Source organism: Pararhizobium sp. DWP1-1-3 (assembly GCF_049896125.1).
Lineage (GTDB): Bacteria > Pseudomonadota > Alphaproteobacteria > Rhizobiales > Rhizobiaceae > Pararhizobium.
In genome coordinates, this window is the sequence record NZ_JAFCTR010000025.1 from 1 (window position 1) to 44,462 (window position 44,462).

The following is a 44,462-nucleotide window of genomic DNA, read 5'->3' on the forward strand; positions in this document are numbered from 1 at the left end:
GCGCTGGCCGACTCGACCGTATCGATCAGCGGCCGCGACACGATCCTCGATTTCTCGGGCACCGGTGGTGACCGGATTGACCTGTCGGCGATCGACGCCAGTACCACAGCGTCCGGCAATCAGGCTTTTACCTACCTTGGCAGCGCAGACTTTACCGGCAAGGCCGGGGAGCTGCGCACCGTCAAGGGCGCCTCCGACACTTATGTCTATGGCGATGTCAACGGTGACGGAAAAGCCGATTTTGCTGTTCACCTCGACGACGCCATCGCGCTTCAGAAGGGATACTTCGTGTTGTAACGCAATGAGGCCGCGAAAGCGGCCTCACTGACCCAGGAGAAGTCGGAAGCGAACCGGGGGTCGCCATCGCCGTCAGCGGTTTCTCAGCTGATCAAGCTTTCGGCACGCAACGCAATCCTCCGGTGCGTGTTGCGGGCCGGTTCCCGAACCTGAAGTGCACGGCGGAACCTGGCCGAGATCAAAGCCTTGAGGTGTTCACGGCCAGAATCAATCCCAACGATGGGGGCGAACGGCTTCATCACAGAGACCTTGCCGGCAGGGTGGATTCGCGCGAATTCACCGAAATTGGTGAAGGTTTCGTGATTGCCATCTTTCAGGAGGAAGGTCTCGGCTGCAAGCCCTTCAGCCAGCACCGCTTCATGCGTATCGAGTACGATGTGATAATATTCGATGATCTTGCGATCATCCGGCAGCGCGGGCGCAATGGTGATGCCGTTGACGAGATCCTTTGCTCGGATCAGCACGCCATCAATTAAGAGCGCGTGGCCTGGGGAAACATAGAGGTCTTTGTGGGGTGTCTGCCGGTCGATTGCGTGTTTGGCGACACGGATGGGGAGCACACCGGTAGGCCAGGACGCGCCATTTCGCTTGTAGATGTGACGGCCGATCCATTTGACGTCCATTGCCTTGCCATCGACGGTCGTAACGAGATCTCCGGTCTTAAGATGTTCGATACCGATCTCGCCGGCCGGTGTCGTGATCGCGGTGCCCAAGAGAAAACACATCGGATTTCCGCCCCCTTGGTCGCCCTTTTTCCACCATGGAATTCCGATGGCTTGGGCGATCGACGCAGGAAGGACCGTTGTCGCTGTGAGAGCGCTCAATGCGGCGACCTTGGCGCCGCTCGCGGCGGCCAAACCGAGAAAATGCCGCCGCGCACCATTGACTTGCGTCTGGCGTTCCTTGTTTGACGACATCGTCATCTCCTTTTGAATGAACCGCTGAATTTCAGTCTAAGATGAGCACCGTACTCGCTCCCGGCCTGGACAGATACCTCTGCAAGAGGTGAAGGCGAACTGTCTCTTCGGAGTAGGCCAACCATCTTGAGTATCGTGTTTGCACGCTTGCATCGATCGAGGATCAGCTAGATCACATGGCGTCGAGCTTCCATCCCCGACAGGCCCGGGACGCCCTAGGCAACTGAACCCCTACACCAAGCGCATGAAATCCCTGATTAATTTTGTTCGCCCTTGGACGGAATTTGATTTTCCATTTCCTCTGCATAGAGGATGAGAAGGGCGCCAAGCTCCTTGGCCGCAGTCGGGGACATTGCTGTCTGAAATTGATGCGGCGAGCGATCGGTATCCTTGTACGTATCCCATTCCCATTTGGAAATGGCGTAGCCGATCCGCAGCATGACGTGATACGGCTCGCTGACGGCGACACCCCATTCCAACAGGGTATAGGCCTTCAGCTTATTCCCGGCATCGACCTCCCATTTTGAAATGTCGTTTTCGCTCATAGTGCGGACTTTCCGATTTGGCATTCACCCAAACTCTGAAAACCGGCGATCTTTTAGAGTTTGCGGATCGAAAGACGGGGCGGGGAGTGTCACCCAGACGCTCTCCCCAGATGGCCCCCGTCATCCGCGTCGTCTGATTTAGGGCAAGCGTTGGAGTGCCCGCAGCGTATCAACAAGCGGTCGTCGAACCCGCGGACACTCAAGCTGCAAAACCGCTTACTGCGCGTGCCGCAGCTGCCGGTTCGAGCGGCGTGCGAGCTGCATCGAACTCATCCGGTCTTTCGCCCAGCTCAAAAAAATGCTCGATCGCCTGGACTGACCGTAACGCTGCCTGTCCGTCGCCATAAGGATTTACCGCGTGCGCCATGTCCTGATAGGCGCGCCGGTCCGTTAGCAATTCGCTAACTTCGTCAACGATGCGGTCCTCGTCGGTGCCAACAAGACGCACCGTGCCGGCGGCGACGGCTTCAGGCCGTTCCGTGGTTTCACGCATGACGAGGACCGGCTTGCCAAAGGTAGGCGCTTCTTCTTGCACACCGCCGCTATCCGTCAACACAATGGAACAATCGCGCATGGCTTTGACGAAATCACAGTAATCGAGCGGCTGCGTAATCAGCACATTCTCAAGCCCCTGAAGCGGGGGTAGCAACACGTCTCGCACGGCCGGGTTAAGATGCGCGGGGAGCAGGAAGGCGATCTCGGGGAACTTGCGCGCCAGCCGGGCGATTGCGCGTGCGGTTTGCGCCATGGGCTCGCCCCAGGATTCGCGCCTGTGTGCGGTCACCAGAACGCTTCTGCGGCCGCTGATCCGCCGAAGATCCGGATTTCCCGCTTGATGGATGCGCCCCGACACATGCAGCAGGGCATCGATCACCGTATTACCGGTCACGACAATATCGCTTTCCGGAACACGATCCTTGAGGAGATTTGCCTTCGAAGTCTGCGTAGGTGCGAGATGCAGCGCTGCGAGCTGGGTGGTCAAGCGACGATTGATTTCCTCGGGGAACGGGTTATGCCGCTCGCCTGTTCGCAATCCCGCCTCAAGGTGGATCAGCGGGATTTTCCGGTAAAAGGCTGCCAGTGCCGCGGCAAAGCAGGTTGTCGTATCGCCCTGGACGACGACCGCGGCCGGCGCTTCGCTTTCGATGACATTGGCCACACCTGCAAGAACTCGGGCGGTAATGCTTTCGAGTGTCTGTGCCTGCGTAATGATGTTGAGGTCATGGTCGGGCTGAATTGCAAACAGCCGGTTGACCTGATCAAGCATTTCCCGATGCTGACCGGTGACGGCGACGATGGGCGTGCAATGGCGCGAAGACGCGAGCGCATGGACTAGCGGAGCCATCTTGATGGCCTCGGGGCGAGTGCCATAGACGATGAGTATTTTGCGCATGGCAATTTCCTTTATCCGGAGTTGACAATCATTTTGGCGAACGAAGGCAAACAAGCCTGGCCGACCCAATCCAGTTCGTTTTCAATCAGTGCAATATCGGCATTTGTTCAAAACGACTCCGAGCATGTTTGTCCGCTCGGACAGATACCGCTCGCAACGATCCACCTCCGCAAATGTGCTGTGCTCTGCGGCCGCAACCAGAATTGCGCAGTCCACATTCGGCAGGAATGCTGTCACATCATCGCTGGAAAGCATCGGGGGCAGATCGTACAAAATGACATCCGGCCCCATCCGCAGGCGTAAATCCTGCAATACGCGGACAGCCTCCAAACTCTGCAGCAATTCCGCGGAAAACTGCACCGGTCGATCATTTACCGCCACTGCCAGGTTCTCACCGTAGCGCAGAAAGATATCTTGGATCGGCGCATCGCCTTTCAGGAAATCCTCCATGGAGGCGCGCGCAGTGACGCCGAGCATTTCGCCAATTTGCGGTAGCTTCAAGTTGAGATCGACCAGCAGCGTGCGGCGGTCTAGCTGATGCGCCAGGCTGAAGGCAAGATTAAGCGCAACAAGCGATTTTCCGCAGGATGCTGTGGGCGACGTGATCGCAATCGATGTCCAGCCATTTTGACGAAGATTTTGCAGAACTGTTGTACGCATCATGTCGAACGGCACATGCGCCGGATCCGACCGGTCTATCGTGACGATGCGGTTTCGAAAGACCGTGTCGGGCGCCGGATCTAGGCTCGCGAGATTTCCCCAGGCGATTTCAAATCCCAGCCGCGTGCAGGCCTGCATTGCCTGCTCCGCCAGCTGATCATTGCTTTGCAATCTGAGACTGTCTTGCAGGGAGGCTCTTGTCTGATCCATGGTTTACACTCTGCCTCCGGCGAAGGTTGCTGCGGGGATAAGAGAGACTTTTGGCCCTGCGTCGCTTTTCGCGGTTGCGTGACGGACATCTTGGACCGATACCGGACCACCCTGGTCCGCCGAAAGCGGCATAATTCCAGTAACGAGCATTGCCGCTACGTGACGTCTGTAGTTTGGAAAGTGCTTTTTGCTCGGCGGCCTGATGTTGGGGATGGTGGCAAGCGGTTGTGACTGGAGCAATTCCACCAGTTCCACAGGTCGGCGGATGGTCTTGTTGAGCAACTCAAGCAACACGATGACGGCAAGACCCAATCCAAGTCCTGCGATGCCGCCAAGCGCGACGATGCGCCGGCGTTGAGGACTGATTGCCCTCACAGGCGGCGTCGCAGCCTCAAGAAGCGAGAACCGACCGCCATCCGCCCGCATTTCGATTTGTTCGCCGGTTAGCGCCTCCGCACGCCTGCCGATGGCGGCATTGTATTGCACCTGAATATTCTGGCGGTTCCGCTCCAGCGAGTTTAGCACCGTTTCGCTGGCAGCAGTACCTGCGATCGAGCGTGTCAGGTTTTCAATTCCACGCGTCACGGTCGTCTTTTCGATCGCTACGGCCCGCAGACGATCATCGATATCTGACAGTTGCAGGTCGAGCCCGAACGGGCCGGCTTGTCTGGCCGCAGGCGCGTCATCCTTGTTGCCGACCTCTGAAGGGTTGGCCAAGAGCGCATTCTGCAGCGACGCGATCCTGACGCGCAGTGCCTTGATATTGGGGCTGGTTTCCGAAAAGAGTGCAAGCTGTTCTGCAAGGGCGCGATTGAGATCGGCAAGCATCTGCTGTTCGGGCGTAGCAGGCGCTGCTCCAGCAAATTGCCCTGCATTAGTATAGGTCGCGATCAGGTTGCCGCGTTTTGTGCGAAGATCCGTTTCCTCGCGCTCAAGCGAAATCAGCCTTTCCTGCAGGCTGCCTTGCTGGTTGCGACGAAAGTCGAGGCTCTCTGGGAGAGTGTCCTTGTTCTCGGTCTTGAACTTGAGGATTTCGGCTTCCAGCCGGTTCAAATCGGCCGACAGTCTGTCCACGGCCTGATTGAAGAACCGCAATGTGCTTCCGGCACGATCGGTCCGTTGACGCTGATTTCTGTCGAGGATCATGGCCGCGAGTTCGTTAGCCACTTTGGCGGCCATATCCGGCTTGCCGGCCAGGAAGGATACACTGAAAACGGTTGCTCCCTGATCGCGGCTCTGCGTGTCAAATTGCAATTGCTCGAACTTTATCCGGGACCGCATGTCTGCAACGAGATCGTTCTCCTCGGGGACCTTCGCGCTATCGCTGTACACCGCCAGCGTGTTTGCCAGCGCCAACAGATCATCTCGTGTGGTGATTTGCTGCTGCAGGATCTGCAATTGCTCGACGGCGCTCAGCGGCACGGTCGAGCGCGCAAGTTCGGCCGGAATTTGTGGCGCCTCGGACAGAATTTTTGCGCTCGAACTGTAGAGCGGGGAAATGGAAAACGTTGCCGTGACGGCTGACAACAATGCGGCGACCATGATCGCTAGGAGATAAGGCAGCCTTCGAAACAGGATCGAGGCATAAAATTTGAAGTCTATGTTGCCCATACCCCAAACACCCAACTTCCAAACGAGCTTAGCACCATGGCCGATGTCATTGTTCAGTGGTTCGGAACCTCGCAACAGATGGTCAATGGAGGGTGTACGGGAGATCATCCCCAGCCGGATTAGTACTTTTGGACGCGCACTATCTCCCTATGCTGTAGATCGCCTCGCACGCCCCATGGCCGCTTCACCAAAGCAGCGTGTCCCACTCAGGCGGGCCCGAGCGATGAAGCTCTGGCGGCGTATGAGATGACGTAAGCAAAAGGCCGGCCCATAAGTTGCCCGTCCGCCGAAAGGCTTATGTGATGTCCTGGCGCTCTTCAGGTTCCTCCCAAAGTACAGGGTTGGACGCACCGTCCTGCATCTCAAGTCGGGTGCGGGAGCGTCTTCCTACACGTGGTCATTCCGTTCATCTTATGATGGGAGACAACTTTGGCAATCGGCCCATGCCATTGGCGATGCTCCCCCGCCGGCCTTGCACCGGCGCTAGTAACGCGCCGCCAAAAATCCAGTAGGAAGATCTAATGCCGCCGCCCTTCCAGCTCAGCGTGATCGTTCCCCACCTCAACGAGCCCAATGATCTGCGTCACTGCCTACTCTCGCTCGACGCACAACGCGCGGATGGTATTCCGTTCGAGATCATTGTGGTGGACAACGGTTCCACGGAAATGCCACTGGCGGTCTGCCACGATATTCCGGATCTCCGTTTGGAGCTGGAAATCGTTCCCGGCCCAGGCCCCGCCCGCAATCACGGCGCCAGTCTCGCGCGGGCGGACCTTCTGGCATTTATCGATTGCGACTGTATTGCACAGCCTGGCTGGGTCAAAGAGATCGTCAAGGCCATGTTAAGGAGACCCGATATCGGCCTCTTGGGTGGCGATATCGGAGTTTTGATGGCTGATCCGCACTGTCCGAGTGCAATCGAATCCTACGAAAACATCTACGCCTATCGTGCCCGTACTTATGTCGAACAATATGGTTTTGCGGCAACGGGCAATATGGCGGTCAGAAAGCGGGTTTTTCAGTCCGTCGGCCCCTTTGGCGGGATTTCGACTATGGAAGATACGGAATGGGGGCAGCGGGCGACAGCCATGGGCCATCGCATCCTCTTTCTTCCGGCCGCAAAAGTTCTGACGCCCTCATGCAAATCATTTGCCGATCTGGCGCGCCGGTGGGACCGGCATGTCGCCCACGCGTTTCGCAAGATTTCGGGCCACCCCGGTGCGACGCTGCGCTGGCTTGTAAATGCGGCGGTTATTGCCGGGTCGCCATTGGCGGAGACGTTAAGAATCTTTACGACAGATCGCGTTTCCGGCATCCGGAATCGGATCCTTGCACTGGCGTGCCTAACCCGCATTCGGGCGCATCGGGCACGTCGTATGTTCGGCCTGGTATTTCATGGCGATGCAGGCCGGTTCATCGAAAACTGGAACCGCGAAGGGTCTTGAACCGCCAAATGTCGACACGTTTATGCGGGGCCTGGCGAAGCCGCCCCCCACATGCCTTCAGCTATTGCCGCCTTGCCGAGGAGCGAAGGCTCTACCGATGCGTTGACTGCGCTCGCTGACCACGACGGTCACAACCTCCAACTGGCCCCCCACTCCCATGCAACTCTGCGACGTCCGCCCGCCTCGGTGCCGGCGGCTTCCCTTGCCCTTACTCCTACCCGCCGGAGGCTGGTGAGAGCAGCGGAAAATGCTGGTTCAAAGTCCGCCATTCTCTGATTGAGAATTCGACCTACATCGAATTGTTTAGATTAGATTAATTGCGATTTGGATTGGTATGGTTAAGATCATATTAACAGCAGCATTGGGGCACTTTTTTTAGAATACGAAGAAGGCAACTTCTGTCGTGAATGCAATTTTATATTAAGTTTTTTCTCGCCCCTTGCGCCATTTTTTCAAACCTAGGTTGCTCCTGGAGGCGTCATGTCGGAAAGTAATCTCGGATATCCTTTGGGTTTTGCTGATCATAAATCGGCATACAACCAGACGGAAAAAGCGCGATCATTCTATTTTGCGGAAAAGCGATTTTTTGACATCCTCGTGACGTTATTGGCTGCACCGGTCGCTCTGACTATCGTTGCACTCGTTGCGGTACTAATCCGGTTGAATGGCGGCAAGGCATTCTTCTGTCAGCCGCGGGTTGGAAAAGGCGGCAGGATCTTCAATCTGTGGAAGCTTCGGACGATGGCGCCGGACGCGGACCAGAGGCTGGAAGAATATCTGGCATCCAACCCGGTCGCAAAGGCCGAATGGGAGACCAAGCAGAAACTTGAGAATGATCCCCGCATCACATGGCTCGGCAAATATCTGCGCAAATATTCGATTGATGAACTGCCACAGCTGCTGAATGTATTCGCAGGAGACATGAGCTTGGTTGGCCCGCGGCCGATGCTCCCTGAGCAACGGCAACATTATCCCGGAACGGCATACTTCAATATGCGCCCCGGCTTGACCGGCCTTTGGCAGATCAGCGAACGCAATGGCTGCACCTTCGTCGAGCGCGCACTGCACGACACCCGTTATTCCGGCATGATGTGCTTCAGTGCGGATTTGTGGATCTTGTTCCGCACGCCGATGGTCGTTCTCAAAGGAACGGGACTCTGAAAAAGAGGCCCCCACAAAAAAGCAGAGCACCAGATATTTCTGGTGCTCTGCCAACGATTGGATGAAAGAGACAAATCCGAATGACTTTACGGAAATTATACTCCGGAGTGGAATTATCAGTTAAGTCTTAGTGTTCACTTCCCTTCACGCTTTCATTCGATGAAGCGGAGGAAAGCGGAAAGAGATCCTTGATCTTGTAGGCCACTTCTGTCCGGTTGGTCGCCTTGACCTTCTTCATGATATTGCGGATATGAACCTTGACGGTGCTTTCGCGCAAATTGAGTTCATAAGCGATGATCTTGTTCGCCTTGCCCCGCCGCAACGCCTCGACCACTTCGGCCTGCCGTTCCGTAAACATGCCGGCCAACGGGCGAGCCGCTGGATTCCCGGTTTCCAGAGCCTGGCGCATGGCGAATACGCTGCTGGCCGGAACGAAGATGCCGCCAGCCATGGAAAGGGCAATGGCTTCTATACAGACGTCGATGCTGACGGACGATGGAATATAGCCTTTCGCACCGCATTCCAGCGCCTTCATGATCTGCGGCAGATCGTCAGCATCAGCGAGAACAATGATGGGCGCGTCAAACGCCGAGGCGAGCCTGGTAATTTCTTCGGACACACTCGGCTCGCCGATTTTTTTACCGCCAATGTTTAAAAGAACGGCGGCCAGCGGCGGGTAGTCTTGCCGCTTTCGTTCCCACTCCTCCACCGACCCAAAGGCCAGAACATCCATGTCGATCTTGTGTGCGGAGATGCAATAGGCGAGGCATTGACGGTCAAGCGCACGATCGTCAATGATCAACAGCGAACGCCCTCGCGGCAGCTCGGTGGTTCTCTTTTCATTATCAGTTTGAATAGAATCATGGAAAAGATTAGTCGAAATGTCTTTGCCGTTTGTCATTAACAGTGAGTTCATACGTCCCTACTCCCAAAACGCACATGCAGGCGCCCCGTCAATGCCAGGGTCGTAAAAAAGCACGCGCCAGCCCCAGATCTATAATAGACTTAACCTGTGATATAAATTTGTTTAAATCAAAATATCTATTCGCAGTTACTTATATTACACGATGTAAATCGAGTTGCATAGTATTTGAATGAAGCCGTAAATTATTTATTTTCCGTGACGAAGTGAAGGTAAGCCAAGGGGGCAAACGGATACCCTTTAAGGCTTAATAGCCAGTACCTTTTTAGGGGTATCATCAGCTCCATGCCGCGCAGCCGTAGTCAGCTGTCACGAGCCGTAATATTTATCGTTGGCAGCAGGGGTATAAAGTTTCATTTTACACACTACAAACAAGTATCTTTTAAATTATTTAAATAATGTCCGCGCATATTGCGATGCGAATGATCTTCTTCGCATACTTTCCGCCAGTGTCCTGATGGACCGGCGTCAGAACGTCCCTGCCGGGACGTAGGCACGGTGATTCCGCGTGTTGGAGTGCAAACGCACAAATGGCGAATTGCGTCGTCCACATTGGAACACCCGACCTGCGAAGCCCCATCATGCGGCGACCGTGTGTCGACCGCGAAGACGACCCTGCTTCCGGCAAACGCTCACTAGACGCTGCAAAATCACATACTTGGCGCCCACATCGATCGCTTTCCAGCACTGACCACAGTGCCGGCCGGACTGATCTTTGAAAAAAACGCTTGCAAAATGCCGTGCGATTAGACGACTCCAACATGATGGGAGAGCCAAAGTGCTCATCCCAAAGAGAAGCGAGACCCGCAAAAGACTTTTCCACCGGCAATACCGGAAAGCTCGAAAGCGCTTGACCTCGACACGCCGAATACAGAAGGACTCGATAAATCAAAGCCAGATGATGACGGCTGCGTCGATGCATATGCTTGAGAAGAATGTGTGGGCGCAGGATCATACCTTGTGTGGATACGGCGCCAGTCTTTGAGCCTGCCAAACATGTTCTCGATCTTGTGGCGCTTTTTGTAGAGCGCGGGATCATGCGGGATCGCGACCTTGCGGTTTGCCCTTGAAGGAATGCAGGCGGTTATCTTGCGTTCCGCCAGGGCGTCTCGGAACCAGTCGGCGGCGTAGCCCTTGTCAGCCAGGAATGTCTTGGCTTTGGGAAATGCCTCCAGCATCCGAGCGACCCCTTTGTAATCGCTCATCTGTCCTTCGCTCAACAGCAGGATCAGTGGTCGGCCATGACCATCGCAACAGCGTGTAGTTTCGAGTTCAGGCCGCTTTTGGTGCGGCCGATACGTCTGGGAACATCCCCTTTTTTAGCAGACTGGCTGCGGTGCGTTGGGCTTTCAAATGGGTGGCATCGATCATCAATTGCTCTGGCTTACCGCGTTTTGCGATCAGTTCGGCCAGAATCCGGTTGAACACACCAAGCCGGCTCCAGCGAATGAAGCGATTATAGATCGTCTTGTGCGGACCATATTCCTTCGGCGCATCACGCCACCGCAACCCATTGCGCAAAACAAAGATAATGCCGCTTACGATCAGCCGGTCATCGACGCGTGGCACCCATGTGAAAGTGGGAAATAGGGCTCGATCCGGCGCATCTGCGCCTCCGACAGAAGCATCAAATCACTCATAACAGCGTCTCCCTTCGATCCCAGTGAATCAAAGAGAGCAAGCCACCGCAAGTGATTTAATAGGTCCTGAGCCTAAGCTGTGGTGTCCGAAGGTTCGGTCATGCCGCTCGCGATGCGCTACCGCCGCGCCTCGCAATGATCCACATGCGCACCTCATCGCAGAGCCCCAAGATCGTGGCAGATACCCCAAGCGGATGGCCTTTTTACGCCGCCCCTGGCCCCCACCTGGCTGAATAGCTTTTCGAGAAAACGAACTTCTCGACATAGATGTTACCAATTGGAAACAGCGTCTTAACCTCGCAGTAGGACAGGAGGTTAATGCGGTCGATGTGGTAACGGCGCGCGGCGATATCTAAGGCCCCGTAATCCTTAGACAACTTCAGCGCGGCTCGCCGCATCGGCGGAGCAAGCCAGTGCAGGAACGGTAGCCGGAAATGGGGTTCGATGGGGAATTCCCACGCCGGCGTTTGTATCCAGCCGGAAAGCCCCACCCTTTGCATCTCCGACGCCATGGCGCTCATATCAGGCCATGCACCGACATGCTCTATGACCGAATTGGAATGAACCAGATCGACCGATTTGTCTGCGTACCCCTTCAGGTCACGCGCGTCGCCAATCTCGCTGGAAAAGAGATTGGACAGGCCGTGACGATCGATCTCATTTTCATCGATGTTCAAGAGCCGGATTTCGCTGATGCGGTCATGGCCAACATTTTCCCAGTAATCCGGCCGGCCGCCCACGTCCAAAATGGCGATCGGTCTTCCGAGATGGTCGGCAAGTTTCTCAATCTGACGTCTGAGAATGCGCCCGCGAGCAGTCCTGAATCTGCTAATCGTTAGATCCTTCATATCGTCCAGCTCCCCGTGCGCGCCAATGTCATTGGTTCAAGATCGTGCCAAGTGTGTCGTCAATATTTCCGGACCATTCCGGAGAATTATTGTTCATCGATGCATAGCCGTAATGGCCCTTTCCCATCCTGTTATTGAGGAACGAAACGTTCGATATTGCGCCGCCGCCGAATTGACTGTCCGAATAGACGGTATATCCGCCGCCCAAGAGACGATTTCCCTCGACACGCACACGCGCAATAGGCCCGAAATAATTGCTGAGCATGATTGCCGACGTTTGCCCGTGCGGATTAACGATCGTATTGCCTTGAATGACAACATCGGTGATCCCGCCGTCCGTGGCAATTCCATCAAAATGAGGACCCTCCCATTGGGACTGAAGATCATGGATATAGTTGTTTTCGATCGTGATATTGGATGAGCCTGTGAGGTAGATACCGTCTTCCGTATTGTGGATGTTGCTGTGCCGGACAGAGACGTTGTTGCCGGAAATGCTGATCCCGCGAATGCCCGGCGCAGCCTGGCCGTCGATATCGCAATTCTCAAGCGTCACGCCGTCTGACCTGATGTCCAATGCCGCCCAGCCTTTTGCAGAAATCCTGCAATTGCGCAGCGTCACGTTCGGCGCCGTGATCGTGACCGCGCCTTGAAAATCCAGGCCACCGACGATCGCGCCAGCAACATTCAGGACGAAATTGGTCGCGCGGGTCAGTGGTAGATTGGCCGGAACGCCGGTGTTTGTTTCATCCGGATAGGTCATCACCGCCGCCTTAACCGCTTGCGGCGCCTCCACGATTGCCGTCTGCGCCGAGGCTGAGCGCGCATTCTGGAAGACACCGGCCGTGAGCAGCCAGGAAATCGCAAACCAGCGATATTTGGCTCCACCCATCATGACGATGCCACGCTTGTTCGGACCGGGCCCTTTGGAATTGCTTTTCTGCGTTGCCCCGCATCGCCACCAACATCCTGTATCCAAGATGCGCTTCCCAAATAGAACATGATCAACAGGTAGGGAGCGTTCCAGAAATGCACCGTCCATCCCACCGTGAAGATACCGATTATGGAAATCAGGAAAGGCGTACGGTAGTCGTTTTGCTGCTCGTTCAGTCCTTTTTTCAAGGCGGTACTGAAGAAAACCCAGCCGAAGATCAGGACCATCAGGATCCCGGCAATGTAGCCGAACCGCACGAAATTGATCAACCAAAACATATCGATGCTCGGCTCCATCCATTCCGGCCGCTGATATTCATTGTGACCGATGCCGAACATCGGATGATTGAAGACGGAGAGCCATCCATAGTGCCAGATGCGGATACGGTCCCATCCGGTATCCTGGCTGAAAGCAAAATAATGAACGTAGAACTCGAAGAAGGATTGATTTGATAGCAGCGACACTGCCGTGTAGAGCGACGCAAAGAATGCTGCAAGCACATGCCAACGGTAGCGGAAGTCGCGAAGGAACCACCCCCAGGACATCAGGAGAGCCTGCACCACCAACGCGCTTAGTGGCCCCGACGACATCGAAAGAAAGGTGGCCAGAAACACCAGGACTGAGCGGCCCCAACGGCGCAGTGGCGACGCGTTCCGGCCAAGAACCTTGTGCACGAGGGCAAACATGCTTGTGCAAAAAACACCATATAAGATGGGATGATCGAAGACCGACTGCACGCGTCGCAGCCCCCATCGCGGCGCCATGAAGTAGTCGATCTGTGTGGGTAAGACAGATCTGAACGTGTTGAGCGCGATGTTCGATCCCGTTGCCGCTTCATACAGCGAAAACGGCAGTAGCAGCAGGATGATCAGGAATATGGCTTTTACCATTCCGTGAAACTGCTGCTCATTTCTAATGAGAACGCGCGCAAGAAAATAGGCGCCCATGGTCTCGATCGCCATCATGCCGCCGGACTGAAAAGACGTTGCCGCGTCGTGTACGACCGCAAGACTGATAGCGCACCAAAGGCAAAACAGTATCACCAGAATATCGGGTGTCCTGATCCGCCCAGCCTTGCCGTTCATCCACATGACGAGGCATGGGATCATCGTTGCAATTAGGATGAAACGGGAGACGGACAGGCGCAGCGGACCGAGTTCGATGATCCAGGGAATAATCAGGCTGAACAGAAACAGGCGGGCTGGCCAGGGCAGACGATCTTGGGTCGGCGTATTCTTTGCCCGGTCCCTCTCCGAAAGCGCTGGGGCTGTAGCGGTCCGGTCCAACGCGGGTGCCTGTGCCAACCTGACACTTGCGCCGGGATGCCGGCGTTGTTGAGGATATCCTGCTCCCCGTCTTGCCACACCTTGCGTGAGCATCAAGAACAAACCCGTTTTGACGGCGTCATGTACACTGGACACACCGGCGTTAAACCGCAGGAGCGGAAGGATTCCTCAATCGTTCGAAGGTTAAACACGATGTCTCTCCAGTCTGGATCGCCGCAAAGCCAGGGAACCCGTTTCAACACGCCGGCAGCTTGCCGAAGTCCTTGCAGGATAAGAAGCTGGTTTTTGGTCGAGAGGGGACGTGGATTTTGCCGCAGTGCATACCTCCAATGCCACGATACGGTGAGCTGATTACCAACAGCATCGCCTAGCTGGCGACGAAGGCTCCCCCAAAGGACGGAGCTAGGTGCCCGGCGCAGCGCATGGCCTCACCTCTTGGCGCGCGGCTTATGAATAAAGCTAAATTGTACTGCCTGCCCCAGTCCCTTACGCCAGAGTTGTTGGAAAGCGGCCATGCTCGGACATCGACACCGAGAGAGTTGCGCAGACAAGCGCACGTGCGGTCCGCGATTTTTGATCGTGTGGAATTTCAATTTGATGACGATATCCGTTATTCTCCCCACATATAATAGAAGCGGCAGCCTGGTCGCAGCGATTAACAGCGTCATCACCCAGTCCCATCAGGATCTGGAACTGATCGTCGTCGATGATGCGTCGACGGAGGACATCGAAAGCGTGGTGCGCGGCTTCAGCGATCGGCGCATCCGTTATGTCAGGCGGGTTCGAAACGGCGGAGCTGCCGCGGCCCGGAACACCGGCCTTTGCCATGCAAAAGGCGAGTATATCGCTTTCCAGGACAGCGACGACCTGTGGTTACCGGGCAAACTGCAAAAGCAATTTGCCCTGTTCTCAGCGATCCCCGGCAATGTCGGGGCCGTTATCGGCGCGAAAATCGTCTACGGACGCGACAACCAGCGCAACTACGGATCCGGCCGTGTTGCCTATGATCCCCCGCCTGAGGGACGCCTTTCGCTTGACGACGACCAGCTCGGGCGGCTACTCACCCGCAATCGGATCAGTCTGCAAAATGCGCTGTTTCGAAAGAACTGCTTTCCCTACGCCGAATGGTTCGACGTCTGCGCCCGGGCCAATGAAGACTGGGACTTTGCCATCAGGCTGGCCCAGCACACGTCCATCTATGAAGATATCGAACCGGTCGTCCTGGGCTTCATTTCGCCTGACAGCATCTCGATTAACCGCCGCCGCGAAATCATCGGACTGCTTCGAATCCTGAAGAAAAACAGGGACGTCCTTTGCAATCGCAAAGAACAGAAGTCCCTGATGCTGATCGATGTCGCGCGCTATTTTTATACTGAGGGAAAGAGAAAAAGCGCGATGAGATTTTTGTCCGCTGCGGTGAAAACCTATCCCCGCCATCTGCAGTTGATCGGCTCCATCATGGTCGGCAAATTGTTCCGGCGGTGTCCACAGCGGCCGGCCGCATAATGGACGTCCATCAACTGGTTTGATACGGCTATACCCAGGTTTCCGCCGATGCCGGTGGCCACTGGCCGGAGCGGGCAGCAGCGAGGATTACAGATTCGCGCTCCCTCTTTCGGCGTTTGCGGCCGGGATCGTGATTGGCGTATTCAAGCATCAGTGCCAGACGCGCGGAGTGCATGGCCTCAGAAAGACGTCTCGCCGGTGGATTGGCGAGAACCTGCCGGTAGATGTCCAGTTGCACATCGATGGCACGTTTCAGGCTATAGCGCTCCATAACGGCGCGCCTTCCAAAGACACCAAGCTCGGCCCGCCGGGCCGCATCAACAACGAGATTTTCGATCTGACGCGCGAGCTTCTGCGCGCCCGGCTTTTTGTCGCCCAATCCGTAGAAGCCCTGCTGCAAGAAAAGGTCATAGGTTGCGGGTTCGAAAATCTCCGAGAATGCGTCTTCGCCTTGCACGATTAGCGGACGGCCGATCGCCATCGCCCTCAATGCCGAACTTCCCATTCCAACGACCAGATCGGCGGCGGCGTAGGCACAGCGCGGATCCATTTCGGCTCCCGGAAGGAGAATAACGTCGCGTCCGTGTTTGGCATTGACTGTCTTTGCCCGTATTTCCAAAGCACCGCGAGCGGGGCCATCCCCCACCAGTGCAAGTTTCAAAGGATGCGCACCGGCCAGGAGATCGACGGCGTCGATGGCGCGTACCAGAGCATCCAGCTTAAGATCGAGCGCAAGACGCGAAACACTGACGATCAGAAACTCCTCGTCCGATACTTGGTGCCGGCGGCGAAACACGTTTGCGTCAGTGTCTGGATTGTCCCGCTCGACATCGATGGGCGGTTCGATCACCCAGACGCCGCGTTTTTGAACCTTACGGGCCTGCTCGCCGAGATCCGCAGTGCCCATGATCAGCGGCACCGAGGCTGGAACGTAGGGCATCACTTCCATGCTTAAAACAGTGCACAACAACGGCACGTTGAGACAAAGCGACGCGCCGAAATAGGCGTCCAGACAGCTTGGCCATTCATAAGCGTGGATGAGGTCGACGCGGTGTCGACGGGCGATGGCAGCAATCTGTGCGATCCGTGAGGGCGCCGGGCGGTAGTGAAGGGGTCGGGCAGCAATGTATTTCAGTCCGCGTTCCGCGATATAGTCCACAAGCGGGCCGGGAATACCGTAGACCCAGACATCGTGACCTGCGGCGGCGGCACCGGCTGCAAGGTCGATTGCGTTGATCTGACTGCCCCCGATCGAGAGATCATGCGGGTATACAAGAAGGCGCATCGGTTCCCTCTGCGTTAGTCCCATCAAGCCGAACGCCTCTCTTCAAGATCCACAGAGTGCGCACGGGGACCCCGGCAGACTTGCGTGGATGGTATTGATCCCGCAAGCTCCCCCTTTGATTGACGCGTCGATGGCAGGGTGCTCACGGGAACAAACGTCCGCATCAGGAAGCAGCAGTACCCCCTACCCAGCTACGCCTTTCGAAGGGCGGATTACCGCATTTTGTTTTCTTTACTCACAAGACGAAACCAACTCTTCTGAAAGCTGGAGAATTCAAAAATGCGTGGCCATTGATGGTGTTTATCGCGGCAGCAACTGCCCCATCGAGCCTGTTTGAATTCAGTCCTGTTCGCGGATTTGGGGTCTTCGTAGCATGATCGCATCGAGTGTCATTTTAGAAGAAGGGGTGGTTATCCATCACCCCGACCTGGTCAATCTGTATGGGTGTAAATTGGGTTCAGGCTCCCGCATCGGCACGTTTGTAGAAATTCAGAAAAATGCCGTCATAGGCCGCAATTGCAAGATTTCAAGCCATTCCTTTATCTGCGAAGGCGTAGAAATTGAGGATGGGGTTTTCATTGGCCACGGGGTCATGTTCACCAATGATATGCATCCGCGCGCTGTCAATGCGGACGGAGAGCTGATGACCGACGCGGAGTGGGACGTTGTTCCCACGCTCGTCAAGCGACAAGCCGCAATAGGCAGCAATGCAACAATCCTTCCCGGCGTGACGATTGGTGTTGGCGCCGTTGTTGGCGCCGGCGCCGTGGTCACGAAAGACGTGCCCGACTGGGTGATTGTCGCCGGTGTTCCAGCTCAAATCATCGGTTGCGCACAGGCCGCACCGGCCAAAATTCCTTTGTCCAGGAGAGTATAATGATCGGCATGGCGGTGATAGGTTACGGCTATTGGGGCCCAAATCTTGTCAGAAACATAGCGGAAGTGCCCGATGCGCAGCTTCTCTATGTCTGCGATATTATGCCGGAGCGGTTGGCGACCGTTAAGGCTCGCTATCCGGCCGTGGAAATCACCAGTGATTTCGAAGAGGTCCTGCGCGATCCCCGCGTCCACGCGATCGCAATCGCGACCCCGGTCTCGACCCATTTCAAACTTGCCATGAAAGCAATGATGGCCGGCAAACACGTCTTTGTCGAAAAGCCGATGGCCTCGACCGTGGATGAAGCGCGCCGCATGGTCGATGAAGCCGCCCGCCGGCGTCTGATCCTTGCCGTCGACCATACATTCGTGCACACCGGTGCGGTCCGCAAGATGCGCGAAGTCGTCGAAAACGGCCTCGGCGACATGTACTATTACGACTCCGTCAGGGTCAATCTCGGCCTTTTCCAGCACGACGTCAGCGTGATCTGGGACCTCGCCGTGCACGATCTTTCCATCATGGACTACGTGCTGCAGGAAAAGCCGGTGGCCGTGTCGGCGACCGGCATGAGCCATGTCGCTGGCGAACCGGAAAACATCGCCTACCTCAATCTGTTTTTCGAAAGCAAGCTGATCGCGCACATCCATGTCAATTGGCTGGCACCCGTCAAGGTCCGCCGCACATTGATCGGGGGCAGCAACAAGATGATCGTCTACGACGACCTTGAGCCCAGTGAAAAGATCAAGATCTACGACAAGGGCATCACCCTGAACGGCAATCCGCAGCGCAATGGTGAGAAAGTCTACCAGATGCTGGTCGGCTACCGCACAGGCGATATGCATGCGCCACAGCTGGATATGACCGAGGCATTGGGCCGTGAACTCAAACAGTTCGTCGAATGCGTGGAAAAGAACCAGCAGCCGATTGTCGACGGCCATGCCGGTTTGCGCGTTGTCCGCATTCTTGAAGCTGCGACCCAGTCCCTTCAGCAACGTGGTCGCGTCGTCGAGCTGGAACAAGCGAGGCTGATCGCATGATCCCCTTTCTTGATCTCAAAGCGCAATATGCATCGATCAAGGATGAAATCGACGCGGCCGTCCTCGGCGTGTTGGCTTCGGCACAATATGTTCTTGGCCCGGAAGTCTCTCTATTTGAAGAGGAATTTGCAGCTTACTGTGACGCGAAACACGCTGTTGCCGTCAACACAGGCACAAGTGCGCTGCATCTGGCCTTGCTTGCAGCAGGTGTTGGCCCCGGCGATGAAGTCATCACCGTGCCATTTACCTTCGTAGCGACGGTATCGGCGGTTTGCTACGCGGGCGCATTGCCTGTGTTCGTCGATGTAGAACCGGTCACGCTGACCATGGACCCGGCCAAACTTGAAGCCGCGATCACGCCGCGCACGAAGGCGATCGTACCCGTTCATCTGTATGGGCAGATGGCGGATATGGATGCGATCATGGCCATTGCAAACCGCCATGGCATTGCTGTTATCGAAGACGCCTGCCAGGCGCACGGTGCAGAGTACAAGGGCCGCCGCGCAGGCGGTTTAGGGGCTTCGGGCTGCTTCAGCTTCTACCCGGGCAAGAATCTCGGCGCCTGCGGCGAAGGCGGCATTGTTGTTACCAATAATGACGAGCACGCCAAGGCCATGCGTATGCTACGGGACTGGGGCCAGGAGCGCCGGTACCATCATCTTGTAAAAGGGTTCAACTACCGCATGGACGGCATTCAGGGTGCAATCCTGCGTGTTAAACTCCGGCATCTGGACGCTTGGACCGCTGCGCGCCGCGCTCACGCGGTCCGCTATACGTCGATGCTTTCCAGTTTGGACTTTTTGGAAACGCCGGCCGAAGTCGCCTATCGCCGGCACGTCTATCATATCTATGCGGTCCGCTGCCGGGATCGTGACAGTCTCCACCGCGCGTTGGAAGCCGAAGGTATCCAGTCCGGCTTGCACTATCCGATCCCGGTGCACCTCCAAAAGGCGCATGAGGATCTTGGCTACCGGCTTGGCGACTTTCCCGTATCGGAGGCCGCTGCCCGCTCCGTTCTCTCGTTGCCAATCTACCCCGAAATGACGGCAAGACAGGTGGACCAGGTAGTGGCAGCGGTGGAGCACGACGCTTATGTCAGCTGATGTCACCTCCGTTGCCCGGATCGTTCAATCCGTTCACGGCCGCCGCGAAATCCCGAAGGATCCGGGCTTTGAGCAGGAACTGTCCACAGAGCTCAAACGATCATATGGACCCGCAGGCCTCGTGGAACTGTATGGCCGCTTTTCAGCTGGCGATGGATACGTCGATGCCTTGATGCGCAAAGCGATCTGGCGAGCCGCCACGCGCCTATGCGGACCTGGCCTTCAAATCGGCAATGGCGCCGGCTTCAAACATCCCGAAACCTTCGAGATCGGCAGCGGGGTATTCATTGGAGCGCAGGCCTATATACAGGGCCGGTATGATGGAACATGCGTGATCGGCGACAATGTCTGGATTGGCCCCCAGGCCTTTCTCGATGCGCGTGACCTGGTCATCGAAGAATATGTCGGTTGGGGACCTGGCGCCAAGATTCTCGGCTCCAGCCATACCGCCATCCCAATCGGCGTGCCGATTATCCGCACGGATCTCGAAATCAAACCGGTGCGCGTCGGCGCATGGGCCGATGTCGGAACGAATGCGACGATCCTTCCCGGTGTGACAATCGGCAAGGGCGCAATCGTTGGTGCCGGAGCGGTTGTCGTTTCCGATGTCGCTCCGTTTTCGGTCGTCGCCGGTGTCCCGGCAAAATTCCTGCGTTGGCGTAGCGATAGCGACACGACGACGGCCACATCCTGAACATTGGGAGCAGACAATGAAAGACAAGCGAGTTCTCATCACCGGTGGCTCCGGTCTCGTCGGATCACACATCGCCGATCTTGTTGCTCTTGAGCAGCCACGCGAAATCCTGATCCTTGACAATTTCGTGCGTGGCCGCCGGGAAAATCTTGCCCAGGCGTCCGCGACTTTTCCGCTGACGATCATCGACGGAGACATCCGCGACCGTGCTTTGCTGGCAAAGCATTTCGAGGGTGTCGATATCGTCTTCCATCAGGCCGCGATCCGGATCACGCAATGCGCCGAAGATCCCCGGCTGGCATTTGACGTTCTGGCTGCCGGAACCTTCAATGTTCTCGAAGCGGCGGTTAATGCGAAGGTGAAAAAAGTGGTCGCCGCTTCCTCCGCCTCCGTTCTGGGGCTCGCCGAAAGTTTCCCGACGACCGAAGACCATCATTCCTACAACAACCGGACGATCTACGGCGCCGCGAAGGCGTTTAACGAGGGCCTGTTGCGCAGCTTCGCCGAAATGTACGGTTTGAACTATGTCGCGTTGCGGTACTTCAACGTCTACGGTCCACGCATGGACGTCTACGGCGCTTATACCGAGGTGCTGATCCGCTGGATGGAACGGATATCGGCGGGCTTGCCACCGATCATCAATGGAGATGGCAGCCAGACCATGGATTTCGTCCACATTCACGACATTGCGCGGGCAAATATACTTGCGGCACAGTCGGATGTAACCGACGAGGTCTTCAATGTCGCGAGCGGTACGGAGACCAGTCTTCTGGAACTCGCAAAACTGTTGACCGGCGTGATGAACGCGTCGATCGAACCGCAACATCAGGCGGCGCGCACAGTGAACGCCGTGACACGCCGGCTCGCTGATACGAGCAAAGCCGAGCGTCTCTTGGGTTTCAAGGCTCAGCTGACATTGGAAGACGGATTGCGGGGGCTCGTTGATTGGTGGCGCCAGGAAAGATTACTGGAAGTCGGAGGGCGGGCCGCATGAGCCCGATGCTTCCCCAGATTCCCGTTGCCAAACCAATGCTCGATGAGATGGAAGTGGAGGCGGTTCGACGGGTCGTGTTGTCCGGCTGGGTTACACAGGGACCTGAGGTCGCGGCTTTCGAAAACGAGTTTGCCGCCTTCGTTCAAGCCGATCACGCCTGCGCTGTTTCAAACTGCACGACGGCCCTGCATTTGGCGTTGAAAGCTGTTGGCGTGGGGCCCGGCGACGAGGTCGTAACCGTCAGCCATACGTTCATCGCAACGGCGAATGCTATCCGGTATTTAGGCGGGATTCCCGTTTTCATCGACATCGAAACCAACGGATTCAATATCGACCCGCAGCTGATCCAATCGGAAATCACGCCTCGAACAAAGGCGATCTTGTGCGTGCATCAACTCGGCATGCCCTGCGACCTTGCAGCAATTATCGAAATCGGCCGGAGCAATGGCATTCCGATCATCGAAGATGCGGCCTGCGCCACAGGGAGCGAAATCCTGTGGGATGGTCAGTGGGAAAAGATAGGCCGGCCGCGCAGCGATATTGCCTGTTTTTCTTTTCATCCCAGAAAGGTCGTAACGACTGGTGACGGCGGCATGCTGACGACCGCGAATGCCGAGTATGACCGCAAGTTTCGCTTGTGGCGTCAGCACGGCATGAGCGTTCCCGATACAGTCCGCCATGGCTCACGCCAGGTCATCTACGAAGGCTATCCTGAGCTTGGATACAATTATCGCATGACCGACCTCCAGGCCGCGATGGGCCGGGTGCAACTGACCCGGCTGCCTGACCTGATATCAAGACGGCGTCATCTCGCTGAGCTCTATCGGCAGGAACTGCGCGACATTACATGGCTTGAAACACCCGTTGAACCGTCGTGGGCACGCAGCAATTGGCAGAGCTATTGTGTCATGCTTCCGCCGTGGCTCGACCAGCGTGACACCATGCAGGTGTTGCTGGACAAAGGAATTTCGACCCGGCGCGGCATTATGAACATCCATCGCGAAGACGCTTATGCCGACAAGACGACGCATCGGGTCGCTGCAGGCCAGCTCCCCAGAAGCGTGGCAGCGCAGCAGGGTACAATCATTTTGCCCTTGTTTGCGCAATTGACCGACGAAGAGGTTCTGTTCGTCGCCGACACGCTTCGCAACCTATGCCTTGCGCCGCAAAGGGCGACGGCGTAATCCCTCTTACCGGGTCAGATCCGCCCGAAAATCAATCCAGAGACGTATATGCGTGCGTCTCTGGATTTGCGCGTCTCCGGGCATTCCCTCGCACGCGACACACTGCGGGACTTCCCGCGTCATGCTGCTCTGAGCACCCATCTTCTGATCGGCAGAGGAAGCTGCTCTGGTGGCAAAAGCCCCATCAGCATTTTCAACGAATACAGCCCGCTCAACAAGACGGCGATAGATCCGAAAGCAGTCGCTTGCCAGAAGGGCAGAAAAAGCGTTGCACAGAAAACCAGCGCTGACGAGACAATGAAGATCAGTCCGATCTTGAGATTGGCGGAAGACCAGCGAAAGCCGGTGAGTTTGCGTGCGAAAAAGTAAATGAGGATGCTGTGCCATAGGTAAAGCCCGAAAAATGCCGCCGCCGAGCCGACCAGGCCAAACTTAGACACCAGCAACCAAGCCAGACCGATATGCACCACAGTTGCGGCGACTTCCGTCCAGAAAAAGATCGCCTGCTCGCTCTTTGCCAGCACGATAAAGCCCATGGGCCAGGCAATGATACGAAGCAGCATGCCGAGGCAAATCCAACGCAAAAGGTCTGCGGCGCCATAGAATTCCGGGGAATAGAACATTCGCATGACAAGAGGCGCAAAGGTCAGCGTTGCAAGGACGCCCGGCCCGGCGAGCAGAATGCTGACCTGGGCTTGCTCGTTAACCAAGCGGTTACAGGCCGCATGATCGTCGGCAATCGCCGTCAAGCGTGGATAGAAATCTGTGCCCATCGCTTGCAGGATGAAGCCCGCATAGAGGCTGCCGAGTGCCCAGGCCGACTGATACAGCCCCGCCGCGACGATGCCGCCGTGCTGCAGGACGATGATGCGGACGACGTAGGCGGTTGCAAGGGTGAGCAAACCGCTGGCCATGAAGACGAGACCCAATCTGAGCAGTCCGCCCAGTTCCTGTCTGAACTGAGGAGCAGACAAATTGCCCGCACTTTGCGGCATCTTCCGGCTGTACCACCAGGAGATAAGCAGGGTCACGGCGGCGATAGCGACGAGTGACGGAGCCACCCCTTCAAAGCCCAAAAAGTAAACAAGGGGGATGGTGACCACGGTCGAAAAAAATGCGGTCAGCAGATTGATGCGGGCAAGGATTGAGATTTCCCGCATCCCCTGAATCATCGCCGTCTGTCCCGCCGACGCGAGCCGAAAGAAAATTGCAAGCGAGAGGAATGCGACGCTGGCGGCATGCTGATGATCGCCAAAAGTGAGGTGCGCGACCGGAAATGCCAAGCCTGCAAGCAGAAGCGTGCCGGCAATACCGAGGACGATGGAGATGCGCTGAAGAATGAAGGCCGTTCGTGCAATCTTTACGGCGTCCCCCGTTCCGACCGCCTCGGCAATTTGACGGACCCCGCTGGACTGAACACCTAACCCTGCAACCGCTTGGCCGATGTCGGCGATCGAACTGTAGACGGCCATCAACCCGACGCCCTCGGGTCCGAGGATGAGGGCCATGGCCTTGTTGCGGACGATCGAAAACCCCACCGTTATCAGCGACGATCCACCGATCAACGCTGTCGATTTAAGGATCTGCGTGTAGGCTTGCCCTTCTGACGGGTTCTCGCGTGCGTTCATGGGGTTTCAAGCCTTATGCCTGCCGTGCGCCGGCAAAGAATAGTTGGGATAGTCCCTGTCGATTATCCGCCGGACAACCGTTTCTGCGCTCGTTTGCCAGCCTGGTGCACGCCAGCCGAAAACCCTTTCGAACTTATCGGTTGAAAGACAGGAGTTGGCCGGGCGTTTTGCCTTGGTGCGGTAATCGGACGACAGGATGTCTTCTACGTCAGCATAAGGGCCGCCATGAGCTCGGCTCACGTTAAAAATATGCCGGGCAAAACCCGACCAATTCGTCTCGTCCGTCCCGCTCAGGTGATAAATGCCGGTATAATGTCTTTCCGGGAACGTCGCGATGAGAAGGATCGCCGTCGCGAGGTCCAGAGCGGAGGTCGGATTGCCCCACTGATCGGAAACAACACCGATGCTTTCGCGTTCGGTGGCGATGCGCAGCATGCTTCTGACAAAATTGGTACCGAACGGACTGTAAACCCAGCTTGTCCGCAGGATTATATGGCGAGGGTTGACGCTGGCCACGGCGTGTTCGCTGCGCAGCTTAGTATAACCGTATACGGTTTTCGGTTCGGCCTCGTCGTCTTCCAAATAAGGATACGGATCGCTTCCAGAGAAAACATAGTCCGTGGACAGATGAATAATCGGCACCCGCAAAACGGCCGCAGCCTCGGCGACCGCAGCCGCCCCCGTCACGTTGATGGCATAGGCAAGATTGCGCTCATCCTCGGCCCGATCGACCGCTGTATAGGCGGCGGACGAAACGACGACGTCGGGCTTGGCTGCAAGAATTGCCTGCCTGACCGAGGAGGGATCCGCAAGATCAAAGTCCGGCCGGCCAACGGTGATCAACTCGATATCTTCCATGCCGGCGGCCGCCTCGACAAGGCTGGTGACGACCTGCCCCTTCATGCCAGTCACCAGGATTTTCATTGCACCGCTGCCAATCTTCCCAATCGAGCGCCGGCAATAGTCTGTGCCAGACCGGTTTCGAAACTCTCCTGCCGTTTCCAACCGAGCTGGGTTTCCAGTTTGGTGGTATCCATCGAGTACCGGCGGTCATGACCGGCCCTGTCCTCCACGAAACAGATGAGATCACGGTAGCTTTTTTTTTGATTAGTTTCGCGGATGCCGGCCAGCATCAAAACGCTCAAGGGATAAAAAATCATTGGCTTGTCGTAGATAGGCACCATCCGTTTCGATACGGCAATCGTGAGAGGGTAGAGCTGCGTGCCGCTACCCCCGGCAAGTATGATCCCCTTCATGTTGAATGCCCTGCTTTCTCGATCCCGTTGCCCCGAAGCGATTGATCCGCGCCACACCATGCTGCTGTTTAGGGCGCTCTCACTGACTTGCCTGTTCCGATTGGGTCTCCTGCTCAACCGGAAGAGCCGCGACGCCCAAAGGGGCCGCAGCCAGTTTGCGGCTCACCCGCACTACGTCGCCTGGTTGAAGGGCGGTCGAATCGGACGCGGGGATCTCGCGGATGGATGCGCCATCCCGCCGCGTGACGCTGAACGCCAGCGTCGGTCCGCTGGCATCATTTTGCGGGCCGGCACCTCCCGACAACGCCTCAAGCAGAAGCTTCTGCGTCGTCTCGCTCTTCAGCTTCTGCTGGTCGAGGCTCGCCTGTTCCGATTGAAGGTCGACGGCTACTTCCGTGCGCTGTTTGTCATAGAGGCCATCGAGGCTGCGGGTCGTTTCCGCGATATTCTGCCGGGCCCGCATGATGGCTGTCACAAGATCCAGCCGATTCCCGTGATAGCTGCGCAATGTGCGCTCAAGGTCAGATTGCCGTGACGGCAACGCGATGCCGCGCTCGACCATGCTTTTGACATTGGTCAGCTCTTTTTCGACCGACGCAATGTCTTCGTCGGTACTGGATATTTTCTGTTCAATCGTGGCAATTTCAGACGTCAGGAGATCGCGCAGTTCGGCATAGGATTTCGATTGACGGTCCATGTCATTCATGCGCGCGGCGAAGATGATCTTCTCCTGCTCGAAGATTGCCGCAGCGACGCCTTGCCCGTCCTGCATGTCAGGGTCCAGACGAATGTCCTTGCCATCAGACATTTCAGCCTGCAGCCGCGCAATCTTGATCTTGCTGCGCAGGATGGAATTGCCGATCTCCTGTAGCTGGCCGACATAGCCGGTTTTGTCAGAAACCCCTTTTGACCCGTTCGAAGGCCTAAATTCGCCTCCGCTCATCGCCACGGACTGCAGCACTGTCAGGCCCGGATGAAATCCATACTCGCCTGGCTTATTCACGTCACCGATGACGTAGATTGGCGGCCGCTCCAAAATTTCAATGGTCGCCTCTGGTGTCTGCACCAATCCGATTTTTGACTTCAGTTGCCTGGCGATTTCTCCAGCCAGTCCCGCACCGTCGAGATTGCCGACCGAAATCGTTCCTATGATCGGAAGCGACACCGTCCTAGCCTGCGAAATCATAAATTCGCCGCCCAGTGCGTCCCACTTCTCGTAGACGCCCTTAGAAGGCATCCACTGAACGACAGTCAGGCGGATTTTTGTTTGCGGTTCGAACTGATCACTATCCGCTAGAGCCTGCGAAAGAACGCCGCCAAAAACGCTTATGGCGACCGCAGCAACAACCATGCGGAGTGAAACCTCGTAACGCCGGAAAGAATCAGGCAATGTATTTCTCCAAGCTGTCAGCGGGACTGTAATTAGCGTCCAGTGTGCCCATTACGCAGGGATTGAGAAGGGGAAGAGCGGCGGCTTTGCTTCATCAATATGGTTGAGACCGCAGCGCTGCGTCCACCGAATATGACGCCCTCTATATCGATTGATCCGGACCAAGCCGAAGGCGGACCGGGTGGCGGAGCCGTAGAGAGTAAAGCAGAAGCCTACCTCCCCTTGGATGCCTCGCTGCCTACTCTCCCTCTCCGTTCGGATGAGAGATCATGCGGCGCTATCCTCAGACGCATTGAACGGCGATGCTCTTGTCTCAGCCGTTTTGCGCCGTCGCGGTCACTCGCATCGTCAGCTACAGTCTCTGGAACGACTGCGTGGATTCCGTTCGATCTTCGGCCACTATCGGGCCTGGACAGACGGCGAGTGATGGGTATTTACATGATGCTGCTGGACGGGAATGAGCATGACTCTGTAGGGGCCAGCAGACGCGTGGGACCACAACGCGTCATTTTAATCCTGGCAAACAGCGGGAGCATATCGCCATCTCTTGTCGATGCTGTCGAACGTGAATTCCCGTGGACACGAATCGAGCAGGTGGAGACGCTCGCCGCTGCATGCGCAGTCTTTGCTTACCCTGTCGCACTCATTCTCGTTGACCGAGCCTTGATGAGAAAAGCTGAAGCTGAGGCAACTGAGCTTTTGCGCATTCACCCGCATGCATTGACCGCGGTGATCGAGCCCTATGACAAGGTGCTGGTCACGTCGCTTACTGACGTCGTCCGATCTCCGCTCATCCGCAGCGTCCTGCCAATGGATCTCCGGCTCGATGTCTGGCTGTCGATCATGCGATTGCTGCTGTGCGGCGGGCAGTACCTGCCGCCGACACTGATCCTTGAATCAAAACTCCGCCACCAGAAAGCGCCCGCATACGCTGACAACGGCATTGCGCAAACCCCAACGGTGGCGGCCCTCACAACCCGTGAATCGCAGATTTTGGGCATGGTTTCGCATGGTCTGCAAAACAAGTTGATTGCCGCCGAATGCGGCCTATCGGAACATACCGTCAAAATTCACTTACATCATATCATCCGGAAGCTGGGTGTTCACAACAGAACAGAAGCTGCTGCACACTTTCGCAACCTCCATGACAGCAGCCGGGCGATGAACGAGAACTGAGACCGGGATACACTATTGGCGTGGACGTCCCTTAAGCGTCGAAATTGACGCCGTTTCAGGCTGATGCCAAGCGTCGCGGCTCTTTGCAACAGCAACACCATCATCGCGATCCATGATGATGGCTATCAGCGGCACAGCCGGTTTTTTTGGCGGATGCAGCGGATGAATTGAGGACGCCGATCGCCATTGTGCGCACCCGCGCTGATCTACTGCCGGAAAGCGACGTCGCCCGGGATCTGCTGCGCGACATCTAACGGCTTTCCCGCCTCGCACATCAGCTCCTGGATATTCAGGCCGTCGGCGAGATTTCGCAACAGGTGCAAACGGTGGACCTGAATGATCTGGCCGGCAGGATAGCCACCGATCTCGCGCCGATCGCCATCAATGCAGGCTATGACTTCGTCTTCGAGCCGAGCATATCCGGGTCTGCTTCGCTATCTAGCCCTACGCGATCGATCATAGTGGGGGCGCCGGCGCAATTACCTTGCAGGTGAGCGCCGAAGGCTGGATCGATATCTGCGATCAGGGGCCGGGAATTCCCATACCAGAACGCCTCCCGGTCTTTGAACCGTTCCATCGTCTCAACTTGCAATCGCCAGGAGCGGACCTCGGCCTTAATCTCGCACAGACAGCGGCCGAGCTTTACGGCGGCAAAGTCCGTTTTATCGGCGGTTCCGGTCAATTCATCGTGCGGCTGGAAGTGGGTGCGGCCTATTCCCGATGAACCACGATCGCCTTGATCGGATCCAAGCGGACTACCTTTGCCAGGTTGCAGCAACGCTCAGTTAGCTTCGGCGTATTTCTTCCCAGGCGCGGACTTATTATTACGCGTTTGTCTCAGTCGATACCGCCCGCGATATGACGCTGCGCGAACGCCTTTTGGAGGCGATCGCGACCTGGATGAAATTACCTATTTGAAAGGTTAGAGTCTCAGTCAGGCAGGCTCTAACAGCCAGCACTCTACTGTTTGGTTGAGCGCTCATTTGCCAGCATCGCCGCCACCGAGAAGGCAATGGATTTTGCCTCGCGACGTGCTTCGACAAAGTAACTTGTGAGGCTTGGCTTCATCCCCACAAACCACAATCCCTCTACGGTGCTCTTGTCCAATTCGACGACGCCGGATTGCGAGCCGTTTTCACCTACCACACCCAGCGGACCCAACACGCGCGTCAACGACGACGAATAGCCGACCGCCGCAATAACAACATCCGGTTCTAAGGTCCTCCTATCCGCGAGCGTAACCGTCGTGCCTGAAAACGCTACGACTTCTGGCACGACCAATATCTGTCCGCGTTTGACACCCGCAATTGCCCCATCGTCCACCGCAATCGCAATGTTGTCTCTGGCTAGGCGGGTGGCAGCATCGGAGGGCCCTGCTGGGAAGCCGTACCTGGTAAGATCGCCGAACGCGATCTGCTGCGTCCATCCGATGAGCTTGTCCACATACGAAGTCGGAAGCTTGGCCATGATCGGCGACAGGCGGTGGACGGCGAAACGGCCCAGACGTTTCGGCAAAAGTCCTGGCGGGCGTCTTAGCGAAAGCCAGACCTGGCCTGTCTTCACACGGCTCAGATGATTAAGCACATCGAAGCCCGAATTGCCGCCTCCGATGACGAGAACCGACTTCCCCGTATAATCCATGGCATCGCCGAAATCGGCAGCATGCACCACCCTGCCCTTAAAGGTATCCAAACCCTTCCACTTAGGCATGCAGACGAACGCGTCGCGTCCACTTGCTACGATGAGATGTCTCGATCGCCGTATCCCGGCATTCGTCTCGATCACGAAATGACCGTCTACCTTGCGGCACGAAAAAACCTCGACGCCGCATTGGATATCAAAACCATGCTTTTCCCGAAAGTCTCGAAGGTGAGCGACGACGCTGTCCCGCTTGGGGAACGCGCCGGTCCCCACTGGATATTTCAGGCCAGGCAGCGAGGAAAGATCACGGTGAGTGTTCAGGGTGAGCTGAGGGTGGCGCCGCGCCCAGGGCATCCCCACGTCGTTTTCTTTCTCAAGTATGAGCGTATCGATCCCACGCAGCTTCAAGGCATGGGCTGCCGTGAGACCCGATAGTCCGCCCCCTATCACCACAACGTCGCGGATTGAAAATTCAGTGGTCATTATGCTCATTCATCTGGAATTCGCTTTATATCTATCCATTAGCTGTCAATTTAAAAGCTGAACGCTATCTAAATTTTGATCTACCTGCTCGATGAGTTTATTCAAGGCAAGCACGTAAATATCTCCAGGGGAACCCCAGTGCATGCCCAGTCTGAGGAAGATACTCGACGCGTTGCTCGATGCGCGCCTTCCAAAAACGCCAATCTTCGAACCCAATCTGGCGTCGAAGCTCGAACTCTGTCGACGGTACGGAGATTTCTCGCTCGCCTATTCAACGGCCGTTCAGCCAGATCTCCGGTACTTTGGCGATGGTGAGGGTTACATCGCCTACGCTACCAAGATGGGGCATACCTTCGTGCTCGGTGACCCCGTCGCCAGCGTGGAACTGAGGGCGGACTACATTCGACGGTTCGTCGCATTATCTAACCGTCCCTGCTTCGTGCAGATCGGTCATGAGACCGCGCGCGTCCTTTCCAGCCTTGGTTATCACATCAATCAAATGGGTGTGGATACCCGGCTTTCGCTCGATACGCACTCATTTGCGGGCAAACGCAACGAGACCGTCCGCTACTCCGAAAAATGGCTGCTGAAAAAGGACTATAGGATCGTGGAATGTGACGGGACGATCGCAAACTCCGATCAGGTCCGTCATATTTCGACAAACTGGCGAAACGGCCGTATCGTCAACCGGCGCGAGATGCGTTTCCTGAACCGTCCCTTTGAACCGAAGCTCGCCCCTCACATGCGGCGGTTTCTGATCATCGACCCGGTTGGGGTGCCGACGGCAATCCTCGATTTCGATCCGATCTTCAGGAACGGAGACATTATCGGCTACACAGCGGCGTTTAAGCGAAAGCTCACGGGCACGACGCCCCATGCGGAGATCGGCCTCACAAAATTTGCCACCGACCGTTTCCGGGAAGAAGGCCGCTCCCATGTGACATTTGGGCTGTCACCCTTGGCGGCCATTGCGTCCAGTGGATTTTCAGAAAGCAGGGTCTGGCGAAGCTTTTTCGAGCGGGCGTACCGGTCCAAACGGATCAACGAGAAAATTTTCAACCTTCAGGGGCAGGCAGCATTCAAGCGCCGATTTCATGGCGAGGAACTTGCTACATATATCGCCTTCCAGCGTCGCAGTCCCCTTGAAATGCTGGCCCTGCTGCGTCTGTTGAAGACGTTATAAATTTCTCTGAGGGCAGAAAAGAAAAGGAGTTTGAAATGGCGGGACGAAAAGCGAAGGAAAAACGTCCGTATGCGGTCGCCGTGACCACCGTTGGTCCTGTGTCATCGCAGGGAGATAGGGTTCAGGAAGTGCTGGACTACCAGGCGACGAAATCTCGCCGTCAAAGCTATCCGAAAGACAGCTCGACGAAGTTGCTTTCGATCCGGATTGATGCGGATGTTTACGACTATTTTCAAAATTTAGAAGGGGATTGGAAGTCTCGCATAAACGAGACACTTCGCAAAGCAACGGGCCTTGACGAGAAGAGCTGACCTCGAAACCTGCGGGCGTCAATTGCCGGTTTGCCTGAATGAAGTAAGGCCCCCGCCCAGTCCCCGTGGCCTGCCCTTTCAAAAAACAACCCGGCGATACCAACAGATATCCCCGGAAATGAATTCATCGTCGTTGATCCGCCGCTCACACCTAACCGCAAGGCGAACTTTCATCTCGTTGCCGCGTTCTACGGTAGTACACAGTACAGAAACGCGAGGTTCGCATGGCTCCCAATACCGTAATTGCAATTGGCGCATCAGCTGGCGGTGTCGGAGCTTTGCGTTCTCTTGTGGCAGGTCTACCTGCCTCGTTTGCCGCTCCGGTTCTTATCGTTTTGCATATTGGTGCACATCGTAGCGAGCTGCCTGCTATCTTGACTGCCGCAGGTCCCATGCCAGCGAAACACGCCCAAGACGGCGAAAGGATCGAGCCGGGTCAAATCTACCTTGCGCCACCAGATCGTCACATGATTGTCGTTGACGGATTGGTCCGCCTTTTGCGTGGCCCAAAAGAAAACTGCGCTCGGCCAGCCGTGGATCCGTTATTTCGGAGCATCGCTGAAAACTATGGTCCCGACGCTATCGGCGTCATCCTCACGGGGAACTTGAATGACGGGACGGCTGGACTCTATGACATCAAGAAACGCGGTGGGATCGCTGTAGCCCAGGCCGCATATGACGCCGCTTATCCCGATATGCCGAAAAGCGCTGCAGCCCATGTCGCACTGGACTATTGCCTGCCTCTGGCCGATCTGGCGGGTTTGCTGTTAAAATTAGTTGGGGGGAAAATGGAAAAGGAAGCTGCAATGGCAAACCGTCATTCTCTCACAGAGAACGAACAGCATCCAGAAGTCGTAACCAGCGGAACATTCGAGCGCCCGTTCACCGTCACCTGCCCGGACTGCGGCGGCGCGCTCAAAAGGTTCGAACACGGATCGATCGTAAAATTTGGCTGCCATATCGGGCACACCTATACGGCCGAGATCATGGCATCGGCTCAGTTCGAGGAAATGGAGAAAGTCATGCGCGCGGCCGTGAGGTTCTTGAACGAACGCGCGGAATTTTGCCTGCAAATGGCAGAGTATTCCCATCGCTCCGAGCCTGATATTTCTTCGCAATGGCATGAGGCCAGCAAACAGGCACTCGACCGCGCGTACAAACTTCGCGATTTGGTCGAGCAGGAATGGCTGACACCTGAGACTTCCGCAACGGTCACCATGGCAGCAGATAATAATGTCCATCCGAACTGAAAATTCAAACGGGATAGGCCAGCGCCCGTTCGATGGCGCGTTGTAATTCCCGTGGTTCGTATGGCTTACGAAGTGTCGGATGGTCGCGGTATGTGTCAAGGAAACCCTCTGCCCCGTAACCCGTCGCGAACACAAACGGTATAGATCGAATAAGGAGAACGTCGGCGACCGGAAAAGACTGGCTGCCAGCCACGTTCACGTCGAGCACGGCAAAGTCGAGATCTGCCTGCCGGGCGAACTCCAGCGCTTCAGGAATTCGGGTAGCCGGCCCCACGACCTCGTGACCCATGGCGATGAGCAGGTCTTCGAGGTGCATTGCAAGCAAAACCTCGTCCTCAACGACGAGAATCCGCTTCATCTTCGTTTCGTTCCCGTGGTGCTTCATCTTCCCCTCAACGCATTGGCGCGTCGATGGTACATACGACGCCAGACGGCTCGTACGTAACGTTCACTGTACCGCCAAGTTCCTGCGCCAGCGCACGCTCAATCAGGCGGGAGCCAAAACCCTTGCGGTTCGGCCTTTCAACTGGCGGCCCGCCACTTTCCGACCAGGTAAAATTCAAACGGCGATCTTTACCCTCACCGACCAGCCGCCAGACAATGGCTACCTTTCCCGCTTCCGTAGATAGGGCTCCGTATTTCGCTGCGTTGGTGCAGAGCTCATGCACCGCCATGGAAATTGCCAGCGATGCGCTCGGTCCCAAACGCACACGTTCACCCTCGATCTGAAACCGATTACCTTCAGCATGGGGTTCGGCAGTGTCGGTGACGATGTCGACAAGGTCCGCTCCATCCCAGTTTTCACGGGTCAGCACGTCGTGCGCCTTGGCAAGATTAATCAGTCGCGCACTAAACGCGGTGCGCGCGCCCTCAATCGTCGATGCTTGGCCAAGAGTCTGGCTGGCGATCGACTGGATAACCGCCAGGGTGTTTTTGACCCGATGATTTAGCTCGCCAACGAGGACTTCCCGATGTTCCTCAGCGCGTCTGCGCTCGGTAATGTCTTCGATCGCCACCAGGATCAGTTCATCGCGCCCCCCTTCCTGTGGTAATCGGCATGCGGTGAGCAACATCGTACGCCTTCCCGTCAGGCGGAACTCCTGCTCAATCTCGAAATTGTGGATTTCATCTCCCGCAGAAAGCACCTTGTCCAAAAGCGCGCGAAGCGGCGGGTTATTCCATTCCCCGGTTCCGAGTTCAAAGATCAGTTGCCCTTTCGGCTCTTCGTCGAATACGGCAAACAGTTCGCGAAAGGCGGTGTTGGCGGTCTGGACATGCAGTTCGCGGTTCAGAACGAGCAAGGGATGCTGAACCGTTCGCACTATGGTTTCCGCATAGACCCGCGCGTCGTTGATCGCATCTGCGTCCCGCTTGCGATCCGTGATATTGTGGAACGTGATCACCACCCCCGCTATGCGATTATCCTGGGTGCGATAAGGAAGCATCCGCCGCAAATACCACCGCCCGGAATCGCTTGGAACCTCAGCCTCAATGGTCGATAGTTTTTTCAATACCTCCTGGGCATCCCGCAGCAGATTCTCGTCGGAAAACTTCTGCGCAAACGCGGCGATCGGGCGGCCGATGTCCGACGGGGTAAGATCGAAAAGGTCTTTGCTCGCTGGCGCAAACCACCGGATACGAAACTTCTCATCCAGAAAGACCGTGGCGGTTTCCGACCCTGCCAGAAGATTGTTGAGATCGTTTGTGGTGTTTTCCAGTTCGCCGATCTTGTACTGAAGCTGGCTGTTGACGGTGTTCAGCTCTTCGTTGAACGACTGCAACTCCTCCTTCGAAGTCTCAAGTTCCTCGTTGGTTGATTGAAGCTCCTCGTTCATGGAGGTCGCTTCTTCATTGGACGCCTTCAGTTCCTCGTTGGTGGTTTCCTGATGCTCGATCGTGCTTTGTAACTCGGCGCGGGTCGCCAGCAGTTCCTTGAGCAGGGCCTGTTCCCGCTCCGTAGCGTTGTCGATGTTTTCGCCGATCGGCACGCGGGGGACATCGTGGTGCGGCAAAGCGGGTGTAAAGGTAATAAGAAGGAAGCTGCCGCCTTGCAACGCAGCGGGCACAGGTGTCACCGTCATGGTGACGGACATGCCGGGCTTCCCCTCCCGAAGCACGGCGTCAACCGTAACCGTACTTTTAACTTTCGTCGCTTCCCGTATCGCGGAACGAAGTGTCGGGGCCAGCCCTTCGCGCGCCATCATGAGCAAATCTCTGGTCGGTTCGCCGGCCGGGTGCTCGAGGTAATCCCTTGTCGTTCCGTGAAAATAAAGCACGCGGGCCTTGTCGTCGATCAACACGGAGGCTGGCGCGTAGCGATCGAGAAGCACGCGGCGCGCAAGTTCTCCCGCAGGCAGATTTGGCTCTTGGGACGACGGTGACGATTTATCCATTATGGTCTGTGATCCCGTTAGTGGTCGCTTCGTGGGGTATCCGATGGTTTTATGCCGAGCAGAGCCGCGCTTGCGGTAAATTCGCCATTTCTTCGATTCCGTCTCGAACAACTCGTCATGCCGACCAATCGTTTCGGCATTGCCGAGAAAAAGATGCCCGCCCGGCCGCAGCGCAAAATGACACAGGGAGATGATCCGTTGTTGTGCGTCGGCATCGAGATAGATCAGGACATTTCTGCAGGTGACCAGGTCGAGACGCGAGAAAGGGGGATCTCGCAACAGGTTTTGCGACGCGAACACGACCATGTCCCGTAGCTCTTTGGTAACCTGATACGTGCTACCGTGCTTTTCGAAAAAGCGGGTCATACGACGCTCAGGAAAGGCAGACAGCGCGGCCGATGGATACATCCCCTCCCGTGCCTTTCTCAAGTTTTCGTCCTGGGCATCAGTGGCGAACACTTTCAGTTCGAAGTGCTTGCCTGCCGCTTCAGCCAGCTCCGTTACTAGCATGGCGATCGAGTAGGCTTCCTCCCCCGTGGAGCAGGCAGGTGTCCAGATACGGATCGACGCGTCGGTCTCACGTTCGGAGATGATGGGGGCTATGACCAGCTCCGCCAGCGCCTTCCAGGCATCGGCATCACGGAAAAATCCTGTAACGCTGATCATCAGGTCACCAGCCAGCGTCATAAGCTCATGTGGGTTGGTTCTGAGTTCATCGACATAGCTATCCAGCGTATCTATGTTTCTCAGTCCGAGGCGCCGGTGGATACGTCGGCCCAGCGTCGAATGTTTGTAGCCACGGAAATCGTAACCGCCGCGTGCGCGTAGAAGCTCCAGCACATTGCCTACAGTGGCTTGGCTACTGGCCGACACATCCCCCATCTCAGCGGGATGGACGACATACCCATGCCTTACGAAGGCAAGCAGAGCTTCCGGCATTTGTTCGGGAGACAGAACGTGATCAGCCATTCCAGCCGAAATCGCGCTCCTGGGCATGCCGTCGAACTCCGCAGTCTCTGGTGCTTGGACCAAGCTCATTCCGCCTTCGGCCCGGATCGCCCTCAAACCCTCAGTCCCATTGCTCCCCGTACCAGAAAGTACGATTGCAACTGCTCGCTCACCTTGATCCCTTGCAATAGAACTGAAGAGCACATCGACCGGATGGCCATGCGAGGCGGAAGGCTTGGCGATGTGAAGCCTCCCTTCGCGAACAATCAGATCGGTGTTCGGAGCGATGACGTAAACGTGGTCCGGGGCGAGTAGCAGTAAGTCGGCGACCTGGACGACCGGCATAGCCGTATGGGTGCTCAGAACGTGCGCGAGTTCGCTTTCATGCTTCGGGTCGAGATGGAGTACCACAATGAAGGCGCAACCGTTGTCGGCGGGCGTGGCGTCAAAGAACTGCGCAAGCGCCTTGATGCCACCGGCCGATGCACCGATCCCAATAACGGGAATCCTCGGAATCTGCGAAAATGACACATCCTCCACCTGGTTCACCGCGGTCGAACTTAATCCGGCCTTGGGATGAACCCGGCCACCCGCATCTTTATCAGATGGGTCCTCATCCATAGTGCATTGCCAATCCGCCAGTTCAACCCGACGGGTTACTCGCTGCGTTGGTGTTTCAGGAGGACACGCCAAGAGCGAGGCCCGATTTACATTCGCACACCCGTCCCCTGCTCGCAAATCATTCGTGCCACGTGGCGCCTTTCCGTGACCGTTTAAGATTGAACGAAGCGCGCTCTACAATCTTTGATTGCTTTCCCGCAGCGACGTGCGGCGCAGGCCGGCATTGATCAGCCATTCGGTCGGATCACGACCTTGACGCAGCCGTCAAGCTTGTCGCGGAACGTCTTGTAGGCTTCCGGTCCATCTTCAAGACTGACACGGTGCGTGATCAAAAAAGACGGATCGATCTTGCCTTCCAGAATCAGCTTCATCAGGGGCTCAAGATAACGCTGGACATGCGTCTGGCCCGTCTTGAGCGTCAGCCCCTTTCCAATGAAGGCTCCAAGTGGAGTTGGTACAGCCGAGCCGATAAACACTCCCGGAAGCGAAACCACGCCTCCGGGTCGGCAGGCCAGGATCGCCTGTTGCAAGGCGTAAGGTCGTTCGGTCGATGTCAGTTTGGATTGAAGAGTTTCCATGACGCCACCTGAGCCGTGACTTTCCATGCCAACCGCCTCAATAACGGCGTCGGGGCCTTGACCGTTGGTCATGTCCAGAATGCGTTGCTGCAGATCGTCGTCCGCGTAGTCCAAAGTCTCTGCACCAGACTGCCGCGCCAAAGCGAGGCGCTCGGGAATGGTATCGATGGCGATGACGCGTTCTGCACCGAGCAGGAATGCCGACTTGATGGCGAAGAGCCCGACAGGCCCGCATCCAAAGACTGCAACGGTTTGGCCCTCCTTGATATCACAATTCTCGGCTGCCATGTATCCGGTCGGGAAAATATCCGACAGGAAGAGGACCTGCTCGTCGCTCAGGCCGTCCGGCACAACGATCGGCCCGATATCGGCATAGGGAACACGCAGGTACTGCGCCTGGCCACCCGGAAAGCGGCCATAAAGCTCGGAATAACCGAACAGCCCAGCTGTCGGATAGCCGATCTGTTCGGCTTGCATCGCTCCCGATGGATTGGATCGCTCGCAAAGGGAAAACAGTTTCCATTTGCACATGCGGCAATCCCCGCATGAAATGGTAAAGGGCACAACAACGCGGTCGCCGATCTTGAGTTTCGAATTGCCTCTCCCAACCTCAACAACCTCGCCCATGGTCTCATGACCCATCACGTCGCCCGCATGCATGCCGGGTACGAAGCCGCCGTAAAGATGGAGGTCTGAACCGCAGATGGCACAGCTTGTAACCTTGATGATTGCGTCCCGATCATCCTGGATGACAGGATCGTCCACTTCCTCGCAACGAATGTCGCCACTTCCGTGCCATGTCAGAGCTTTCATGTCCTAATCCTCGTTGAGCTTCATGTGCAGTTGAGGGTTGGGCGTCGGAGCAAGATTCAGGTGGGTTCTGCGGACGACGCGCTGAGCCAATCGGGTCTTAAATGCGACGAACCAACGCTAGAAAAAGTTGGGGGCCTTGCGGTCCCGGACAACATCGTTAGCTAACTGTGAGAGCCACGCATCGCCGCTGTCGTAAATTTTTCTTCAGCGCATAGTCAGGCGTGAAGTCTGAGGAGACCGCGGTGAGCTGATCCGCAGCTTGGCCTACAACTGATAGTTCCCAATAAACCAATTCTGTGACTGAATGTAGCTGCACAACCATCAGCTGGGCCTATTGTTCCAATTAAACCGCGAGGGGGTGGTGATAGGTTTTTACAAGCATCGGTCTCGGCCCGAACTTCGTCTACTGTGCCGCCGCGCGACCATCTTTCTACCGAGAGAGGAACTTGTAGAGGTCAGCGGCGTTGGAGACGCACGTAGGAACCTGTGTGAATCACCAGAATGGCTTCTCATGACCACACCTATTTCACCCGTGCGCAGGACGAGATCACGAATAGCCCGGATTCTTCGGTAACTGTAGGGTCGACCCCTCGGAACGAAACGCCAGCTCAAATTGCTAGAAATGAATGGAGCCCGTTGATGTCGAAAAAAGCGGAAGACAAAGACAAAGCCGCCGTAGTGAAGACCATCCACGACGACGCAAAGGGCCAATTTGCCAAGGGCCTAAAGCGCAGTGACAACAATGGTGTGGTCAGCGCTAAGCCCCGCGTGATCACCGGCTCCGACGATGCCACGGGCCACAAGGCACCCCCCGGAAAAAAGCAGGTCGGCAAAGAATGGGACCTGAACTACGACGAGCGAGAAATGAAGGACACCGAATTCAAAGGGTGATTGATGAGGTTAGAAGAGGTCAGTTGGCCCGATCTGCCACTGGATCGCTTATCGCTGCCAGCGCCACACGCACGGCGCCGAGTTCAAGAACGCCGGCACCGGCATGGATGCTTTCATGGCGCCGTACGCTTAGCCAGAGAACGGTGGTAGGCACCCTCCCGGGCCATGGGGGTCAGCTACGGCGAGGTCGGCCGCGCCCGCCGTCGAGATGGCGTGTCGTCAACCTTTGAAATTTCCCACGAGTGACCCTGTCCTACTATCGACGGAGCTCTTTGATCATGGTGAGGGCATTCTCAACTGCGGCGCCCGAAGCGGTGTTGTCGAACACGCACCAACTCTCTGCTGCAAGCAAGGTCGCAAATCCGTGGATGTCATCGTCGCAATAGCTTGAATAATAAATTTTTGGCGTGCCATGCAGCCGGATATAAAAGGGTGCCTGGGTGAAATCGGACTTTTGCCAGACGGGAGCCGGATCTGCCAGAACCCGGTCGATCCCGTATTGCTCCAGCATGTCGACAGCTGCCGGTGCCGCCCAGCTTTTGTGGCGAACCTCAATGACAATCTGGCCCTCATACCTCGCTCGCATTTCGGCGAAAGCAGTGTCCCCGAGCTGGGCGTCGAAACTCAGACTCGCCGGCAGCTGACAAAGGAGCGGACCAATCTTGTCACCCAGCGGAGAAATCTCTTCCAGAAACGACGAGAACAGTGGCGCGATCTTGTTTAGCCGCCGCTCGTGGGTAATAGCCTTCGGCACCTTGAGGGCGAAGCGGAAATCGTCAGGCACGGAAGCAGCCCACCGGGCATAGGTGGACAAACGATGATGCCTGTAAAAAGTCGAATTGATCTCGACACCTCGGAGTACGGTTGCATATCGGTTGAGACCCGTGCCGTGTGCCGGGAAGTGGTGCGCGACGGATTTGGAGATCGCCCAGGCGGCCGTTGCAACAACCGGCATTTGCTGTCCCTCTACTCACAAAGTTTCGCACAAAGCAGTACGAAATAACCGGCCGGAATCTTGATCGGACCAGCCTTCCGAAACGCCATCTGTATCGTGTCGATATCCCCCGCGGCGAATCCGCATACACCTGAATTGGCCATCGCACGAAGAATCCGACCACACGCCATCCCCTCCCGGTCACACGGCGCTAATCTGGACGCTTCCATGCCGGACGAGCTTCCGACACGTTCGGCCTCCACAAAGATCACCCGATCGATTCAGTGCTGCTTAACGCAGTTCGACGGCGAGCCGCAGCCTCACGGGTGTCGATCCTGGAGTTGGCAGTTTCGTTGAGCACGGACGTCTTGTGCGAGACAACTCCAACGGCTCATGGTCCTCGGAGTTCCGTTGAGCCCGAACTTTCTATATTTTGGTTGACTTACTCCAAGAGCGCGCGTCCCCGCCGGGCGGCGGCTCCCATCCGAATATGCTGCGTCCACCGAACCAGGCGGAGTCATCGAATTCTCCAGCGACGATTTCCTTCAGGTCCGGTCCGGTAACATATCGTTCGATTTTTCTGGATTGGTCATCCAGCCGCTTAAGCGCCTGCAACTCTTCGTCGCGGCCGAGCCGACCCTTTCGGACCGCCGATTTCATGACATTGATCGTCTCGTCATAGACCTTCACCGGCACAGGAAACGGGTGGCGATCCTTGCCGCCATGGGCAAGCGAAAAACGTGCCGGGTCAGAAAAACGATAGGGGGCGCCATGCACGACCTCGGCAACCATGGCCAACGCTCTAACCGTCCTTGCGCCAACCCCGGGCGTAAGCAACAGGCTCTCGAAATCCACTGGTCCACAATCGGCCGCTGCTGCGAGATTGCCGTGCAGGCGTCGCATGTTTACATCGGTCTGACGGACATCGTGATGGTGAGGCAGGACGAGATGCGGCAGCATCGGCTGAACATCGATCGCTGACGCCTCTTTTGGTCCAGACTGCGCTTCCAGCGCGCGCACCTCCCTGACAATTTTATCGGGCCCCAAGCATGAGAGAAGGTCCAGTTGACCTTCGCGCGACCTTACCGCCCGGCGGTCAGCAAGATTGACGATCTGTCCCTGGTCCCGGCCTTCGATCGCGGCGTGAGGAGAATCGACAAAGCTCGTCAGCCCCTCAGAAAGCCAGTGGTAGCGCCGAGCCTGCCTCCGGTCATCATTCATTCCCTGCTGAATCACAACCCACTTGGCATCGTCGCTCACGATAAACCCGTGCAGGTAAAGATCGAAGCCATCTTGCACGGCGGCGCTGTCAACCTTTGCAACCAGCCGACTTGTTGTGGCGAGCGCCAAGCCGTCTATCCCGACGCGGTCACCGATGGACGCCAACTCGACCGGAGTTTTACGCGACTGCGCCCCACGCCCGCCGCAGACATGGATTCCAAGCTCAGAGGACAACGGCGTCAATCCACGCTTCAACGCGCCAATCACACTCGTTGTGATGCCGGATGAGTGCCAGTCCATTCCCATGACTGCGCCAAAGGACTGGAACCAGAAGGGGCTTGCCAGTCTGCGCAAAAATTCATCGCGTCCATAATGTTGAACAATAGCCTCGGTCATCAAGGCACCAAGCCGGGTCATGCGGTCGCCCAGCCATTTGGGAACACGGCCGCCATGCAATGGAAGATCCGCGCTGCCTGTCCGCTGTGTCAAGGACTTATCTCCATTCAGGCTATTCAAGAATGTCAGCGGAACAGACAACCTGATCCATGACAGTCCCGGCTAGGCTAGCATATCCGTCCGCCTCAGCGAATTCCCAATCACGTACCCCTCGCGGCCGCGGTTCATAGCTTCTTGCTTAAAAACCGCGAACCCCTGATGCCATAACGCCAGGGAACGTCAGCTGCCTTGGTAACACCGATACGCGGTCCAGCAGAAATCGTCTGCGGTTCTGTTGGAAGGGTGAGATGAAAAACATCTTTGGCAAGGGACAGACCATTGAGTTCACCTGTCACTGCAAGCGACTGGCAGAGACGTCCGGGGCCGGAACACAGAAGAACGGTATTCTCCACAGCGCGCCTCTGTCGCATCAGATCCAATCCCGCTAAGGGCTCCAAGGCGCGGATCAAGACTGCGCTTCCAGTCCGGCAAACGAAGTTCAAGCACCAGTGAATGCCATAGGAACGGTACACATAGATGCTCGAAGGTGGCCCGAACATTGCGCGATTGCGAGGGGTTTTCCCGTTGTAAGTGTGGGATGCGGGATCTTCGTCCGTATACGCTTCGGTCTCGACGATCAGACCGCCGACGCCCGCCACGGTAAATTCTGCGCCAATCAATTCGATCGCTACGGTGGGCGCAAAGCGATCGAAAAACGCTTGCATCCATTCCCGGTCTGCTGTCATCGATGCTAATCCCTGTGTTGTCAGCATCCCGCCAACCGTGGCTAATACCTTAGGAAGAATAACTCGATCGGTTTCGTCCGATTTCAAGGCGTCGCGCCAGGCTAGGCTTGGCACTCGCGGGTGTCGCAATCAATGGGTGAAGCATAGGCCAATCGTGCCGGGCAATGACAAGCCGCAGGCCGTTTAGTGTTTTTACACGACAGCTCAGGACCGCCGGTCAAATTTCGCGTTGCACCGGTCGACTGCATCAGCGGACGATATCGTTGACCCCAAAGACCTGTAGGACGGCGGCATTCGACAGGTGCCTGCACGTTGTCCATAGGTGGCGCGCAGCTGATGGATATCCTGCAGGATTGGCCAGAGCTGAATGCCGTAACCGGCCATGAGGGTCATGGCGCGTTCGATCGGCGCCAAGTGACCGAGAGCCGCGAACTCGTCGAGCAGGTAGAGAATAGGCCGCGCAGCGGACGCGGCGTCGCGCACCATGTCAGTCAGGCTTTGGGTGACCAGTAGTCGTAGCCATCTCGAACAGGTCGACAGCCGATCGGGCGACAGGGCCAGAAACACCGTGACGTTGTTGCGCTTGAGATCGGTAAAACGAAAATCTGATCGGCCAAGCACCGCGGTCATGCGCGGACTGTCAAGGAAGTGAGTTTGACGTTGCGCCGCCGACAGCACGCCCGCCGCTTCGCGATCTGACTTGCTAACATGGTGTTCTCTCCCTTCAGGTCTATGCAGATCACCGAGCTTTGGCGTTCAGCAGATTAGGAATGATGGTGCCAACACCCTTGCCGGTCCGTGTTGGCGCTATGGTCAAAAGGTGTGCTGGCCCGTCATAGCGCAGCAGCCTGATTGTCTCCGGATCGCCACCGATTATCAGACCGTCATCTGTTGCGGAGAGTTTTTGCAGTTCCCCAGCCGTCGCCCAACTCGCGGAGCCACAACACGGAAGAAATCGGCACATTCGTCATGAACACGGAGAGAAAACCTCCGACAGCGAACACAAGTGGCAGATATCCTGCGAAGGCCTGGACGAGGTTGGTGATCTCCCAGGCTCGACGCCGGCGATCAGATGAATGAGAAAGCTGGCGAGGAACAGCAGCGCCGCGAACAGCACGCAGATAATCGCGGAACCGACCGCCAGGACCGGAGCCTTGACGATCGATTGGAGGAGCCTCGAACACGTCATTCCGGGTTTCCACGGCTCGACCTTTCGAGCCATGATGCCGGCAGGAGGATGTCGTCGAACAGAGCTCGATCGCCATCGCGAACCAGAAACCCGGACAGTTCGGTGGACAGTCTCTCGCGAAGCCAGTGAGACAAGGCAGGATCTCTGGAGTGTTCGAGCTGACGCAACACGAAGGCACCCAGCAGAATTTTGCGTCTTGTGTCGCGTGCTCGTTCCTGTTTGCCGAGACGGGCCACAAGCGACTTCTTGCGCTGCTCAAGCTCTGCGATCCGCTGGACAATCGGTTTACGTCCCATCGTGCTCTTTCGGGTCGGCATGGCGCGAAAAATAGTGATCGCTGGAGACGATGCAGAAACCGGAAAAACGAACGGTATGAAACATATGCATCGTGTCGATGATCATCGCACCGTCGGTGGCGTTCCTTCCGAGCGTTTGGGCGAGCTGCTGGATGGGGTGAATGTCGAAATCGCGCAGGCTCAGTTTCCAGCCTTTAAAGTTTGGCGTGGTCCAGTCGCCGTAGATCCGCTTGACGACGGGTGATCCCAACGGCGGGACCTCCCTCAAATGGCTGCGGACGATCCTGGGCGCGGCGGCGTCGTCGATCAGCAACGCCAGTGGTGCTCGACGTGTGTGTGTCATGGACGCTTCCTTGTTTGTCGCAAGACTACAGACAACGCAGCACCGGCACCATTGTAGGATCCTACAATGGTTGCGCCTGGTGCAATCCCTTACGAAGAGAGCGAAGCGAAAGAAGTTCCAAGGGCGCACTTACGAGTTGCTGCGCAACTCAAGTCGCCGATCTGCATATCGGGAAGGCAAACCGCGTTTG

The 44,462-nt window shown here is 56.6% G+C and carries 38 protein-coding genes and 3 pseudogenes; 16 read left to right on the forward strand and 25 right to left on the reverse strand.

The window, feature by feature from the left end; all coding sequences use genetic code 11:
* The coding region (locus tag ACP7BS_RS28235; RefSeq protein ID WP_426240749.1) for a M10 family metallopeptidase C-terminal domain-containing protein at window positions 1-297 on the forward strand (297 nt) is incomplete at its 5' end.
* Between the two features lie 83 nt (window positions 298-380).
* Here ACP7BS_RS28235 and ACP7BS_RS28240 read toward each other — a convergent pair.
* The 5 genes from ACP7BS_RS28240 to ACP7BS_RS28260 all read right to left on the reverse strand — a co-directional run bounded on the left by ACP7BS_RS28240 (window position 381) and on the right by ACP7BS_RS28260 (window position 5,420).
* Window positions 381-1,214 carry a Hint domain-containing protein gene (locus tag ACP7BS_RS28240; protein ID WP_426240750.1) on the reverse strand — a complete coding sequence of 278 codons (834 nt, stop codon included), beginning with the start codon at window positions 1,212-1,214 and terminating at the stop codon, window positions 381-383.
* A gap of 257 nt (window positions 1,215-1,471) precedes the next feature.
* Window positions 1,472-1,759, reverse strand: coding sequence for a hypothetical protein (locus ACP7BS_RS28245; protein ID WP_426233098.1), 288 nt, complete (start codon window positions 1,757-1,759; stop codon window positions 1,472-1,474).
* A gap of 199 nt (window positions 1,760-1,958) precedes the next feature.
* Complete coding sequence (wecB, locus tag ACP7BS_RS28250) at window positions 1,959-3,206, reverse strand: non-hydrolyzing UDP-N-acetylglucosamine 2-epimerase (RefSeq protein ID WP_426233096.1); 1,248 nt, start codon at window positions 3,204-3,206, stop codon at window positions 1,959-1,961.
* A 27-nt stretch (window positions 3,207-3,233) separates the two neighbouring features.
* Complete coding sequence (locus ACP7BS_RS28255; protein WP_426233094.1) at window positions 3,234-4,022, reverse strand: CpsD/CapB family tyrosine-protein kinase; 789 nt, start codon at window positions 4,020-4,022, stop codon at window positions 3,234-3,236.
* 3 nt (window positions 4,023-4,025) lie between these two features.
* Window positions 4,026-5,420: a GumC family protein gene (locus ACP7BS_RS28260; RefSeq protein ID WP_426240751.1), complete on the reverse strand. Its 1,395-nt coding sequence runs from the start codon at window positions 5,418-5,420 to the stop codon at window positions 4,026-4,028.
* A gap of 734 nt (window positions 5,421-6,154) precedes the next feature.
* Here ACP7BS_RS28260 and ACP7BS_RS28265 point away from each other — a divergent pair.
* Window positions 6,155-7,078, forward strand: a complete 924-nt coding sequence (locus tag ACP7BS_RS28265; protein ID WP_426240752.1) for a glycosyltransferase — start codon at window positions 6,155-6,157, stop codon at window positions 7,076-7,078.
* Between the two features lie 480 nt (window positions 7,079-7,558).
* Window positions 7,559-8,239, forward strand: coding sequence for a sugar transferase (locus tag ACP7BS_RS28270; RefSeq protein ID WP_426240753.1), 681 nt, complete (start codon window positions 7,559-7,561; stop codon window positions 8,237-8,239).
* A gap of 127 nt (window positions 8,240-8,366) precedes the next feature.
* Here ACP7BS_RS28270 and ACP7BS_RS28275 read toward each other — a convergent pair whose 3' ends face one another.
* From ACP7BS_RS28275 to ACP7BS_RS28295, 5 genes and pseudogenes are all read right to left on the reverse strand, one after another.
* Window positions 8,367-9,155 (reverse strand): LuxR C-terminal-related transcriptional regulator, encoded by a 789-nt coding sequence (locus ACP7BS_RS28275; protein WP_426240754.1) that lies wholly within the window; start codon window positions 9,153-9,155, stop codon window positions 8,367-8,369.
* Between the two features lie 894 nt (window positions 9,156-10,049).
* Window positions 10,050-10,801: pseudogene (locus ACP7BS_RS28280) on the reverse strand (IS5 family transposase).
* A 203-nt stretch (window positions 10,802-11,004) separates the two neighbouring features.
* Window positions 11,005-11,649, reverse strand: a complete 645-nt coding sequence (locus ACP7BS_RS28285) for a class I SAM-dependent methyltransferase (protein ID WP_426233084.1) — start codon at window positions 11,647-11,649, stop codon at window positions 11,005-11,007.
* 28 nt (window positions 11,650-11,677) lie between these two features.
* Complete coding sequence (locus tag ACP7BS_RS28290; protein WP_426240755.1) at window positions 11,678-12,409, reverse strand: right-handed parallel beta-helix repeat-containing protein; 732 nt, start codon at window positions 12,407-12,409, stop codon at window positions 11,678-11,680.
* A 128-nt stretch (window positions 12,410-12,537) separates the two neighbouring features.
* On the reverse strand, window positions 12,538-13,866 hold the full coding sequence (locus ACP7BS_RS28295; protein WP_426240756.1) for an O-antigen ligase family protein: 1,329 nt from the start codon (window positions 13,864-13,866) through the stop codon (window positions 12,538-12,540).
* Between the two features lie 597 nt (window positions 13,867-14,463).
* Between ACP7BS_RS28295 and ACP7BS_RS28300 the strand changes: the two genes are divergently transcribed.
* Window positions 14,464-15,372: a glycosyltransferase family 2 protein gene (locus ACP7BS_RS28300; RefSeq protein WP_426240777.1), complete on the forward strand. Its 909-nt coding sequence runs from the start codon at window positions 14,464-14,466 to the stop codon at window positions 15,370-15,372.
* Between the two features lie 28 nt (window positions 15,373-15,400).
* On the opposite strand, the gene ACP7BS_RS28305 is transcribed toward ACP7BS_RS28300, so the two are convergent.
* On the reverse strand, window positions 15,401-16,657 hold the full coding sequence (locus ACP7BS_RS28305; RefSeq protein WP_426240757.1) for a glycosyltransferase family 4 protein: 1,257 nt from the start codon (window positions 16,655-16,657) through the stop codon (window positions 15,401-15,403).
* Between the two features lie 373 nt (window positions 16,658-17,030).
* On the opposite strand from ACP7BS_RS28305, the gene ACP7BS_RS28310 reads away from it, so the two are divergent.
* From ACP7BS_RS28310 to ACP7BS_RS28335, 6 genes are read left to right on the forward strand one after another with little or no spacing between them, the layout of a single operon-like run.
* Window positions 17,031-17,534 carry an acyltransferase gene (locus ACP7BS_RS28310; protein WP_426233077.1) on the forward strand — a complete coding sequence of 168 codons (504 nt, stop codon included), beginning with the start codon at window positions 17,031-17,033 and terminating at the stop codon, window positions 17,532-17,534.
* Window positions 17,534-18,571: a Gfo/Idh/MocA family protein gene (locus ACP7BS_RS28315; protein WP_426233075.1), complete on the forward strand. Its 1,038-nt coding sequence runs from the start codon at window positions 17,534-17,536 to the stop codon at window positions 18,569-18,571. Before ACP7BS_RS28310 ends, ACP7BS_RS28315 begins: the two co-directional genes overlap by 1 nt.
* A complete protein-coding gene (locus ACP7BS_RS28320; RefSeq protein ID WP_426240758.1) occupies window positions 18,568-19,674 on the forward strand; it encodes a DegT/DnrJ/EryC1/StrS family aminotransferase in 1,107 nt (368 codons plus the stop codon). Before ACP7BS_RS28315 ends, ACP7BS_RS28320 begins: the two co-directional genes overlap by 4 nt.
* Window positions 19,664-20,368: an acyltransferase gene (locus tag ACP7BS_RS28325; RefSeq protein ID WP_426240759.1), complete on the forward strand. Its 705-nt coding sequence runs from the start codon at window positions 19,664-19,666 to the stop codon at window positions 20,366-20,368. The genes ACP7BS_RS28320 and ACP7BS_RS28325 overlap by 11 nt, the downstream gene beginning before the upstream one ends.
* A 16-nt stretch (window positions 20,369-20,384) precedes the next feature.
* Complete coding sequence (locus ACP7BS_RS28330; protein ID WP_426240760.1) at window positions 20,385-21,362, forward strand: NAD-dependent epimerase/dehydratase family protein; 978 nt, start codon at window positions 20,385-20,387, stop codon at window positions 21,360-21,362.
* The gene (locus ACP7BS_RS28335) at window positions 21,359-22,546 is read left to right on the forward strand and encodes a DegT/DnrJ/EryC1/StrS family aminotransferase (RefSeq protein WP_426240761.1); all 1,188 of its coding nucleotides are present in this window, start codon (window positions 21,359-21,361) and stop codon (window positions 22,544-22,546) included. Before ACP7BS_RS28330 ends, ACP7BS_RS28335 begins: the two co-directional genes overlap by 4 nt.
* Window positions 22,547-22,665: 119 nt before the next feature.
* Here ACP7BS_RS28335 and ACP7BS_RS28340 read toward each other — a convergent pair whose 3' ends face one another.
* The 4 genes and pseudogenes from ACP7BS_RS28340 to ACP7BS_RS28355 all read right to left on the reverse strand — a co-directional run bounded on the left by ACP7BS_RS28340 (window position 22,666) and on the right by ACP7BS_RS28355 (window position 26,781).
* Window positions 22,666-24,174 carry an O-antigen translocase gene (locus tag ACP7BS_RS28340; protein ID WP_426240762.1) on the reverse strand — a complete coding sequence of 503 codons (1,509 nt, stop codon included), beginning with the start codon at window positions 24,172-24,174 and terminating at the stop codon, window positions 22,666-22,668.
* Between the two features lie 6 nt (window positions 24,175-24,180).
* Window positions 24,181-25,098 carry a dTDP-4-dehydrorhamnose reductase gene (rfbD, locus tag ACP7BS_RS28345; protein WP_426240763.1) on the reverse strand — a complete coding sequence of 306 codons (918 nt, stop codon included), beginning with the start codon at window positions 25,096-25,098 and terminating at the stop codon, window positions 24,181-24,183.
* A gap of 184 nt (window positions 25,099-25,282) precedes the next feature.
* Window positions 25,283-25,430: pseudogene (locus ACP7BS_RS28350) on the reverse strand (sugar phosphate nucleotidyltransferase); the annotation flags it as partial.
* A gap of 79 nt (window positions 25,431-25,509) precedes the next feature.
* Window positions 25,510-26,781, reverse strand: coding sequence for an exopolysaccharide biosynthesis protein (locus tag ACP7BS_RS28355; RefSeq protein WP_426240778.1), 1,272 nt, complete (start codon window positions 26,779-26,781; stop codon window positions 25,510-25,512).
* Between the two features lie 477 nt (window positions 26,782-27,258).
* Here ACP7BS_RS28355 and ACP7BS_RS28360 point away from each other — a divergent pair, with 477 nt between their 5' ends.
* Both ACP7BS_RS28360 and ACP7BS_RS28365 read left to right on the forward strand, forming a co-directional pair.
* Window positions 27,259-27,996 carry a helix-turn-helix transcriptional regulator gene (locus ACP7BS_RS28360; RefSeq protein WP_426240764.1) on the forward strand — a complete coding sequence of 246 codons (738 nt, stop codon included), beginning with the start codon at window positions 27,259-27,261 and terminating at the stop codon, window positions 27,994-27,996.
* A gap of 490 nt (window positions 27,997-28,486) precedes the next feature.
* Entirely contained in the window at window positions 28,487-28,720 is a 234-nt protein-coding gene (locus ACP7BS_RS28365; RefSeq protein ID WP_426233056.1) for an ATP-binding protein, read from the forward strand.
* A 236-nt stretch (window positions 28,721-28,956) separates the two neighbouring features.
* Here the strand turns inward: ACP7BS_RS28365 and ACP7BS_RS28370 are convergent, their stop codons facing one another.
* Complete coding sequence (locus ACP7BS_RS28370; protein ID WP_426240765.1) at window positions 28,957-30,120, reverse strand: flavin-containing monooxygenase; 1,164 nt, start codon at window positions 30,118-30,120, stop codon at window positions 28,957-28,959.
* Window positions 30,121-30,262: 142 nt separating this feature from the next.
* On the opposite strand from ACP7BS_RS28370, the gene ACP7BS_RS28375 reads away from it, so the two are divergent.
* From ACP7BS_RS28375 to ACP7BS_RS28385, 3 genes are all read left to right on the forward strand, one after another.
* Window positions 30,263-31,303, forward strand: coding sequence for a phosphatidylglycerol lysyltransferase domain-containing protein (locus tag ACP7BS_RS28375; protein ID WP_426240766.1), 1,041 nt, complete (start codon window positions 30,263-30,265; stop codon window positions 31,301-31,303).
* 35 nt (window positions 31,304-31,338) lie between these two features.
* Window positions 31,339-31,614 (forward strand): BrnA antitoxin family protein, encoded by a 276-nt coding sequence (locus ACP7BS_RS28380; RefSeq protein WP_426240767.1) that lies wholly within the window; start codon window positions 31,339-31,341, stop codon window positions 31,612-31,614.
* A gap of 224 nt (window positions 31,615-31,838) precedes the next feature.
* Entirely contained in the window at window positions 31,839-32,864 is a 1,026-nt protein-coding gene (locus tag ACP7BS_RS28385) for a chemotaxis protein CheB (RefSeq protein ID WP_426240768.1), read from the forward strand.
* Window positions 32,865-32,868: 4 nt separating this feature from the next.
* On the opposite strand, the gene ACP7BS_RS28390 is transcribed toward ACP7BS_RS28385, so the two are convergent.
* From ACP7BS_RS28390 to ACP7BS_RS28400, 3 genes are all read right to left on the reverse strand, one after another.
* Window positions 32,869-33,222 carry a response regulator gene (locus ACP7BS_RS28390; protein WP_426240769.1) on the reverse strand — a complete coding sequence of 118 codons (354 nt, stop codon included), beginning with the start codon at window positions 33,220-33,222 and terminating at the stop codon, window positions 32,869-32,871.
* A gap of 34 nt (window positions 33,223-33,256) precedes the next feature.
* Window positions 33,257-36,826 (reverse strand): chemotaxis protein CheB, encoded by a 3,570-nt coding sequence (locus tag ACP7BS_RS28395; RefSeq protein WP_426240770.1) that lies wholly within the window; start codon window positions 36,824-36,826, stop codon window positions 33,257-33,259.
* 227 nt (window positions 36,827-37,053) lie between these two features.
* Window positions 37,054-38,217, reverse strand: a complete 1,164-nt coding sequence (locus ACP7BS_RS28400) for a zinc-dependent alcohol dehydrogenase (protein WP_426240771.1) — start codon at window positions 38,215-38,217, stop codon at window positions 37,054-37,056.
* Between the two features lie 639 nt (window positions 38,218-38,856).
* On the opposite strand from ACP7BS_RS28400, the gene ACP7BS_RS28405 reads away from it, so the two are divergent.
* Window positions 38,857-39,108: a hypothetical protein gene (locus ACP7BS_RS28405; RefSeq protein WP_426240772.1), complete on the forward strand. Its 252-nt coding sequence runs from the start codon at window positions 38,857-38,859 to the stop codon at window positions 39,106-39,108.
* 256 nt (window positions 39,109-39,364) lie between these two features.
* On the opposite strand, the gene ACP7BS_RS28410 is transcribed toward ACP7BS_RS28405, so the two are convergent.
* The 6 genes and pseudogenes from ACP7BS_RS28410 to ACP7BS_RS28435 all read right to left on the reverse strand — a co-directional run bounded on the left by ACP7BS_RS28410 (window position 39,365) and on the right by ACP7BS_RS28435 (window position 44,272).
* Window positions 39,365-40,063, reverse strand: a complete 699-nt coding sequence (locus ACP7BS_RS28410; protein WP_426240773.1) for a DUF72 domain-containing protein — start codon at window positions 40,061-40,063, stop codon at window positions 39,365-39,367.
* 405 nt (window positions 40,064-40,468) lie between these two features.
* Window positions 40,469-41,752 carry a DUF763 domain-containing protein gene (locus ACP7BS_RS28415; protein ID WP_426240774.1) on the reverse strand — a complete coding sequence of 428 codons (1,284 nt, stop codon included), beginning with the start codon at window positions 41,750-41,752 and terminating at the stop codon, window positions 40,469-40,471.
* A gap of 131 nt (window positions 41,753-41,883) precedes the next feature.
* Window positions 41,884-42,423, reverse strand: coding sequence for a DNA-3-methyladenine glycosylase (locus ACP7BS_RS28420; protein ID WP_426233104.1), 540 nt, complete (start codon window positions 42,421-42,423; stop codon window positions 41,884-41,886).
* Between the two features lie 280 nt (window positions 42,424-42,703).
* Window positions 42,704-43,384, reverse strand: a pseudogene (locus ACP7BS_RS28425) (type IV secretory system conjugative DNA transfer family protein); the annotation flags it as partial.
* Between the two features lie 245 nt (window positions 43,385-43,629).
* On the reverse strand, window positions 43,630-43,929 hold the full coding sequence (locus ACP7BS_RS28430; protein ID WP_426240775.1) for a mobilization protein: 300 nt from the start codon (window positions 43,927-43,929) through the stop codon (window positions 43,630-43,632).
* Window positions 43,919-44,272, reverse strand: a complete 354-nt coding sequence (locus ACP7BS_RS28435) for an NYN domain-containing protein (RefSeq protein ID WP_426240776.1) — start codon at window positions 44,270-44,272, stop codon at window positions 43,919-43,921. The genes ACP7BS_RS28430 and ACP7BS_RS28435 overlap by 11 nt, the downstream gene beginning before the upstream one ends.
* Window positions 44,273-44,462 lie beyond the last annotated feature (190 nt).

What these genes read in the sequence shown, in the direction of transcription:
- ACP7BS_RS28240 (WP_426240750.1), bottom strand. Translation starts at nt 1,214, where the DNA reads ATGTCGTCAAACAAGGAACGCCAGACGCAAGTCAATGGTGCGCGGCGG.
- ACP7BS_RS28245 (WP_426233098.1), bottom strand. Translation starts at nt 1,759, where the DNA reads ATGAGCGAAAACGACATTTCAAAATGGGAGGTCGATGCCGGGAATAAG.
- ACP7BS_RS28255 (WP_426233094.1), bottom strand. Translation starts at nt 4,022, where the DNA reads ATGGATCAGACAAGAGCCTCCCTGCAAGACAGTCTCAGATTGCAAAGC.
- ACP7BS_RS28265 (WP_426240752.1), top strand. Translation starts at nt 6,155, where the DNA reads ATGCCGCCGCCCTTCCAGCTCAGCGTGATCGTTCCCCACCTCAACGAG.
- ACP7BS_RS28270 (WP_426240753.1), top strand. Translation starts at nt 7,559, where the DNA reads ATGTCGGAAAGTAATCTCGGATATCCTTTGGGTTTTGCTGATCATAAA.
- ACP7BS_RS28275 (WP_426240754.1), bottom strand. Translation starts at nt 9,155, where the DNA reads ATGAACTCACTGTTAATGACAAACGGCAAAGACATTTCGACTAATCTT.
- ACP7BS_RS28285 (WP_426233084.1), bottom strand. Translation starts at nt 11,649, where the DNA reads ATGAAGGATCTAACGATTAGCAGATTCAGGACTGCTCGCGGGCGCATT.
- ACP7BS_RS28290 (WP_426240755.1), bottom strand. Translation starts at nt 12,409, where the DNA reads ATGACCTATCCGGATGAAACAAACACCGGCGTTCCGGCCAATCTACCA.
- ACP7BS_RS28300 (WP_426240777.1), top strand. Translation starts at nt 14,464, where the DNA reads ATGACGATATCCGTTATTCTCCCCACATATAATAGAAGCGGCAGCCTG.
- ACP7BS_RS28305 (WP_426240757.1), bottom strand. Translation starts at nt 16,657, where the DNA reads ATGCGCCTTCTTGTATACCCGCATGATCTCTCGATCGGGGGCAGTCAG.
- ACP7BS_RS28310 (WP_426233077.1), top strand. Translation starts at nt 17,031, where the DNA reads ATGATCGCATCGAGTGTCATTTTAGAAGAAGGGGTGGTTATCCATCAC.
- ACP7BS_RS28315 (WP_426233075.1), top strand. Translation starts at nt 17,534, where the DNA reads ATGATCGGCATGGCGGTGATAGGTTACGGCTATTGGGGCCCAAATCTT.
- ACP7BS_RS28320 (WP_426240758.1), top strand. Translation starts at nt 18,568, where the DNA reads ATGATCCCCTTTCTTGATCTCAAAGCGCAATATGCATCGATCAAGGAT.
- ACP7BS_RS28325 (WP_426240759.1), top strand. Translation starts at nt 19,664, where the DNA reads ATGTCAGCTGATGTCACCTCCGTTGCCCGGATCGTTCAATCCGTTCAC.
- ACP7BS_RS28330 (WP_426240760.1), top strand. Translation starts at nt 20,385, where the DNA reads ATGAAAGACAAGCGAGTTCTCATCACCGGTGGCTCCGGTCTCGTCGGA.
- ACP7BS_RS28335 (WP_426240761.1), top strand. Translation starts at nt 21,359, where the DNA reads ATGAGCCCGATGCTTCCCCAGATTCCCGTTGCCAAACCAATGCTCGAT.
- ACP7BS_RS28340 (WP_426240762.1), bottom strand. Translation starts at nt 24,174, where the DNA reads ATGAACGCACGCGAGAACCCGTCAGAAGGGCAAGCCTACACGCAGATC.
- rfbD (WP_426240763.1), bottom strand. Translation starts at nt 25,098, where the DNA reads ATGAAAATCCTGGTGACTGGCATGAAGGGGCAGGTCGTCACCAGCCTT.
- ACP7BS_RS28355 (WP_426240778.1), bottom strand. Translation starts at nt 26,781, where the DNA reads ATGGTTGTTGCTGCGGTCGCCATAAGCGTTTTTGGCGGCGTTCTTTCG.
- ACP7BS_RS28360 (WP_426240764.1), top strand. Translation starts at nt 27,259, where the DNA reads ATGATGCTGCTGGACGGGAATGAGCATGACTCTGTAGGGGCCAGCAGA.
- ACP7BS_RS28370 (WP_426240765.1), bottom strand. Translation starts at nt 30,120, where the DNA reads ATGACCACTGAATTTTCAATCCGCGACGTTGTGGTGATAGGGGGCGGA.
- ACP7BS_RS28375 (WP_426240766.1), top strand. Translation starts at nt 30,263, where the DNA reads ATGCCCAGTCTGAGGAAGATACTCGACGCGTTGCTCGATGCGCGCCTT.
- ACP7BS_RS28380 (WP_426240767.1), top strand. Translation starts at nt 31,339, where the DNA reads ATGGCGGGACGAAAAGCGAAGGAAAAACGTCCGTATGCGGTCGCCGTG.
- ACP7BS_RS28385 (WP_426240768.1), top strand. Translation starts at nt 31,839, where the DNA reads ATGGCTCCCAATACCGTAATTGCAATTGGCGCATCAGCTGGCGGTGTC.
- ACP7BS_RS28390 (WP_426240769.1), bottom strand. Translation starts at nt 33,222, where the DNA reads ATGAAGCGGATTCTCGTCGTTGAGGACGAGGTTTTGCTTGCAATGCAC.
- ACP7BS_RS28395 (WP_426240770.1), bottom strand. Translation starts at nt 36,826, where the DNA reads ATGGATGAGGACCCATCTGATAAAGATGCGGGTGGCCGGGTTCATCCC.
- ACP7BS_RS28400 (WP_426240771.1), bottom strand. Translation starts at nt 38,217, where the DNA reads ATGAAAGCTCTGACATGGCACGGAAGTGGCGACATTCGTTGCGAGGAA.
- ACP7BS_RS28405 (WP_426240772.1), top strand. Translation starts at nt 38,857, where the DNA reads ATGTCGAAAAAAGCGGAAGACAAAGACAAAGCCGCCGTAGTGAAGACC.
- ACP7BS_RS28410 (WP_426240773.1), bottom strand. Translation starts at nt 40,063, where the DNA reads ATGCCGGTTGTTGCAACGGCCGCCTGGGCGATCTCCAAATCCGTCGCG.
- ACP7BS_RS28420 (WP_426233104.1), bottom strand. Translation starts at nt 42,423, where the DNA reads ATGCAAGCGTTTTTCGATCGCTTTGCGCCCACCGTAGCGATCGAATTG.
- ACP7BS_RS28430 (WP_426240775.1), bottom strand. Translation starts at nt 43,929, where the DNA reads ATGGGACGTAAACCGATTGTCCAGCGGATCGCAGAGCTTGAGCAGCGC.
- ACP7BS_RS28435 (WP_426240776.1), bottom strand. Translation starts at nt 44,272, where the DNA reads ATGACACACACACGTCGAGCACCACTGGCGTTGCTGATCGACGACGCC.